49 protein-coding genes and 2 pseudogenes (2 of these 51 cut by a window edge) are annotated in these 57671 nt (G+C 53.4%); 12 read left to right on the top strand and 39 right to left on the bottom strand.

Annotated elements, in window-relative coordinates:
• From HMPREF1207_RS22955 to glgB, 7 genes and pseudogenes are all read right to left on the bottom strand, one after another.
• Positions 1-614, bottom strand: partial view of an NUDIX hydrolase gene (locus tag HMPREF1207_RS22955; RefSeq protein WP_009675575.1) — the 5' portion only. 4 nt of this gene lie to the left of the window's left edge; the window shows 614 of its 618 coding nt (coding positions 1-614); it begins with the start codon at positions 612-614; its stop codon lies beyond the left edge, outside the window.
• 129 nt (positions 615-743) lie between these two features.
• Positions 744-1997, bottom strand: a complete 1254-nt coding sequence (locus tag HMPREF1207_RS22950) for a hypothetical protein (protein WP_009675533.1) — start codon at positions 1995-1997, stop codon at positions 744-746.
• Between the two features lie 269 nt (positions 1998-2266).
• Positions 2267-3955 (bottom strand): annotated as a pseudogene (locus HMPREF1207_RS30380) (glycoside hydrolase family 13 protein); the annotation flags it as partial.
• 231 nt (positions 3956-4186) lie between these two features.
• Positions 4187-5608, bottom strand: a pseudogene (gene glgA, locus HMPREF1207_RS30375) (glycogen synthase GlgA); the annotation flags it as partial.
• Positions 5609-5717: 109 nt separating this feature from the next.
• Positions 5718-6827, bottom strand: a complete 1110-nt coding sequence (glgD, locus tag HMPREF1207_RS22940) for a glucose-1-phosphate adenylyltransferase subunit GlgD (RefSeq protein ID WP_009675477.1) — start codon at positions 6825-6827, stop codon at positions 5718-5720.
• 7 nt (positions 6828-6834) lie between these two features.
• A complete protein-coding gene (locus HMPREF1207_RS22935) occupies positions 6835-7983 on the bottom strand; it encodes a glucose-1-phosphate adenylyltransferase (protein ID WP_009675521.1) in 1149 nt (382 codons plus the stop codon).
• The gene (gene glgB / locus HMPREF1207_RS22930; RefSeq protein ID WP_036740524.1) at positions 7973-9922 is read right to left on the bottom strand and encodes a 1,4-alpha-glucan branching protein GlgB; all 1950 of its coding nucleotides are present in this window, start codon (positions 9920-9922) and stop codon (positions 7973-7975) included. The genes HMPREF1207_RS22935 and glgB overlap by 11 nt, the downstream gene beginning before the upstream one ends.
• A gap of 251 nt (positions 9923-10173) precedes the next feature.
• Here glgB and HMPREF1207_RS22925 point away from each other — a divergent pair, with 251 nt between their 5' ends.
• Both HMPREF1207_RS22925 and HMPREF1207_RS22920 read left to right on the top strand, forming a co-directional pair.
• Complete coding sequence (locus HMPREF1207_RS22925) at positions 10174-11040, top strand: class I SAM-dependent methyltransferase (protein ID WP_009675594.1); 867 nt, start codon at positions 10174-10176, stop codon at positions 11038-11040.
• 3 nt (positions 11041-11043) lie between these two features.
• Positions 11044-11781 (top strand): RluA family pseudouridine synthase, encoded by a 738-nt coding sequence (locus tag HMPREF1207_RS22920; protein WP_009675565.1) that lies wholly within the window; start codon positions 11044-11046, stop codon positions 11779-11781.
• Here HMPREF1207_RS22920 and HMPREF1207_RS22915 read toward each other — a convergent pair.
• Complete coding sequence (locus tag HMPREF1207_RS22915) at positions 11746-12150, bottom strand: MarR family winged helix-turn-helix transcriptional regulator (RefSeq protein ID WP_009675620.1); 405 nt, start codon at positions 12148-12150, stop codon at positions 11746-11748. The two genes, HMPREF1207_RS22920 and HMPREF1207_RS22915, sit on opposite strands and share 36 nt — an antisense overlap.
• Positions 12151-12731: 581 nt before the next feature.
• Here HMPREF1207_RS22915 and HMPREF1207_RS29965 point away from each other — a divergent pair.
• Positions 12732-12899 carry a hypothetical protein gene (locus tag HMPREF1207_RS29965; RefSeq protein ID WP_009675479.1) on the top strand — a complete coding sequence of 56 codons (168 nt, stop codon included), beginning with the start codon at positions 12732-12734 and terminating at the stop codon, positions 12897-12899.
• Positions 12900-12917: 18 nt separating this feature from the next.
• On the opposite strand, the gene gyrA is transcribed toward HMPREF1207_RS29965, so the two are convergent.
• From gyrA to HMPREF1207_RS22890, 5 genes are read right to left on the bottom strand one after another with little or no spacing between them, the layout of a single operon-like run.
• On the bottom strand, positions 12918-15380 hold the full coding sequence (gene gyrA, locus HMPREF1207_RS22910) for a DNA gyrase subunit A (protein WP_009675530.1): 2463 nt from the start codon (positions 15378-15380) through the stop codon (positions 12918-12920).
• A gap of 24 nt (positions 15381-15404) precedes the next feature.
• On the bottom strand, positions 15405-17378 hold the full coding sequence (gene parE / locus HMPREF1207_RS22905; protein ID WP_009675625.1) for a DNA topoisomerase IV subunit B: 1974 nt from the start codon (positions 17376-17378) through the stop codon (positions 15405-15407).
• A gap of 48 nt (positions 17379-17426) precedes the next feature.
• Positions 17427-18419 carry an ABC transporter permease gene (locus HMPREF1207_RS22900; protein ID WP_009675515.1) on the bottom strand — a complete coding sequence of 331 codons (993 nt, stop codon included), beginning with the start codon at positions 18417-18419 and terminating at the stop codon, positions 17427-17429.
• Entirely contained in the window at positions 18412-19419 is a 1008-nt protein-coding gene (locus HMPREF1207_RS22895) for an ABC transporter ATP-binding protein (RefSeq protein WP_170318698.1), read from the bottom strand. Before HMPREF1207_RS22895 ends, HMPREF1207_RS22900 begins: the two co-directional genes overlap by 8 nt.
• Positions 19416-20225: a GDSL-type esterase/lipase family protein gene (locus HMPREF1207_RS22890; protein ID WP_009675526.1), complete on the bottom strand. Its 810-nt coding sequence runs from the start codon at positions 20223-20225 to the stop codon at positions 19416-19418. Before HMPREF1207_RS22890 ends, HMPREF1207_RS22895 begins: the two co-directional genes overlap by 4 nt.
• 259 nt (positions 20226-20484) lie before the next feature.
• On the opposite strand from HMPREF1207_RS22890, the gene HMPREF1207_RS22885 reads away from it, so the two are divergent.
• Positions 20485-21168, top strand: coding sequence for a hypothetical protein (locus HMPREF1207_RS22885; protein WP_009675639.1), 684 nt, complete (start codon positions 20485-20487; stop codon positions 21166-21168).
• Between the two features lie 66 nt (positions 21169-21234).
• Here the strand turns inward: HMPREF1207_RS22885 and HMPREF1207_RS22880 are convergent, their stop codons facing one another.
• From HMPREF1207_RS22880 to leuC, 11 genes are all read right to left on the bottom strand, one after another.
• On the bottom strand, positions 21235-22371 hold the full coding sequence (locus tag HMPREF1207_RS22880) for an acyltransferase (protein WP_009675569.1): 1137 nt from the start codon (positions 22369-22371) through the stop codon (positions 21235-21237).
• 191 nt (positions 22372-22562) lie between these two features.
• Entirely contained in the window at positions 22563-24413 is a 1851-nt protein-coding gene (locus tag HMPREF1207_RS22875) for an ABC transporter ATP-binding protein (protein ID WP_009675551.1), read from the bottom strand.
• Positions 24406-26190, bottom strand: coding sequence for an ABC transporter ATP-binding protein (locus tag HMPREF1207_RS22870; RefSeq protein WP_009675616.1), 1785 nt, complete (start codon positions 26188-26190; stop codon positions 24406-24408). The genes HMPREF1207_RS22875 and HMPREF1207_RS22870 overlap by 8 nt, the downstream gene beginning before the upstream one ends.
• A 628-nt stretch (positions 26191-26818) precedes the next feature.
• A complete protein-coding gene (locus HMPREF1207_RS22860; RefSeq protein WP_009675637.1) occupies positions 26819-30598 on the bottom strand; it encodes a dynamin family protein in 3780 nt (1259 codons plus the stop codon).
• A gap of 199 nt (positions 30599-30797) precedes the next feature.
• Positions 30798-31076, bottom strand: coding sequence for a hypothetical protein (locus HMPREF1207_RS22855; RefSeq protein WP_009675599.1), 279 nt, complete (start codon positions 31074-31076; stop codon positions 30798-30800).
• A 29-nt stretch (positions 31077-31105) separates the two neighbouring features.
• Positions 31106-31765, bottom strand: coding sequence for an endonuclease III (nth, locus tag HMPREF1207_RS22850; RefSeq protein ID WP_016424000.1), 660 nt, complete (start codon positions 31763-31765; stop codon positions 31106-31108).
• A gap of 154 nt (positions 31766-31919) precedes the next feature.
• On the bottom strand, positions 31920-34607 hold the full coding sequence (locus tag HMPREF1207_RS22845; RefSeq protein ID WP_009675475.1) for an S-layer homology domain-containing protein: 2688 nt from the start codon (positions 34605-34607) through the stop codon (positions 31920-31922).
• Between the two features lie 38 nt (positions 34608-34645).
• A complete protein-coding gene (locus tag HMPREF1207_RS22840) occupies positions 34646-35230 on the bottom strand; it encodes a GerMN domain-containing protein (protein ID WP_009675537.1) in 585 nt (194 codons plus the stop codon).
• A 21-nt stretch (positions 35231-35251) separates the two neighbouring features.
• Positions 35252-36664 (bottom strand): N-acetylmuramoyl-L-alanine amidase family protein, encoded by a 1413-nt coding sequence (locus tag HMPREF1207_RS22835; RefSeq protein WP_231392127.1) that lies wholly within the window; start codon positions 36662-36664, stop codon positions 35252-35254.
• 298 nt (positions 36665-36962) lie between these two features.
• Positions 36963-37571, bottom strand: a complete 609-nt coding sequence (leuD, locus tag HMPREF1207_RS22830) for a 3-isopropylmalate dehydratase small subunit (RefSeq protein WP_009675598.1) — start codon at positions 37569-37571, stop codon at positions 36963-36965.
• A gap of 35 nt (positions 37572-37606) precedes the next feature.
• Positions 37607-39028 (bottom strand): 3-isopropylmalate dehydratase large subunit, encoded by a 1422-nt coding sequence (gene leuC, locus HMPREF1207_RS22825; RefSeq protein WP_009675600.1) that lies wholly within the window; start codon positions 39026-39028, stop codon positions 37607-37609.
• Positions 39029-39158: 130 nt separating this feature from the next.
• Here leuC and HMPREF1207_RS22820 point away from each other — a divergent pair, with 130 nt between their 5' ends.
• From HMPREF1207_RS22820 to HMPREF1207_RS22805, 4 genes are all read left to right on the top strand, one after another.
• Positions 39159-40073 carry a LysR family transcriptional regulator gene (locus HMPREF1207_RS22820; protein ID WP_009675550.1) on the top strand — a complete coding sequence of 305 codons (915 nt, stop codon included), beginning with the start codon at positions 39159-39161 and terminating at the stop codon, positions 40071-40073.
• 101 nt (positions 40074-40174) lie between these two features.
• Entirely contained in the window at positions 40175-40435 is a 261-nt protein-coding gene (locus HMPREF1207_RS22815; RefSeq protein WP_009675502.1) for a GlsB/YeaQ/YmgE family stress response membrane protein, read from the top strand.
• A gap of 78 nt (positions 40436-40513) precedes the next feature.
• Positions 40514-40879, top strand: coding sequence for a YtxH domain-containing protein (locus tag HMPREF1207_RS22810; protein ID WP_009675571.1), 366 nt, complete (start codon positions 40514-40516; stop codon positions 40877-40879).
• A 127-nt stretch (positions 40880-41006) separates the two neighbouring features.
• Positions 41007-41336, top strand: a complete 330-nt coding sequence (locus HMPREF1207_RS22805) for a DUF5665 domain-containing protein (protein ID WP_016423999.1) — start codon at positions 41007-41009, stop codon at positions 41334-41336.
• Between the two features lie 150 nt (positions 41337-41486).
• On the opposite strand, the gene HMPREF1207_RS22800 is transcribed toward HMPREF1207_RS22805, so the two are convergent.
• The 6 genes from HMPREF1207_RS22800 to HMPREF1207_RS22775 form a co-directional block, all read right to left on the bottom strand.
• Complete coding sequence (locus HMPREF1207_RS22800; RefSeq protein ID WP_009675559.1) at positions 41487-41801, bottom strand: hypothetical protein; 315 nt, start codon at positions 41799-41801, stop codon at positions 41487-41489.
• A gap of 147 nt (positions 41802-41948) precedes the next feature.
• Positions 41949-42890, bottom strand: a complete 942-nt coding sequence (locus HMPREF1207_RS22795; RefSeq protein WP_009675634.1) for a magnesium transporter CorA family protein — start codon at positions 42888-42890, stop codon at positions 41949-41951.
• Positions 42891-42983: 93 nt separating this feature from the next.
• Positions 42984-43763 carry a sigma-70 family RNA polymerase sigma factor gene (locus HMPREF1207_RS22790; RefSeq protein ID WP_009675528.1) on the bottom strand — a complete coding sequence of 260 codons (780 nt, stop codon included), beginning with the start codon at positions 43761-43763 and terminating at the stop codon, positions 42984-42986.
• Positions 43760-44209 carry an anti-sigma B factor RsbW gene (gene rsbW, locus HMPREF1207_RS22785; protein ID WP_009675644.1) on the bottom strand — a complete coding sequence of 150 codons (450 nt, stop codon included), beginning with the start codon at positions 44207-44209 and terminating at the stop codon, positions 43760-43762. Before rsbW ends, HMPREF1207_RS22790 begins: the two co-directional genes overlap by 4 nt.
• Before the next feature lie 20 nt (positions 44210-44229).
• Positions 44230-44565: an STAS domain-containing protein gene (locus HMPREF1207_RS22780; protein ID WP_009675595.1), complete on the bottom strand. Its 336-nt coding sequence runs from the start codon at positions 44563-44565 to the stop codon at positions 44230-44232.
• Positions 44566-44711: 146 nt separating this feature from the next.
• Positions 44712-45170: a DUF948 domain-containing protein gene (locus HMPREF1207_RS22775; protein WP_009675468.1), complete on the bottom strand. Its 459-nt coding sequence runs from the start codon at positions 45168-45170 to the stop codon at positions 44712-44714.
• A gap of 194 nt (positions 45171-45364) precedes the next feature.
• On the opposite strand from HMPREF1207_RS22775, the gene HMPREF1207_RS22770 reads away from it, so the two are divergent.
• Both HMPREF1207_RS22770 and HMPREF1207_RS29960 read left to right on the top strand, forming a co-directional pair.
• Positions 45365-45826, top strand: coding sequence for a Dps family protein (locus HMPREF1207_RS22770; RefSeq protein ID WP_009675558.1), 462 nt, complete (start codon positions 45365-45367; stop codon positions 45824-45826).
• A 40-nt stretch (positions 45827-45866) separates the two neighbouring features.
• Positions 45867-46025, top strand: a complete 159-nt coding sequence (locus HMPREF1207_RS29960; RefSeq protein ID WP_009675476.1) for a hypothetical protein — start codon at positions 45867-45869, stop codon at positions 46023-46025.
• Between the two features lie 210 nt (positions 46026-46235).
• On the opposite strand, the gene HMPREF1207_RS30610 is transcribed toward HMPREF1207_RS29960, so the two are convergent.
• From HMPREF1207_RS30610 to HMPREF1207_RS22735, 8 genes are all read right to left on the bottom strand, one after another.
• Positions 46236-46364, bottom strand: coding sequence for a hypothetical protein (locus HMPREF1207_RS30610; protein WP_009675525.1), 129 nt, complete (start codon positions 46362-46364; stop codon positions 46236-46238).
• 56 nt (positions 46365-46420) lie between these two features.
• Positions 46421-47056 carry a hypothetical protein gene (locus tag HMPREF1207_RS22765; RefSeq protein WP_009675493.1) on the bottom strand — a complete coding sequence of 212 codons (636 nt, stop codon included), beginning with the start codon at positions 47054-47056 and terminating at the stop codon, positions 46421-46423.
• 57 nt (positions 47057-47113) lie between these two features.
• The gene (locus HMPREF1207_RS22760; RefSeq protein ID WP_009675478.1) at positions 47114-47506 is read right to left on the bottom strand and encodes a general stress protein; all 393 of its coding nucleotides are present in this window, start codon (positions 47504-47506) and stop codon (positions 47114-47116) included.
• Positions 47507-47519: 13 nt separating this feature from the next.
• Positions 47520-48701, bottom strand: coding sequence for a glucose-1-phosphate adenylyltransferase (locus tag HMPREF1207_RS22755; RefSeq protein ID WP_009675566.1), 1182 nt, complete (start codon positions 48699-48701; stop codon positions 47520-47522).
• Between the two features lie 334 nt (positions 48702-49035).
• Positions 49036-50220 (bottom strand): ATP-binding protein, encoded by a 1185-nt coding sequence (locus HMPREF1207_RS22750; protein ID WP_009675520.1) that lies wholly within the window; start codon positions 50218-50220, stop codon positions 49036-49038.
• Positions 50221-50266: 46 nt separating this feature from the next.
• Positions 50267-51136, bottom strand: a complete 870-nt coding sequence (locus tag HMPREF1207_RS22745) for a CheR family methyltransferase (protein WP_009675636.1) — start codon at positions 51134-51136, stop codon at positions 50267-50269.
• Positions 51137-51219: 83 nt separating this feature from the next.
• Entirely contained in the window at positions 51220-54897 is a 3678-nt protein-coding gene (locus HMPREF1207_RS22740) for a response regulator (protein WP_009675584.1), read from the bottom strand.
• A gap of 50 nt (positions 54898-54947) precedes the next feature.
• Entirely contained in the window at positions 54948-56087 is a 1140-nt protein-coding gene (locus tag HMPREF1207_RS22735) for a fused response regulator/phosphatase (protein ID WP_009675576.1), read from the bottom strand.
• A 456-nt stretch (positions 56088-56543) separates the two neighbouring features.
• Here HMPREF1207_RS22735 and HMPREF1207_RS22730 point away from each other — a divergent pair, with 456 nt between their 5' ends.
• Both HMPREF1207_RS22730 and HMPREF1207_RS28920 read left to right on the top strand, forming a co-directional pair.
• Complete coding sequence (locus HMPREF1207_RS22730; protein ID WP_009675603.1) at positions 56544-56981, top strand: general stress protein; 438 nt, start codon at positions 56544-56546, stop codon at positions 56979-56981.
• A gap of 104 nt (positions 56982-57085) precedes the next feature.
• Positions 57086-57250, top strand: coding sequence for a DUF1328 domain-containing protein (locus tag HMPREF1207_RS28920; RefSeq protein WP_009675547.1), 165 nt, complete (start codon positions 57086-57088; stop codon positions 57248-57250).
• 100 nt (positions 57251-57350) lie between these two features.
• Here HMPREF1207_RS28920 and HMPREF1207_RS22720 read toward each other — a convergent pair whose 3' ends face one another.
• Positions 57351-57671, bottom strand: the 3' end of a protein-coding gene (locus HMPREF1207_RS22720; protein WP_009675614.1) for a carbon-nitrogen family hydrolase. Its footprint extends 495 nt past the window's final position; the window shows 321 of its 816 coding nt (coding positions 496-816); its start codon lies beyond the right edge, outside the window — the gene reads right to left on this strand; its stop codon occupies positions 57351-57353.

The raw sequence follows: 57671 nt of genomic DNA, 5'->3' as shown, positions 1-57671 counted from the left end.
TCCAGCAAAACCGGTCTGCCGGGGTTCTCAACCATCTCGAACATCGTAAGCAGTTGAGCCTTCGTGTTTCTCTCCACCGACAACTCCGGCAGCTCCTCTTTTCCGAAAAAAGCCGCCTCGCTCGTTTCGAGCCCTCCTTGAACCTCGCCTCCCGTAATGGTGCAGAGCACAAAAAATTTGTACACATGATACGGGGATTCCGGATGTTCGTGGAATTTTTTATCGAATACGGCCAGCAGCCTGTCCGCTTTCACTTCCAGCCCGGCCTCCTCTTTGACCTCCTTCACGGCCACTTCCGAAGGCGACAGGCCGATATCCGCCCAGCCTCCCGGCAGCGCCCAGAACCCGTCCAGCTTTTCCCGCACAAGTACGAGCTTACCCTCCCGGAAAACGACCGCGCGGATGTCCACTTTCGGAGTGGCGTACCCTGTTTCGTTCGCGAAAAGGTCCCGGATTTTCTCCTGATGAAGGTCCGTATACTCGCTCATAATCTCCAGGCTCAAATCCCGCAGCATTTCATACCGCTCCAGATCGTACACGTCCTTGCTGTAGGCCAGCCCGATTTGCGAGATGGCTTGTATCTGCTTGGCCCATTCCAGCCATTTGGCGCTCATGCTGACGTCCCTCCTTGTTTCGTTGATCTCGTAAAAAAAGACGAGCACCGGGTTATCAGGTGTCGTCTCGCAAGTATGTCCATTTTAGCATGCCGGTTCTATAAATAAAAATGAACGTTATGGTCCGCTTTACCCGGATACCGCTGAATTCATTTCCGGCTCTGCCGGCTGTTTGGCGGGTTCTTCGGCATCATTCTCCGGAATCCACCAATCGTCCCAGGTACCGTGAACATGATACCAGGCGATCCCTTCGGGAGACAGCCACTTTTCGAAAGCTTTGACGGTCTGCGGGGCAAAAAAGCCCTTCATATTGTGGATACGGCTCCAATCCGGGTACTTGTACGTTGCCGAACGCGAGGTCAGCGGAATTTCTTCGTCCGTCGGAATAATGCCGGCAGGCCGCACTTTAAGCGCCAGACCGGGATTGACCCATAACGCTGCGGACTCCGTGCGGATGTGCACCCACTCCAGCTCTCCGTCCTTCCACGTTTCGAATGCGTCGTAGCTGCCCGGCGCGACTTCCGTGTAATTTTCATCGTCGTAATAAGTCGGCTTCGCAAACCCTTTGCCGCCGGTCGGAAGTTCCGCCTTGCCCGTCGTTTCCCGAACACCCGCCAGCTCGCCCTCGGGTAAAATCCAACGATCCCCTTCCGGGAGGGAAACTTTATACCAGGTCGGACTGCCGTCGCCGAGCGTAGGCGGAAGCTCCCATACGGCCGTCACCGGGTACCTGCCGGTTTTCAGCGTTCCCGTTTTGGTTAGCCCCGTGTAAGGCAGCTCGAAGCTGTCCGTAGCTTGGAAAAGGTCGACGGTCGTGGAGACCGCTTTTTCCTGAACGGCTTCCTTATAAAAGCTGTCGTAGATCCACTTGTCTCCCAGCCATGTCTGGATGCGGTAAAATTTTATCGTCCGGGGAGGGCCGAAGTCCGCTCCATCCCATTCGATCGTTCCCGTGACCGTTACCTGCTGCGGGGAAATGACCGTTCCGCTGGCCGCTTCCTGAAGAGGCTCATCGTACAGCTCCTGCTTATCTACCAGAGTGATCGTCGCGGTTTCGGTCTTATACTTGCCGGGAATGAGCGTTTCCGGATCGGCTTTGATCCATTTCTCCCCCTGCCACGTTTCAATGAGATATCCCTTCTCTTCCGTGTTATCCGCCATGCTCCACTGGCTGTCTCTCTTCGTAATATGGACGGTCTGAAGAGGAGCCAGGCTGCCCGCAGGCTTGGTGAACGCTTCGTCTTCGTACATAATCGTCTCCTGGATCAGCGTCACGTCCCACGGAACGTTTACCACCATAGCCTTCGCCCGGACTGGAGCCAGAATGGAGGCGGAGCTTGCGAGCAGCAAGAAAGCCGCACCAGACATCAACCACTTTTTCAACGGTTTTCCTCCTCCTTCAACGGATATTTATCCCGAAATTTCTTAAGAATCTTGAAAATGGCCGGATGCCCCGTGCGCCACAACCCGTTCGTTCTTCCCGGACGGCGCAGCTTGAGGCAGCTTTAACCGGCGCGACTGCGCTCGGCGGAACTCGCAACGTAAACGAATCCGCTCCGCTTTTTTCTGTTAAAAAGCACCTGAAACCGCCGGGGTCTCAGATGCTTTCAACAGGATGCGGGAACGGTTTACGCAGACAAGCTGTGCGCCTCCTAGAAGGCCTTCAGCAGATAGACCCTGGCTTCAAAGGGACGAAGCTGAAGCTCCGCGTCCAGACCGCTCGTCTCGCTTCCTTCCCCGACGGGGTAGTTGGCGATAAGCAGCTCACCGCCGCCCCCGGCCAGAAGCGGGTACGGGCTCGCGAAGGAAGCCGTTTCTCCGGTAAAGTTGAGCATAACGAACAGCCTGTCGTTACCGAGCGTGCGGGTATACGCGTAAATGCGCTCGTCTTCCTCGGCCACGATTTCATAGCTGCCGTACACGATTACCGGGTGAATTTTGCGGAGCGCGATCAGCTTCCGGTAATAATGAAAAATAGAGTCCGTGTCGGCTAAGACCGCTTCCGCATTAATCTCCGTATAGTTCGGATTAACGTGCAGCCACGGCGTTCCGGTCGTAAAACCTGCGTTCTCCTCCGGACTCCACTGCATCGGAGTCCGGGCGTTATCCCGCCCTTTGATGCGGATCGCGTTCATGACCTCGTCGTGATTGCCGCCGCCTTCGGTGACGCGCTCCCGGTACATGTTCAGCGTCTCGACGTCCCGGCAATCCTCAATCCCTTTGAAGTGTACGTTCGTCATGCCGAGCTCCTCGCCCTGATAAATGTAAGGCGTTCCCTCCAGCGTATGAAGGAAGGTCGCCAGCATTTTGGCCGACTCCACGCGGTATTCGCGGTCGTTACCGAACCGGGACACCATTCTCGGCTGGTCATGGTTGTTCAGGTACAAGCTGTTCCACGCGCGTCCGTGCAGCCCCGTCTGCCAGCGGCCGATCGTCGCTTTCAGATCCTTCAGCTTCCAGGCGCACGGGTCCCATTTGCCGCCCCAGCCGCTGTCCAGCTCCATGTGCTCGAACTGGAACACCATGTTCAGCTCGGTGCCGTCCGCATTCGCATAACGGGCCGCGTCGTCCGGGGTTACACCCGGTGTTTCGCCGACCGTCATGATATCGTAACGGGAAAGCACCTTTTCGTTCATTTCCCGCAAAAACTCATGCACCCTCGGGCCGTTCATAAAATAATCTCCGCCCCATGCATACCGGTCTCCGCCCGCGCTTGGAAGTCCCTCCGTCTTGGAGATCATGTTAATGACGTCCATGCGGAATCCGTCGATTCCCTTATCCAGCCACCACGTCATCATATCGTAGATTTTCTCGCGCACCCTCGGGTTCTCCCAGTTTAAATCCGGCTGCTTGCGGCTGAACAAATGAAGGTAATACTCCCCGGTCTGCTCGTCATACTCCCAGGCGGGACCGCTGAAGATGCTCGTCCAGTTGTTCGGCTCCCGTCCGTCACGGCCGGGCCTCCAAATGTAATAATCCCGGTAGGGATTCTCTTTGGAGGAGCGGGATTCCAGGAACCAGGCATGCTCGTCCGACGAATGGTTTACGACGAGATCCATAATAAGCTTCATGTCCCGGCTGTGCACTTCCGCGAGCAGCTTCTCCCAATCCGCCATCGTTCCGAAATCGTCCATAATCCCGCGGTAATCGCTAATATCGTAGCCGTTGTCGTCATTGGGCGATTGATAAACCGGAGACAGCCAGATCACGTCGACGCCGAGCTCCTTCAAGTAATCCAGCTTCGAGATGATGCCGGGAATATCCCCGATTCCGTCTCCGTTGCTGTCTTTAAAACTGCGCGGATAAATCTGGTAGACGACGCTCTCTTTCCACCAGGCTTTGCCTCCGGGGGCCCCGCCGCCGTCGTCTTCTCCCGTCTCGCTGACGGCAGCGGACTTAGGTCCGGCGGAGGTCCGGCCGCTCGCCGCGGCCGGAGCCGCTTCCCTCAGCTGGGCCGCATGAGCCGCAGCCACCCGGAGCTGAGCTTCCTGTTCACCGCGCCGCCGCTCCGCTTCCTGCCAGGCTCTCTGGCGCTCTTTGGACGCGTCCGCCGCCTCCCGGATGAGTTCCTGGTACAGCGACTTGTACTGCAGGGCCGATTTTTTCCAGCTGAAATCGGTCTTCTTGATGTTCGCCATCAGGTTGCGCCAGGCATCCTGGTCATGAAGATAGAAATGCACCGCACGTCTGACCGTATGCAGCATATCGTGAGCGTTGTACGAGTTGAAGCTGAAGCCCGTGCCTTCGCCGGTAAACTCATTGTAAGGCTGCACCGTATCCTTCAAACCGCCCGTCTCGCGGACGATCGGCACCGTGCGGTAGCGCATCGCGATGAGCTGACCGATTCCGCAGGGCTCGAAGAGCGACGGCATCAGGAAGAGGTCCGAGCCGGCGTATACCTGACGGGCAAGCCCGTCGTCGAAGGCGATGTACGCAGCCAGCTTGTCGGGATGCCGGGCCGCCGCCTCGCGGAACAGCTGCTCATATTCGTGATCCCCGGTTCCCACGATCACCCATTGGGCATCCAGGGACAGCAGCTCCGGCAGCACGTGACGGATCAAATCGATCCCCTTCTGCTGTACCAGCCGGGTCACCAGCGATATAACCGGCACGTCGTCGCGGACCGGCAGCCCCAGCCGCTGCTGAAGGTGCGTTTTATTCAGCCGCTTTTTGGACAAGGAGTCCCGGTACGTGACAGCCAGATGGGAATCGGTCATCGGATTGAAGAGATCGTAGTCGATCCCGTTGACGATGCCTACGGTCGCCTCGCTGCGGTAGCGCAGCAGGCTGTCCATATGCTCGCCGAAGAACGGCGTGCGGATCTCCTCCGCGTAAGTCGGGCTAACCGCCGTAATGCGATCGGAATACAGCAGTCCGCCTTTCAGGAAGCTGCCGCCGTCGTACATTTCGAGCTGATCCCCGTTGAAATAGCCGGCGTCCAGGCCGAACAGATCCATCATCGTCTCTTTGGAGAAAAGCCCCTGGTAGCGCAGATTGTGTATCGTTATGACCGTTTTGATATCTTCATAGAACGGATAGTACGGGCTGTACTGCGCTCTAAGCAAAACCGGAATCATGCCCGCCTGCCAGTCGTGGCAGTGAATCACATCGGGCTTGAAGCCGATATGCGGAAGCGAGTCGATTACGGCCCGGCAGTAAAACGCGAATCTTTCGGCATCGTCGCCGTATCCGTAATGCCCGCTTCTGCGGAAATAAAACTCGTTGTCCACGAAATAAAACGTGACGCCTTCGTGTTCCAGGGTTTGGATGCCGCAGTACTGCGAGCGCCAGCCCAGATTTACGCGGAACGTGACGAGGTTCGCCGTCTCCATCTTGTCTTTGAATACTTGAGGAATCTCGTCATATTTGGGCAGAATGACCCGGACATCCGCTCCGTTGCGTTTAAGTTCCTTGGGCAGGGACCCGATTACATCACCCAATCCGCCCGTCTTGGCGAAAGGCGCCGCTTCCGAAGCCGCAAACAAAATGTTCATGTACGTCTCCACTCCCGTCTTCTGAATTTCTTCTAAGTTCTATTTGAAAAAGCCAAACCGGAACCGCTCGGCGGCGTCCGGTTACGGCTTTTGATTGTCGGAATCCGTTTTAGATGACCTTCATTTTCGCTGCTATGAAAGGTGCCCGAACATCCCCGGTCAATACACGCCCCCGGCTGATGAACACGTCCTTGTCGAGAATGGCGTTCTCGATCACGACATTTTCTTCAATGGAGCAGTTCTGCAGGATAATGCTGTTTTTCACGACAGCCCCCTTGCTGATTTTTACCCCCCGCGACAAGATGCTGTTATCGACCTTGCCTTCAATGACGCAGCCGTTGGCGATCAGGGAATTGCGCACGTTCGCGGTGGCCTCGTAACGGGCAGGCGGTTCGTCCTTTACCTTGGTGTAGATGAGATCCTTGCGGAAGAACAACTCCCGCAGCACCGACGGGTCCAGCAGTTCCATGCTGTGCCGGTAGTAGCCCTGGATCGAATTCACGATTCCGAGATAGCCGTCATGGCGGTAGCCGACCACGTTCAGCTTGTCGACGTTCTTCATGATCCCGTCCCGGACCAGATGATCGTAGCCCTGCGCCAGGCAAGTCTCCACCATGTCCAGAAGGAGCGATTTGCTCATGATATACATTTCCATGGACACGTTGTCCGTACGCAGACGTCCGGTCTGGTCCTCTATGACCGTCACTCTGCCGTCCGGACGTACCGCAAGGCGGCGGTAGCTGCCCGAGTATTCCTCTTCCGCCTCTTTATAAATGACGGTAACATCCGCTCTCATATCTTCGTGGTAGCGGACGGCGTCTTCGAAATTAATGTTGCATACCATATGGCTGCGGCCGATGATGACCAGCTCTTCCCGGCCCCGGTAGAAATAATCGCGGTGGGAATAGAATTGGAACAAATCTCCGCGCGACATGCCCGCCGGATCGTCCTGGACGGACGGCAGCACGAACAGGCCGCCTCTCTTGCGGTCGAGGTCCCATTCCTTGCCGGAACCCAGATGATCCATCAGGGAACGGTACTTGTGCTGGGTAAACACAGCCACGTTGCCGATCGAGGAATTCACCATGTTGGATAAAATAAAATCGATCAGCCGATAACGGCCTCCGAACGGAACCGAGCCAGCACAGCGGTGAAGCGTAAGCTCTTCCAGATCGTCCGGCTCGTTCACCAGATTGATAACGCCCATTACATGCTTCATGCTACCCTCATCCTTTCAACTCCGTAGTGGCCCGTATGTGTTCTCCTCCGCCGATCAGCACGATCTCTTCCCCGTCTCCTACGGTCGCCCCGTCGTCCACGATCGTATTTTCCCCGATGATCGCCTTGCGGATGGTGACATTGCTGCCGATTCTCGCTCCCGGCATAATGACGGAATCCCGGATGACGCTGCCCTCGCCGATATGGACGCCGTAGAACAGGACGGAGTGGTCCACATCCCCGAACACGGAGCAGCCTTCGTTCACGAGTGAACGGCGTACTTGGGCCCCGTCCGAAACAAACTGGGCAGGCTGATAAGGCGTCACGGAATAGATACGCCACGATTTATCGTTCAGGTTCAGCTGGGTCGGATCGTCCAGCAGGTCCATATTCGCTTCCCACAAGCTCTGAATGGTGCCGACATCCTTCCAGTAGCTCTGGAAAGGGTACGCTACGAGGTTCGCCCCTTCTTCCAGCATGGCCGGAATGATGTCCTTCCCGAAATCTTTGCTGGAGTCCGGATTTTCGTTATCCTGGATCAGATATTTTTTAAGCGCCTTCCAGGTAAACATATATACGCCCATGGAAGCGAGGTTGCTTTTGGGTTCTTTCGGTTTTTCCGCGAACTCCGTAATTTCGCTTTCTTCATTTACGCTTAGAAGGCCGAAACGCGACGCCTCTTCCCACTTGACCTCAATCACCGCGATCGTGGCGTCCGCACCCTTCGTTTTGTGGTAAGTGAGCAGCCGATCGTAATCCATTTTATAGATGTGGTCCCCCGAGATGATCAGCACGTACTCCGGCTCATAGCGGTCGATAAACCCGATATTGCGGTAAATCGCATTCGCCGTCCCCTGATACCAGTCGCCGCCGCCCTGCTCCATAAAAGGAGGCAGCACCGTTACGCCTCCGTTTTTACGGTCCAGGTCCCATGCCCCGCCAATGCCGATGTAGGAGTTCAGCACGAGAGGCTGGTATTGGGTGAGCACCCCTACCGTGTCGATGCCCGAGTTCGTGCAGTTACTGAGCGTGAAATCGATAATGCGGTACTTTCCGCCGAAATGAACGGCCGGTTTCGCCAGCTGCTGCGTCAGCACGCCGAGTCGTCTTCCCTCTCCTCCGGCAAGCAGCATGGCAATACATTCTTTACTTCGCATCTTTCGATTTCCCCTTTCGTCGCGAGGTACGTTCGACTTGTGATCGTTTCAGATAAACTGCGGCAAGCGGCGGTACGCGAAGCGACAAGCTGTAGTCAAAACCGTGCAGCGGAACCGCTTCGCTCGCAAGCGGCTGCCGGTTGGCCTGGCCCGACCCGCCGTAAGCTTCGTCGTCGCTGTTGAAGATTTCGGCATACGTCCCCGGTCCGGGAACGCCGATCCGGTAATCCGGATGGACGACCGGCGTAAAGTTGCACACGACGATGAGATCGTCCTTGGCCTTCTTGCCTTTGCGGATAAAAGCGACGACGCTCTGGCTGGAATCGTCGGGCGAAATCCACTGGAACCCGTCGTGGCCGTGATCGTTCTGCCATAAGGCAGGCTGCTCCAGGTAGAAGCGGTTCAAGGCCCGGACATAGGCCTGCATTTTGCCGTGCAGCTCATAGTCCAGCAAAAACCAGTCCAGATCCTCCAGGTCCTTCCATTCGTCGAACTGGGCGAATTCGCCGCCCATGAACAGAAGCTTTTTCCCCGGATGACCGGACATATAACCGTAAAGCACGCGGGTGTTGGCAAACTTCTGCCAGTAATCCCCCGGCATTTTATGCAGAATGGACCGCTTGCCATGCACAACTTCGTCATGCGAAAGCGGCAGCACGAAATTTTCGTTGAACGCGTACATAAACGAGAACGTGATCAGATTATGGTGATGCTTCCGGTGGATCGGGTCCATTTTCATATAGTTCAGCATGTCGTTCATCCAGCCCATGTTCCACTTGTAATTAAAGCCCAGTCCGCCCGCATCGACAGGCGTCGTGACTTGAGGCCAATCGGTGGAATCCTCGGCCATCATCAAGGCGTTCGGATAGGAGCCGAAGACGACGGTGTTTAATTTCTTCAAAAACCGGATCGCGGCCGGATTCTCGTCCCCTCCGTGCTCGTTCGCGACCCACATGGACTGCGGCTTGCCGAAGTTTAAATACAGCATGCTCGCTACCGCATCGACCCTTATGCCGTCAATGTGATATTTGTCCATCCAGAACATCGCGTTGGAAACAAGGAAGCTGTGAACCTCCGGCTTGTTAAAATCAAAGGCCAGCGTCCCCCATTCCGGCTTTTCGGCCAGATTGGGCTCATCCGGTTCATAGAGCGGTTGTCCGTCAAACTGGCGCAGGCCGTGGGCGTCTTTGCAGAAATGACCCGGCACCCAGTCCATAATGACGCCGATGCCCGCCTGGTGACACCTATCCACGAAATACATAAAGTCTCTCGGTTCGCCGAATCGGCTCGTCACCGAAAAATAGCCCGTCGCCTGATAGCCCCAGGAACGGTCGAAAGGATGCTCCGCAAGCGGAAGCAGCTCGATATGGGTATATCCCATTTCGAGAACGTAAGCGACAAGTTCGTCCGCCAGCTCTCGGTAGGAGAGGAGCACGTCCTCTTCGCGGCTTTTCTTCTTCCAAGTTCCGAGATGGACTTCGTAAATGTTTAAAGGCTGATCGTATGCCGGTTTCCGGGCGCGCTGGCGCCGCCAGTTCTGGTCCCCCCACTTGTACCCGTCCAAATTATAAAAGCGGGAAGCGGTTCCCGGGCGCAGCTCCGAATAAACGGCATAAGGATCGGCTTTCAGGATGATCCGGCCGTCCGGTGTGTGGATTTCATATTTGTATAGGGAGCCTTCCGCCAGACCGGGAACCGCAAGCGTCCAGATGCCGCCCGATTCCGGCACGGTCTCCATGCGGTGGTTTTCTCCGTTCCATTCGTTAAAATCGCCGACGACGCGCACTTCACGGGCATGAGGCGCCCAAACGGTAAAGCGTACGGCCGTTGTCTTACCCCTTTTCTCTGCGTGTGCCCCGAATAGGCGATAACTGTGATAAGAAGTTCCTTCATGGAACAAGTAGATGTCTTCGGAGCCGGGGATCTGTTTACCCGCCATATGCTTCAACCCATCCCCCTCTTGTATAGTCATCTTTTTGTACCCGATTCGGCACTCCGTGAAACGAATAGGCGCTTTATCGGGCACACTCCTTATATTGGCTTCCATCAAGGGATGTTGTACAATAGATGCTTAGAAGAAAACGGTGTTAAAAACCGCAAGTTATACCGGCATCCGCCCGCGGACGGATTGCTGTTTTTGAATGAGGAACCGCTGTACATTTTGACGCGAGGAAAGAAGGAAATGAACCGATGTATGTAGCTAATCGCTGGAACGACTATGAACTCCTGGACACCGGCGGAGGAGAAAAACTCGAACGCTGGGGTTCTTATGTATTGCGGCGTCCCGACCCGCAAATTATTTGGCCGCTGACGGCCGAAACGGCAAACTGGAAGCAGGCCGCGGGGCATTACCGGCGCAGTTCTTCCGGAGGCGGCAACTGGGACTTCCGCCAGACCCTGCCGGAACGCTGGACGATCTCGTATGACAACAAACTCCGGTTTCATATTAAACCGACCGGATTCAAGCATACGGGCCTCTTCCCCGAGCAGGCCGCCAACTGGGACTGGATGATGGACAAGATAAGCAATGCCGGCCGTCCCATTAAAGTGTTGAATCTGTTCGCTTACACGGGCGGCGCCACTGTCGCCTGCGCCCATGCGGGCGCTTCGGTCGTCCATGTCGACGCTTCGAAAGGCGTTGTGCAGTGGGCGAAAGAAAACCTCGAGCTGTCCGGCCTCGCAGACCGCCATGTGCGATTCATTACGGACGACGTATTCAAATTCGTCCAGCGCGAGCAGCGCCGCGGCAACAAATACGACGCCATCATCATGGACCCTCCGTCCTACGGACGCGGACCCAACGGGGAAACCTGGAAGCTTGAGGACGATTTGTATCCGTTTATCGAGACGTGCATGACGATCTTATCGGACAACCCGCTGTTCCTGCTCGTCAATTCGTATACGACCGGCATCTCTTCCACGGTGCTCAAAAATATTTTGACCCTGGCGATGCACAAGCGTTACGGCGGACATATTACCGCAGGCGAAATCGGGCTTCCGATCACCGCAAGCGAGCTGACGCTGCCGTGCGGGATTCTCGGCCGCTGGGAGGCGTAAGCCATGGCGGGACCGAAGCATGCGGCGGACGGGGCGGCGATTCCCGTCCTCTACGAAGACAACCACGTGCTGGTCGTGGAGAAGCCCGTCAATATGCCGACGCAGGAGGACAGCTCGCGCGATCCCGATCTTCTGAGCGTGCTCAAGGAAGACCTGAAGCGCCGGCATCATAAGCCGGGCAACGTCTTCCTCGGGCTCGTGCACCGGCTGGACCGGCCTGTCGGCGGCGTCATGGTGTTCGCCAAAACATCCAAGGCGGCTTCCCGCCTCTCCGACAGCGTGCGGACACGGACGTTCGACAAGACGTACGCGGCCGTCGTGCGGGGCAGACCCAAGGAGCCGCAGGGCTCCCTGCGGCACTGGCTGCTCAAGGATACGCGGACAAACACCGTATCCGTGGTCAAACCCGGCAAGGACGGCGCCAAAGAGGCGCTCCTTGACTACCGGGTGCTCGGCAGCGCCGAAGGGCTCAGCCTCGTCCTGGTGAAGCTGCACACGGGCAGGCCGCATCAGATCCGGGTACAGCTGGCGGCCATCGGCTGCCCTCTGTACGGGGATCAGCGGTACGGTGCCGGAGCGAACGAACCGGGTCAGCAGCTTGCTCTCTGGTCGGCCCGTTTGTCCTTCCCGCACCCGACGCAGCAGGAGACGCTGACCTTCCGGTCGGTGCCTCCCGAGCGTCACCCCTGGTTCTTGTGGCAGGAACTAGTTCGCAACCTTCCCGAGCAGATAAACGAGTAGCTGCTGATTGTGGGAGGAAATGCGGCTGAGATAGGCATCCAGAACTTCCTCACGGATCTGCAGCCCGCGCTCCCGCTCGGATTTTCCTTTGTCCGTCGCGTCGACCCATACGACGCGGCGGTCTTTTTCATCCCGGCTCCGGGTAATGAGTCCCGCTCGCTCCATGCGGTCCAGCAGAGTCGTCACGGCCGCCGGCGTCGTAGCCAAATATTCAATAAAATCGGAAGGCTTCATCGTGCCGTTCGCCGCAAGCAGCTCCAGCACGTGAAGCTGGCCTTCCGTTATCGTTGGTGCAAGCTGGTCTTCCATATTGGATTTGAGCTCCTTGGAAAGCTTCGTCCACAGTTTCGCAAATTCTACCGAATACAATTGCAATCACTCCTCCGATTCAAGGCTCATCCACTCTTCCATCCAAGTATATCACGTGTCCAATGGCGAAATATAGGTTAATGCCGTTAATACTTTAAGACAATAAGTCAGGCATTTCGCGTCTTTTCGCTAAGTTACGGGCTCTGCCGGCGGAAAAGTTGTCCGAATTGCGAGAACCAGCGTCTGCGTCTTTAGCCTCGTTTTTGCGCTTCTCATTTTCCTCTCCGGCGTTTCCGCTCCTTCCCCCGGCATCTTTAAACGGTTAAATTCCCTGGTTTTCAATCCATCCCTCCGCTTATGCTCGCCTAACGTTTTGCACAAAATCCCGTCCACCGGCTTCTGCGCGATTTGGTAAGCGCGGTCCGATTCGGACCGGATCGGGTCGATGACCGATGCCGCTATCCTGTTTCTTACTCCTTTCTCCTTTCTCCTTACTCCTTCCTCCTTTCAGTCGGCACCCCTTTCCTATTTCCCCTCCTGTGCACGCTTCTCTTCCCCTGTTCTCTAAAACGCGGCTGTCCTGCACATTTCTGGGCGGATGCACATACACTGTAAGTAAACGGTAGAAGGAGGGATTGCCCGTGCACATAAAAAAAAGCGCGCTGGGACAGCGCGCACTTGATCTTGGTTTATTGAAGGACCCGGGCTGGCTCGAACGTCTGGACGAACAAGTGCCTCTGTGGGTCGTACTGGAAATCGCTTTTCAGCTCATGGAAACGATGGATCCGCCTACCACCAGCTATGATTGATTTTTAATGGGAGATGTGTCACGCGTTCGGCGGACGTTTATCCAGGCTTGCGTTCTTAACAAGGGCGGCAATCCTTTCGCCTTTGGAAACCGGCACAAGCTGCTTTCCAATCGATTTACGGTCATCAAGCGGGGCCTGGTTGGTTTTGAAGACAGTTTTCTCTCCGCTGCTGTTCCAGGCAGTGATTTCGTAGTCCTGTTTGAAATAGAACATGCCGACCAGCTCGCTGCCGTTAGATTTCACGCGCTTGCCTTCCTTAAATTCAAACGTGCCGATCCCTTTGCCTCCGCGTCCCTGCAGCGGGTAATCCACCAGCAGTGTACGTTTGGCATAGCCGAGATCGGAGATAACGAGCACCTCGCCCTCATCTCCGTATACCCAATCCGCCGCAACCACTTCATCGCCTTCCCGCAGCTGAAGCCCGCGGACTCCCGCCGCGGCGCGCCCCATCGGGTTGACTTCCTCCTCGCGGAAACGGATGCTCATCCCCTGCTTCGTCGCCAGCATGATATCCTTCGTTCCGTCGCTAAGCTGGACATGCAGGATCTCGTCGCCGGCTCCTACTTTGCAAGCGACAATGCCGCTGGAGCGGTTCGTGTAATACTCCTTTAGGTCGGTCCGTTTGACCTGCCCTTTACGGGTAATGAAGACGAGCGATTTGCCTTCTTCGTTAAAATCTTTCACGGGGATCATGTCCACGATCCGGTCATCTTTCGCAATCGGAATAATGTTCACGATAGCGGTGCCGTTATCTTTCCATTTGTACTCCGGAATGAGATGGACGGGAAGAAGGAAATACTGCCCCTTGTTTGTGAAAATGAGCAGGCTTTCGATCGTGTTGACTTCCTTCAGATGACGGAGATAGTCGCCTTCCTTAAGTCCTGTGTTGTCGACCGCGCCGCCCGATCTTGTATAAGAGAGCATGCTTGTCCGTTTAATATACCCTTCGTTGGACAGCGTAACGAGAACATCCTCCGGCGTCACCATCACTTCCAGGTTAACCTTGATTTCCTCAACCTCGTTCTGGATATCCGATCGGCGCTCAATGCCGTACTTTGTGCGGATTTCGTTTATTTCGTCCTTGATCACGCCGAGTAGCTTCTTCATGCTTCCCAGAATGCCGCGCAGATGATTAATCGTCTTCTGCACGTCTTTCAGTTCTTTTTCCAGCGAAGTAATTTCCAGGTTCGTCAGCCTGTATAGCTGGAGTACCAGAATCGCATCGGCCTGGCGCTCCGTGAAACCAAACTGGGTGACGAGATTTTTCTGGGCATCGAGACGGTTTTTGGACGCTTTGATGGCCGCGATGACTTCGTCCAGAATGTTCAGCGCCTTGACAAGCCCTTCCAGGACATGCGCACGGTCTTCCGCCCTCTCAAGATCGTACTGGGAGCGGAACGTGACAACTTCCTTCTGGTGCTCAATGTAGGCCGACAGCATGTCTTTCAAACCGAGCTGCTTCGGCGTCTTGTTCACGATGGCCACCATATTGAAATTATAGGTGACCTGGAGATCGGTCTTTTTCAGCAGATAAGCCAGAATCCCCTGGGCGTCGGCTTCCTTCTTAAGCTCCACGACGATGCGCATGCCGTCTCTTCCGCTTTCGTCGCGGACTTCGGCAATGCCTTCGACTTTTTTCTCCAGACGGATATTTTCAATGGCGGTAACCAGTCTCGACTTCACGACTTGGTACGGAATTTCCGTCACCACAATCTGCTGCCGGCCCGCTTTGAGGTCCTGAATCTCCGTCTTGGAACGGACGTAAATGCGGCCCTTGCCCGTATTGTACGCGTCCCGGATGCCTTCCTCGCCCATGATGATGCCCCCCGTCGGAAAATCGGGGCCTTTCATATGACGCATCAGCTCTTCCAGGCCGATGTCCGGCGCATCGATCAGCGCGGTACACGCATCGATAACTTCACGCAGGTTATGCGGCGGAATCTCTGTCGCGAATCCGGACGATATCCCGCTTACACCGTTAACCAGCAGGTTCGGATAGCGGGAAGGAAGAACAACGGGTTCTTTGGTCGTATTGTCGAAATTATCTTTGAAAAGCACGGTCCGCTTCTCGATATCGCGAAGCAGTTCCATCGCAATGGGCGATAGCCTTGCTTCGGTATACCGCATAGCGGCGGCCGGATCGTCGTCGATCGAACCCCAGTTGCCGTGGCCGTCGACGAGCACGTGACCCATTTTCCAAGGCTGCGCCATGCGCACCATACCCTCGTAAATAGGGCTGTCCCCGTGAGGGTGATAGTTACCCATGACATCCCCGACCGTCTTCGCCGACTTCCGGTACGGTTTGTCCGGAGTATTCCCGGAATCGTACATGGCATACAAGATGCGGCGCTGCACGGGCTTCAGTCCGTCACGGACATCGGGAATCGCCCGGTCTTGAATAATATATTTAGAGTAGCGGCCGAACCGGTCCCCTACTACTTCCTCCAGAAACGCGGGTAAAAACTGTTCCAAACTGCTCAACTCGGTTCACCTCTAGACGTTCAGTCACTCTTCGGATTCAGTAAAGTCTACATTTTCGATAATCCATCGTTTACGCGGATCGACTTTGTCGCCCATCAGCGTCGATACCCGGCGCTCCGCCTTGGCCGCGTCCTCAATCTGCACTTGCAGCAAAGTGCGGCTTCCCGGGTCCATCGTCGTTTCCCACAACTGGTTCGGGTTCATTTCTCCCAGTCCTTTATAGCGCTGCAGTTCGATGCCTTTGCCCAGCTCCTTATGGAGCGCCTGCAGTTGATCATCGGTCCAAGCGTAGTGGACCGCACTGTTTTTGCCTGCTTTCTTGGTCACTTTAAAAAGCGGCGGCTGCGCGATATAGACTTTGCCGTTATCTATTAAAGGTTTCATGTACCGGTAGAAAAACGTCAGGAGCAGCACCTGAATATGGGCGCCGTCCGTATCGGCATCGGTCATGATAATGATTTTGCCGTAGTTGCTCTCCTCGAGGGCAAATTCGGAGCCGACTCCCGCGCCGATAGTCGCGATGATCGCCCTATATTCGTCGTTCTTGAGAATATCGGCGAGCTTCGCTTTCTCCGGGTTGAGCGGCTTCCCTTTCAGGGGCAGAATCGCCTGATGCTTCGAATCGCGGCCCTGCTTCGCGGAGCCTCCCGCGGAATCGCCTTCCACGATGAACAACTCGTTGCGGGCGTAATCTTTCGACTGCGCCGGCGTCAGCTTGCCTCCGAGATTGGAGCTTTCGCTGCGGCCTTTCTTGCCGCTGCGCACTTCCTCGCGCGCTTTGCGGGCCGCTTCACGGGCCTTGGCCGACTGGATCGCTTTTTTCAGCATGCTCTGGGCGATTTGCGGGTTTTCCTCCAGGAATACGGCCATTTTCTCCGACACGATAGCGTCTACGGCGCTTCTCGCCGATGCGCTGCCGAGCTGGTCTTTCGTCTGGCCGACGAATTCGACCTCGCCCATCTTGATGTTGATTACCGCCATCATGCCTTCCCGCAGGTCGGTTCCGTCGAGATTTTTTTCTTTTTCCTTCAAAATGGCGGTTTTGCGGGCATATTCGTTCATCGCCCGCGTATAGGCGATTTTAAAGCCGGTTTCATGGGTCCCGCCGCCGCGTGTCGGAATCGAGTTCACGAACGAAGCGATCGTTTCCGTGTAGCCGTCGTTATACTGGAGCGCGACTTCCACCTCGATGTCGTCCTTCTCGGATGCGAAGTGGATCACGTCGTGCATGACCGATTTGCCCTCGTTGAGGAACTTGACGAACTCGCTCGCTCCGCCGTCGTATTTGAACGTTTCGGCCTGGTCCGTGCGCTCGTCTTTCAGAATAACCTCCAGCCCGGAGTTCAGAAAAGCGATTTCCTGAAGCCGTTCGGCGAGGGTATCGTAGCTGATCGCAATGCCGTTCTGGAAAACGCGGCGGTCCGGCTTGAAGGTAACGCGCGTACCTGTTTTGTTCGTGGTCCCCGTCACCTCTAGTCCGGTTCTCGGTTCCCCTACGTGCTCCACGCCCTTCTTGTCGATCCAATATTCGAAACGCTGTTTATGTATCTTGCCGTCTCGAAAGATCGTGACTTCCAGCCACTCGGACAGAGCGTTCGTTACGGAAGCGCCGACGCCGTGAAGGCCGCCGGACTTCTTGTACCCGCCGCCGCCGAATTTTCCTCCGGCATGAAGAATCGTAAATACAACCTGCGGCGTCGGTATGCCGGTCTTGTGCATGCCGGTCGGGATGCCCCGGCCGTTATCCTGTACGGTGACGGATCCGTCTTTATGAAGCGTCACGTCAATTTTGGAACCATGCTTCGCGAGGTGTTCATCGACCGCGTTATCGACGATTTCCCAAACCAGATGATGCAGTCCCGAAGTACTTGTGCTGCCGATGTACATGCCCGGCCTTTTGCGGACAGCCGTCAGCCCCTCCAGTACCTGAATCGCATCGGCATCGTATTCCGCCGGCTGGTTCGGTTGATTCGTCATCATCTCTAGCTGCTCGGTCATCGAAGCGCCTCCTTCTTTCCTTTTTCCATTCCCGAACGGGTTCATACGTTAATTTAAAATATCTTTACGGGTAAATACCCCAAACGAAACAAAAAGTGAGATCACAGCCCAGACCGACAGAACGGCCAGCGAAAACCCGAGGCTCATGCCTTTAATCGGAGGCAGCGCGCCCGTCATGTAATCGGTCAGCTTCAGATTCACCATAAACAAATACTTGGCCGCTTCCCAAGAGGATACCATATTAGTCAGAATCGTGCCGGAAATAAGCACGGCCAGCATAATTCCCATTCCGGCCGCCGTCGAACGGATGAGCACGGATAACATCAGGGAAAGAATGGCGACCACTATGCCGACAAACCAGACAAGTCCGGTTTCCATCAGCAGGTATTTCCACTGGTCGATGGCATGGACCCCGCTAAGATCCACATCTCCTCCGCTCGTCTTGAAGCCGACAAACACCGGCATGTTCCATCCCCCGTACCCGAAAACGAGCCCGGATATGAGATAACTGAGCGCAGCGGTTGACAAAACAACGAGCGAAACGAACAGGATCAGCGTGATCAACTTGCTCATTAGGATTTTCCATCGCTTTACGGGTCTTGTCAACAACAATTTGATGGTGCCGCCCGAATGCTCGGATGAAATGATATCCGCCGCGATGACCATAATGATGAGCGGAATGAACAGCGAGATGGAGTTATTCAGAAATTCTCTGGTGAAAGTGACACCGTTGGGCGATTGCGGATTAATATCATGATCCAGATAATACTGGGATATTTTTATTTGTGCCCGCCTGAACTCTTTCCATTCCTCCGGAACGCGGGCGGAGCTGAGACTCCGCTGGTAATCCACGATTTTCTGACGTTCCGAAGCTCTCCAATCCGTCGTACCGAATTGCTTGATTGTATTCTGGGAGACACGCATCTGTGCATAAGTAAACATGGGAATGAGAGCGAGCAGGATCAGGATGACCACGAGAAAACGCCGTTTTTTAACCATTTTGATGCTTTCGTTCTGGACTAGCGCCGCCAAGTTACCCAATTTTCTCACCCTCCGTCAGACTCAGGAACAGATCCTCCAGTGTCGGATGTTTCATTTCGATAGCGTAGATCCGGATTCCTGCATCCACCAGACCGCGATTTATTTCCGGAATCCGCTCTTCGCTCAACTGCGTCACAATCGTTCCCGCCCTTTCCCCTGCATGAAGCGAAGATAATACGGCAGGCTCGTCTTCCTCAGCTAACAGCTCTTCTCGGCGGCCGAGCACCGTGACTCCCTGCTGCCTGCCCAGCCATGCTTCCGCTTCGTCAACCGGATCAACGGACCAGAGAACCGTACTGCCGGACTGCACGATCAGCTCGTCCACTTCCCCGACCGCAATCACCTGTCCTTTGCTGATAATGGCGACGCGGTCGCAGAGCTGCTGAATTTCGCTGAGCAGGTGGCTGGATACGAACAGGCTCAGCCCGCCTTTGGCAAGTTTGCGGATAAAAATCCGCATCTCCTTGATTCCTTGCGGGTCCAAGCCGTTGGTCGGCTCGTCCAGAATGAGCAGCTTGGGCCTTGCCAGAAGAGCCTGGGCGATCCCGAGACGCTGGCGCATGCCGAGCGAGTAGGTTTTCACCTTATCGTGGATGCGCGCATCCATTCCTACCAGCTCGACGACTTCCTTGATCCTCTCCTCGCCGGTATCGGGGAGCATCCGCGCGAAGTGCTCCAGGTTCTCCCAGCCCGTCAAATAGCCGTAAAGTTCAGGATTCTCCACGATACAGCCTACGTACCGCATCGCTTCGTTGTGCTGCTTCTGGACATCGAAGCCGCAGATCGTCACTACTCCCGAAGACGGCTTAATGAGATCCACGAGCATCCGGATCGTCGTCGTTTTGCCGGAGCCGTTGGGCCCCAGAAATCCGAAAATTTCGCCGCCGTACACATCGAATGAAATGCCCTTGATAATTTCCTTGCCGCGGATGCTTTTTCGGACATCCCTCACAGACAGCACCAGTTCCCGGTCACCAGCCACAGTTACTCCCCCTGTCATTTCAAAATTTGCGCCATCCGGCTTGCGATCCGCTCGTACCCGTCCTGATTCGGATGAAAATGATCCGTAAACAAATATTTGTTCAAATTCTGTTCGAACAAATCGTAAGTGGGCACGAAAACGGCATTCGGAAACTTGTTCGTCAGCGCGAAAGCCCCGTCGTTAAACTTCTGCACGATCAGGGAACCGGCTTTCTTCGGATCGAGATCCAAAAAAGGATGATACAGCCCCACGTACATCACCTTTGCATCCGGATTCGCCTTGTTGATATTCGTCAGAATCTTGTCGAGATTCGCAAGAGTAGGCTCAACGCGTTTGGCAGCCGCTTCCGGATTGAAACCCTGGTCATTGTTCGTGAAAATGTCGCTGCCGCTCTGGAAGATATCGTTGCCGCCTATCGTAAGCAAAATAAGATCCGCCTGCTTCAGCGCATCTGTCGTCTTCTTGCCGTCCCATTCCTTAAGCAGCGCATCGGTGGTGGCGCCGGGAATAGCCAGATTATTCAGCACGTAAACGGGTTTGCCTGTCTGTTCCTCCAGCTTTTCCCGGAATCGTCCCACATATCCTTTGCCCGTACCGTCTCCGGTTCCCGCCGTAAGCGAATCGCCCAGGGATACGAGCTGAATTTTATTTTTCCGGTCCAGTTCGTTCACGGCCGGCGTTTCTTTCGGAGCCGCTGTCAACTGCCCCCCGCCGGAACCCGGAGACAGGACATCCTTGACCGCATATCCGAAGCCTCCGGCAAACAGAAGCGTGGAAATCAGGCCGGTCGTGCCGACAACAAACCATAACGTTCGCGATTTCATAGGTAAAGAGGCCTCCTCGTCTTGTCCGTTTGTTCCTACTTAAAAGAGTATCCGTTCGTTCGTCTATTTGCAAATGGGGGAGCGGACAGGATCAAGCTGCGAACTGACGTGATTTCTCTATTATAGAACACACGTTCCCTGATTTCAAAGGATATTTCAATCCTTCATGAACTATCCCTGGCAATGTTTTGAAATATATGGTAATTTGATAAAGGTTTATTTCGTTTTTTATGTCTGATAGTAAAGGAAGAACCCATTTATGCGTCTCGTAAAAGTACGGAACCGATTGACGGGCTTGTTGATGCTTGCTTTGTTGGCAAGCGGCTGCTCCGCTCCAACTGTTTCGCCTCCGTCCGAAAGCCCTTCCCCGTCCCCTTATGCAGCAGGCCCGGAACAATTGATTGTGGAGCCGACCGATCTTTTCGCGGGAGACGCCGCCAAATTCAGCCCTTTCCTCGGCAGCTATGCGGGCAGTGTAATTGTGCGCTACAAAGGCGTCAAAAAGCAGTTGAGTATTTCCTACAAGGTATGGGAAAACGGGAAGACATCCGAGACTCTGGTCTCTCAAATTTCGCTGCCTATGGGAGGCAGTAATGGAGATACGCAAAAGGACTACAACGGAGAGTTCATCGTTTCGGTTCATGAGGTTACAGACAATAAAGATGCGGACGTCCTTCAATCCTATACCGTCACGGCCAGCCTTAAAGACTCGGGAGGCTCTTCGACTTCAAGCTTTAACGTACCCGTGAACCGCAAGCACTTTACCCAGTCCCATCTGTTAAAGCTCTATGAGAAAATTGCGATTCCCGACTCCACCCCGACTGCCGTCTGGGGATTTGCGGCTTCGAACGCCGATGCCGTCACGTTTACTTCCGGAAAATCGCCGGAGGAGGAAGCCTCAAAAGCGCCCTACGCTTTTGTGATGTACCTTACCCTGGAATAAGCGCGTCACGCTCACGCCGGAAAAAGAAAATCACGCCCGTTTGGACGTGATTTTCTTGACCAGACCCTAGCCGTTCATCGGAACGCTGCCGGGCGAGGCTGGTTTGCTTTTGCCAGGCTTTAATGCGCGTGCCGCTTTGCGGTACAGAACGGCGGCCAGCAGCGAGCCTAGCAAAGCGCTCAGGAAGCTGAGCAGCACATATAGATTGTAAGCCGCCATACCGCCCGGCGCGGAAATTTTCAGCTTAAACGCCGTTAGAATCAGCGGATGCATCAAATAAATGCCGAACGAGTAGGAGCCGAGCGGCAGCAGCCATTTCGCGGCGGCCGGCAGTTTGTCCAGCAGCCATTTGCCGGCTCCGAGCAGGACCACCGAGATAGAAGTCGCGTAGAACAGCATGGCGATCACATACCAGGTATTCTCGAACATCCGGTTATCGTACCGGTTAAGCAGGAACATCTCCACGTACGTTCCGCCGGACACCAGCATAACGAGCAGGGCCCACGATACGACGCTTTTCATTTTTTGACGGAAGAAATCGTAATACAGTCCTATAAACCCGCCCGTCAGGAAGAAACTGAAATAGGTCGGCGCCAGCGAAGGGAAATGATCGATAACCGCTACCAAATGGTTATAGGAATAGAAGCCCAACTGGATCAAAATACCGAGCGGAACCATCGAAAGACGGAACCATTTATACTTGGCGAGGAACATCAGCACCGGAAAAATCACATAAAACTGCAGGATAATGATCATAAAATAAAGATGATACCCCGTATCCGCCCACTGGATGTCCCCCAGAAACTCCCTCGCATCCAGCTCTACGGGCTGTCCGGAAATCCAGGGGTTGTATATATAATAAAAAAGAGACCAGATCAGATAAGGGACGACAACGCTCCATAACCGGCGTTTGTAAAATTGGACGGCCGTCTTCACGTTCCAGCTTCCCGAATACCGGTAGAACAGGACAAGTCCGCTGATCAGAATGAAGACAGGTACCGCAAATTGGCAGGCGCGATTAAGGGTGAACAAAATGATCTGGGACAAACTTCCCTCGTCCGGAACGACCTGCCCTTCCCACGGATACACGGCCGCTTCGGTTGTCGAGTGGATGAGTACGACGGCCATAATGGCTGCAGCACGCACGATGTCCATTTCAAAAATTTTCAGTTTACTCGTTTTTGTAGTTATCTGGCGGTTCAAACAAATCCTCCTTCACTCGTGTTCCATCCAATTAATTACCCTATCATGATTTGCCCCTTTCTGTCGAGAGAGAACGGTTAACATTCTTTCCCTCCAGCAGCTTTCGCCGGTATGGCTCATCCATTCTTACCCTCAAACAAAAAGAACTCCCGGAGGAGTTCCCTTGATTCATCTTCATGCATGCAGGCCCGTTAAATCGCATCCTGCAAAAATTTATATTGAGCCTGAATCAGCCCGTAATAAATGCCCTGATGCCTCATCAGCTCATCGTGATCGCCGGTTTCCATAATTGTCCCGTGATCGAGAACGATAATCTTATCCGCACCGCGGATCGTGGACAACCGGTGGGCCACCATGAAGGAAGTTCGGCCTTTTAAGAGCGTTTTTAACGCTTCCTGGATACGCAGCTCCGTCTCGGTGTCGATGCTTGCGGTTGCTTCGTCCAGAATGAGGATAGCAGGGTCCGCGAGCAGCGCCCGGGCAAACGAGATCAGCTGCCGCTGCCCCATCGAGAGCGCGTTCCCCCGTTCCTGAACCTCCGTATCGTAGCCGAAGGGCAGCTTCAGGATGAAATCATGCGCATGAACCGCTTTGGCGGCCGCTTCGACCTCTTCATCCGTCGCGTCGAGCCGCCCGAAACGGATATTGTCGCGGATCGTTCCCGAGAAAATGAACGTATCCTGCAGGACGATCCCAATCTGGGACCGCAGACTTTGCAGCTTAACATCGCGTATATCCTTCCCGTCAATACGTACGCAGCCTTCCGTCGGATCATAGAAGCGGCAGAGCAGGTTAATGATGGTGCTCTTGCCCGAACCCGTATGACCGACAAGAGCAATGCTCTGCCCCGGCTGAACGTCCACATTGATATGGTTCAGGGCGGTCCGGCCTTTCTCATATTCGAATACGATATTCTCGAAGCTGACCTGCCCCCGGATCGGCGGAAGTTCGGCAGCGTTTTCTTTCTCGCCGACGGTCGGCTGCTCATCCATAAATTCAAAGATGCGCTCGGCCGAAGCCATGGCCACGAGAAGCTGCGAATACATTTGGACCATCCGGTTGATCGGCTCCCAGAAGTTCCCGATGTAGCTTGCGAAAGCAACCAGGAGACCGACCGTAATTTCCCCGGACTGAATCAGGCTCGCTCCGTACCAGAACAGGATAAAATACCCGATCGCGCCCGTAATCTCAATGATCGGCCCGAAGCTCTGGTTCAGCTTGGAAGCACGGTTCCACGCCTGTTTGTTGTCCTCGTTCATCTGTTCGAAGAAGCGGATATTTTCCTTCTCCTGCGTATATGCCTGCGTGACCCGGATTCCCTGAATACACTCGTTGAGATGGGCGTTCAGACGGGACTGCTTGATATTAACCGTCTGCCACGAGCGTCTGACCCGTTTGCGAAGCTGGGACGAAACGATAAACATGAGCGGAACCGTAATAATAATCGCGGCTCCCAGTTTGAAGTTGATCGTCAGCAGAATAATCACGATCCCGACAAGCTGGACACAGTCGATCATCATGTTGACGACACCGTTCGTGAACAAATCCTGAAGAGAGTTCACGTAGTTCGTTACACGCACGAGCACCGAGCCCGCCGGCCGCTTATCGAAAAATTCGAAGGACAGCCGCTGAATGTGCCGGAACAGGTCGTGCCTGAGGTCGTAAATCACGCGTTGGCCGATTACACTCGTATACTTGATGCGGTATTTATTCGCCAGCCACTGGACGATGTACACCCCGAGCATTAAAGCGACCATGCCGAATAAAAATTTAGCGTCCCCGCCGACATGAAGCGACGAATCGATCGTCGTACTGATGATAAGCGGGATCGACAGCTTCGTTACCGCTCCGACGATCATCATGACGATTACGATCGGAATAATCTGCTTGCTGTAAGGTTTCATGTAAACGGCAAGTCGTTTAAACTGCCCCCAGTCAAACGATTTCTCTAACATCTCGTCGTCTTGGTAGACGAATCGTTCGCCGCTCCCGGCTCCTTGGCCGTTCACTTTCTCTTCGGACTGCCGCTGCCGGTTACTCATGGACTGCCGCCCTCCTTTGCTGCGCATCCGCTGCTCCCGCGACATCGGGATGATCCGAATATTGGATGCGGTACGTTTCCAGATAAGGGCCTTCTTGGCGGATCAGCTCCGAGTGAGTCCCTCTTTGTACGACGCGCCCTTTATCCAGCACGATAATTTCGTCGGCGTGTTTGAGTGAAGAAATACGATGGGCGATAATAAACGTTGTCCTGCCCCGCATCACTTCCTTGAATCCCGCCTGGATTTCCTGTTCCGTCTCCATATCGACCGCGCTGGTCGCATCGTCCAGAATAAGAATTTTAGGATCTTTAATCAGAGCGCGAGCGATGGCGATTCTCTGTTTTTGTCCGCCCGAGAGGCCCATTCCCCGCTCACCCACGACCGTGTCGTAGCCAAGGGGCATCTCCATAATAAAATCATGCGCTTTCACAAGCTTGGCGGCGCGGATAATCTCGTCCATCGTAACGTCTTTGCGCCCGTACGCGATGTTGCCCTTGATCGTCGAGGAGAACAAGAACGTTTCCTGGAAAACCGTCGCGATCTGGCCTCGGAGACTTTCCAGCCGGATGTCTTTAATATCCATTCCGTCCAGTGTGATTTGTCCGGTTTTCACGTTGTATGCCCGCATGAGCAGGGAAATAATCGTCGATTTCCCGGACCCCGTTCCGCCCAGAAAACCGATGACGGTTCCGGGAGGCGCGTTCAGACTGAGATCATGGATAGCGGCCTCCGCATCCGGATAAGCGAAAGTCACCCGGTCGAAGGAAACATGCCCTTTTACGGTATCGGGGTTCAGTTCGACTGCATGCTCCCCGTCCTTCACATGAACGTACTGATGGAGAATTTCGAGAATTTTCTCACCCGACGCTTTGGATTGCGTATAGTTATTAATGTGAAATCCGATTCCCCACATCGGCCCGATGATATACCAGACGAGGCTGAAAAAAGCGACGAGTTCTCCCACGGACAGCGATCCGAGGATCACCATGTAACCGCCCACACCGAGCAGAATAACGGCACTCAGGTTCGCGATCAGCTCCATCACCGGGAAATACTTGGACCAGATCTCCGAGGTAATGACGTTGTTCGCCCGGTATTCCTCGTTGCGGAGCGTAAATTTCTCGACTTCGTAAGGTTCGCGGGCAAAAGATTTTACCGTCCGCACCCCTGTGATATTTTCCTGCACAGCCGTCGTCATATTGCTCATGGAAGCCCGGAGCGAACGAAAGGCCGGATGGATTTTTCCTTCAAAACGAATGGCCGCAAAAGCCAGAAAAGGCATCGTCAGCATCGTCAGAAGCGTCAGTTTCCAGCTGATCGAGAACATCATGACCATTCCGAAAAGGACCATCAAAAACACGTTCAGAATTTGCGCGAAACCGAAGCCGATGAAATTCCGGATCGCTTCAAGATCGGCCGTAAGACGAGACATCAGATCCCCGGTTCGGGCTTTGTCGTAGTACTGGAAAGACAAGTACTGGAGCTTCTCGTACATCGCTTCCCGCATGTTATACGCGACCCGGTTGCCGAGCCGCCCCCCGCTGAACCCGTGCAGAAACTGGAACAGCGCTTTCACCGCAATCACCCCTACTACGAATAGAGCGAGTGCAGGGACCTGATCGTAGCGCTTCACCGCGATAACGTCATCAATGAGATAACGCAGCAGGTTCGGGTACACAAGGCCTAAGGCCGTCGTGCAGATCAAGCAAAAAATAGAAGCGAAAAGCAGCTTCCGTTCGGGCCAATAAAACCGTTTGAGCCCCTTAAAGACTTCCATAGCATCCTCCTGGACATGGGCCAAGTTCACCGAATTTTGAGCAAGGCTTTACCTAGCAAACCTTAATGAATCTTAACACCATCCCCGTAGGGCGGCAACGAGTGGAAAGAGGCTGAATTCCCCTTAACCCTTCATTTGTTCACGATTTAGACACCTGAGAGTTGCTATCCTTGTAAATCATCAAATTTCCCATCAATGAAAGCGGTATCATAACAAACCTAACTAAACCCGGATTTTTCTCTAATTCGTCTTTAAATGCGTGCCGTTCCTTCTCCTTTTTGCTGTAAAAAAAGAAAGACCTTCACCCGAAATTCGGTGAAGGTCTTTTTCTCTTACGACATGGCCGAGGCGGACCGAAGACGGGGCAGAAGCTCTCTGACCGCCCAATGCGCCTCCCTCAAGGCCGGTTTGCCTGCTTGCGATACAGCACGGCCGGAAAAACCCTGCCTAGAGAAGGAAAGGACGGCCGTCGCAGTCGTACACCCCGTAACGCCCGGCCCGGCGTATCCGGACAAACCGGCCTCCTCCGTTCCCTGAAAGAGCAGAGCCGCGCTGAGGCAGGGCTCCATTAAACAGTTGCCTGCTTCAATCGATAGCAGCCAAAGACGCCGGGCGATCCCGTTTCCTGTTAATGCCCGGCTGAAGCTTCTCCGCTCCGCGTCGGAATCCATTTGGCGAGTTCGTCGCGCTTCGAAGCCAGCACGCCGACGTCCGTCCGCATTTGGAGCGCGTCTCTCATGCCTTCCAGATGCTCGCGGTAGCTCTCAAGATGTCTTTCTTCCAGCACCGCGAACGTATCCGACAGATGTCCCGCATACAATTCCTTCAGCATAGCTACGGCGCTTTCTACGAACCGAGCGACCGGATCGTTCAGTCTGCCTTCAAGCTCCGCCCTCAGCTTGCTTTTTCCTTCGCCCTCGAAGAAATACTTGGCGTTCTTGAAATGAGCGGCAAGCACTTTGTCCGTTACATCGGGAGCTTCCAGAGGCAGCTTGTTATCCGGCGTGTCGAAAGAAACGGATTCGTACGCTTCGAATTCGTAGCTTTCCAGCAGTTTGCGGAGTCCGGTTCCCCACGATTCGTAAGTCCCTTTCGCAAGCCTGTTCAGAAACTGCTCGATCCGCAGACTGGTCGCCAGCACTTCCTGCTGAAGATCGAATTCGATCATCCGAAGGAGGTCGCGCCAGCTTTCGCGCAGGGCGGCTTTGGGGTCCCCGCCCCCTTCCCGGAAGGAAGCCGGGTTGAAGGAGGCGTTATACAGCTCGCCGAACCGGTACATCGTCCGCTGCTTCACGTAATAGAGCAGCTCCTGGATTTCCTTGGCCAGTTCGCGCTGCACAGGCGCAGGGTCCGTATCCTTCAGGAGACGGACGGCCGCTTCCTCTGCACGCTCCAGCGCCTGTAAACGCGCTTTGCGAGCTTCTTCCCCCTGCTGCGCACCTTCGATACGCTCCTGGAGAACATGCAGCGCCCGTTCAAGCTCCTGGTCGGCGGAGCGCAGCGAAATATCCGTCAGCTCCTCCAGCGTGAAGCGGATAAAGTCCTGTTCGAACGGAACAATGCCGGAAGCCTCCAGCTTTTTGCCGTCCCCGGACAGCTTCCCTTCGGCGGCCAGATGGCTCGACACCGGGTAAATCCTCGGATGACGGATTCCGTGCTGGAGCAGGTTCGTTTCAATGTGACGGACAACGCCCTGCAGCTCTTCCTCGCTTGCGGCCAAATCCGCGGCATTGACGAGAAAGAACATTTTATCCAGTTCAAAGCTGTCTTTAACCCTTCCGAGCTGCAGCAAAAACTCACGGTCCGCCTGGGAAAAGGCATGGTTATAGTAGGTCACGAACAAAATCGCGTCCGCGTTCTTGATATAGTCGAAAGCGACGCCCGTGTGGCGCGCATTGATCGAATCCGCTCCCGGCGTGTCCACGAACACGATTCCCTGCTCCGTGAGCGGCGTGGAATAATGCAGCTCGATGTACTCGACGAAGCACGACTTGGATTCTTCCGCCACATAGCCGGCGAATGCATCCTCTCCGACTCTCTGCTGCGTTCCGAGAAGCGGGGCGGCATCGGGCCAGCCTTTGGCAACCGCTTTGAGGAACGTAAAGTGCGGCTTGCCCTTGGCCGTCACGCTTTCCGGGGTAAGCCCCCGGATCGCGGCCAGCGCCTCTTCCATGGCGGATGCCCGGACGCCCAGCACATCCAGGGAGAACAGAACGTCCTGGAGCATCACTTCCGCCGACTTCATCTGCACCTTGGCCGTTCCATGCGGCCAATCGGCCGTAGGCGGCACGATTTTGTTAATCGCCGCCGTCGTCGGATTCGGCGACACGGGCAGTACGCGCTTGCCGATCAGCGCGTTGGTGAAGGACGACTTGCCGGCGCTGAAAGCGCCGAACAAGGCGACGGTGAACGTCTTATGCCGCAGACGTTCGGCCTTCTCGCGCAGGGAGCGCACAATCGATCTCATCGACGGCATATCGCCGAGGAGATCCGCCGCTGCCGCGAGATCCTGCGCGCGGCGCTCCGCGCGCTTCGCGCCGAGCTGCAGCCCGCCCGCGGCCGCTTCCGTGGCGCCGGAGGCGTCGGAGGCGCCCGCCGGGGCTGCGGACGCTCCGACAGCCGGAGCGTTATGCGGCGCAGAGGCCGTACCGCTTTCCCCGTCCGCGAGGCTGTCGCGATCCCCCGGCGCGGTATGCGCCGCACGCAGGATCGTCTCCATCTCGGACGTGTGCAGTACACCGCTTACCGCGGCCTCTTCACCGCGGTAAGCGGCAAGATCCGGCAGCTCGTACGCCTTCGCGTGCGGCCAGGAGGCCAGCGCACGCAGAGACTCCTCGCGGGCCGCCTCCTCGCGCTCGAAGCGATTCAGCTCGCGCAGGGCGCCGAGCCGCTCTTCCAGCTGCCGCAGATCGGGCGCCAGCTCGGAATCGAGCCGGACCGAGCAGCTGCCGGCAAGGCCGGCAAGCCGGTCGATCATCGCGAGCGCTGAGCGGCGCGCGGCCGTTTTCAGCTCCGCGGCCGTCTGGCGCATATACGTCATCGTGTATTCGTTTCCGAACACGGCTTCCGTGTTGACCTGCGAAGCAAGCCACGGAGACGTGACTTCCACGCTGAACGCGTCGATATCGGCCAGCAGTTTCTCGTCGGTCATGCCAATGCCGCTGTATGCTCTGCGAAGCGCATCCCTCAGATGCCAGTCCATCTGGGCGTGAACCTGCTCGGTGTAATCCTCGCGGAATACGTCCAGACGCCGCTCCACCTCCGCGGCCGTCTTTGCGGCCGCTCCGAAGAAGCCGACCTTGAAGCCCGGCTTCCGGCTGAGCAAATATTCATGCGCTTTGTCGCGGGTTAGCGCGGGTGTTACATTCGCATTGTCGATGATCGCTGCAATCTCTTTCCTCAGCGAGTCCGTCAGCTGGCCGGGCAGCGACTGCGCTTCGTTCAGGCGGCGTGTCAGCTCCTCGTACTCGGCCAGTACTCCTGCCGACTCCTCTTCGTCCACACGCTCGCGCAGAACCGCTTTCTGCGGCTCGCTTTGCTCCCTCAGCCACTGGATATGCTCGCCGATCAGATGATCCGCCGCCGCGTCCACACTCGCTTCGCGAAGCTCCAACTGCATGCCGATCAATCGGGACAGCAGCCATTTGAGCTTGCCGGACTCGTTGCGGGGATGGTCCGGCTGCTTCATCGTCACGAAGAACATTCCGTCCGGGTAAATGCCCCAGCTGCGGAATGCTTCCAGTGCGCTTTCTTTGTACGTGTCGAAAGAAAGCTCCTCTTCCCGGTGTTTATCGATTTGGTTCACGATCAGATAAAGCGGCTTGCCCCGCTCTTTCATCTGTTTCGTGAAGGCCAGGTTTACTTCCGATTGAACATGGTTATAGTCCATGACATAGAAAACCGCATCGGCCAGATGCAGCGCCGACTCCGTAGCCATGTGGTGAGCCCCGTCCGTGGAATCGATTCCGGGAGTATCCAGAAGCACGGCGTGCTCCCCGAGAAAAGGCAGCGGATACGAAATACGAACTTCCTCGATATCCGTCCCGTTAACGCAGTAAGCGTCCAGTTCGCTCAGCGGAATCCGACGTATTCTCGCCTCTTCCTCGCCTTCACTCCTCTGAACGACTTCCGCCCCTTCTTCCCCGCTCTCGATGCTTACGATATTCGCGCTCGTCGGAATCGGGCTGGAAGGCAGAAGCCGGTGCCCGCATAACGTATTGATCAATGTGGATTTGCCCGCCGAGAAATGTCCGCAGAACGCGAGGACGGTTTTCTCGCCGCCGAGCTTGTCTTCCAGTTGAATCAGCTTGCGTACCCGCGCGCCGTCGCCGGCCACCTTCATTTCTTCCCGAAGGCGGTCGAATGCGCGGAGAACCTCGTCCTTTCTTTGCTCCATAAGTACATTCATTGAGTTTCTAATCTCCTTCTAATCTCCCATGCCATTGATATCGGTTTAAGTGTAATCCCGGGTGTTCCGGAAGTCAATTTCTGTTTATACGCAAAAACCCGTCCGTCGCGCACGGAAAACAACGCCTAAATATCGGCGTGTCCCTGGCGGACAGACGGGTAACCTGCTTGGAAGCCCGGTTGGAGCGGAGCTGAGCGGTTTAGGAAACCACTGCGCTCTCTTTTTCTTCCGGAAGGAAGATTTCAAAAACGTCGCCGTGTTGAAGGATGGTAATGTCGCCTTCTTTCACTTTCATGACAACCACTTCCGGTTTCGTTCTCATTTTTTCGAGATAGTTCTCAGGCACTTCGCCGGATTCGCTGACGATAACGCCTTGAATTTCTTTTTCTTCATTTTCGGAGAGCGGTGTGTTCATGATTGTCTCGTACAAATCGGAAAATAGTTCAAAATCTTTCGTGTAAACAGCTATGCATTTCATTTCTACTCATCCCTCACTACACATTCTTTTTAACTAGTTTTGCTTACTTTCTTGATTTTCATACGTTTTTTTCCTTCCGGGCAGATATCAAGCAGCGGACAAATATCGCATTTCGGCGACTGCGCCTTGCAGTGGTACCTTCCGAAAAAAATAAGCCGGTGATGCGTCAAGGTCCATTCCTCGCGAGGCACTTTTCGCATCAATTTCTTCTCGACTTCGAGTACGGAGTCGTCTTTGCCCGCCAGCCCAAGCCGCTTCGACACCCGCTCCACGTGAGTATCGACGGCGATTGCGGGGACCCCGAAAGCATTGGAGACGACTACGTTAGCCGTTTTACGGCCTACACCGGGCAGTTCAACCAGTTGTTCGTGCGTGGTCGGAATCTGGCCGTCGTAGCGTTCGAGAACGAGTTGACACAGCTTCTGAATGTTCTTCGCCTTGTTGCGGTACAAACCGATGCGTCGGATGTCCTGCTCAAGCTCCTCCAGAGGGACGGCTAAATAATCTTCCGGCGTCTTATATTTTTGAAACAGCGTCTGGGTGACTTTATTCACGGTTTCATCTGTACACTGGGCGGAAAGAAGCACCGCAATGGTTAACTCGAACGGATTCGAATGGTTCAATTCGCAGTGCGCGTCTGGAAACATTTCACCAATCGTGTCCAAAATGTGCCTTACCTTCTGATTCATGAGTACCTCTTCTTCAATTCCCCGTTTTCCTTTTACAAGTGTAGCGGAATGTTTGTCAGGTTGCAATGGAAGGATGCAAACAAATGCGAACATTTTTCAAAAAGTTTTGGACAAAGAAAAAACCGCCCTCACGGAGAGGACGGTCAGGCAATCCTTACTTTTCCATTTCGATGATTTTGTTATCTACGATGTAAACCGTTACCGTCTCCCCTTTGTTGAAAGAGGAAGCGGTGAGGGTTTCGGAGCCTTTGTGATAGTAGGCGCTGCGGTGGATATTGTAGCGCTCGGTAGAGCCGTTCGCATCGAACTGGATTTGGTTCACCGCGTACTCGTAGCTGTTGAACGTCTTGGTCATCGCAGCGGCTAACTGTACGTTGATTTTTCCGTTCGACTGCTTAATCACTTGGACGCGATCTCCGGCTTTTATCGCATTCAGGCCGATCAGGGTTGTCCCGTTCTTAATCAATGCATCCGTGCCGATGGTGTACAGCTGGATTTTGCCCGTAGGCTCCTGTATGGTCAGCGTGCCGTTAACGGAATCCACATTCGTCACTTTTCCGCGGGACGGGGCTACAATCTCCGCTCTCACAACGCTTCCGCCTTTATACGTCACGTACAGATAGTCATCCGGCAAAATGTCCGTGGCTGTCGCCGACGTACCGTCGCTTTTGACAATCTTGGTGTCTTTCAGCGTAAACGTTATTCCGTTGTTAAGCTCGTCCACGGCCGTAACCTGCTGGGAGCTGTTTACATACTGAACCTTCACGAGCGTGGAACGGTCGACGACTACTTTCGTTACGCCAACCTGATTATAATCGAGGGATGCCGTTACCAGATCCCCGATTTTAAGATCCGCGAGGGTTGCGCCGCTTTTGTTCGGAATTTCTACGGCCGGCGAGTACATTTTGAATGTAAACGACTGTCCGTTGTTCGCACGAATCGACATTTCGTTAGCTACCGTGTTGATTTGCGTGATCGTGCCGCTGACGTCAAGGGAAAGCTGAATCGCGGTCACCTTGTTCTTCGATACTTTCAGGTCGACTTTCTTGCCCTCCGTGAAGAGAGAAGCGAAACCCGGATAGTTCTTAAACGACATCGACGTTCCGCCGTACGTAACGACCGTATTATCCGAGATCGTGTACGCACCCGGCGTCCCGTCCGCATGCTGAACGTTCAACTGATTGTATTTCGAATCGAAACGGATAAACGTAGCGAACAAAAGATTGGAAATCGAGCGGTTCGTCACGGTGATTTTCACGATCTGGTCGTTCGCGATGTCCATCGACAGCTCGTCATTCTCATCCAGGTCATACAGGCTTGGCGAGCCTACGCCGTCGATCACCACTTGTACGTTGGCGGATAGTTTGCCGGCGCCGAAGCTGCCGTCCGTTTCCTTGTAGAAGATACCCGTTTTATCCCCGCTCAGGCTGGAGAAGGTACCTTTAACCGTTTTGCTGACGCCGGTTCTTGTTTTGATTTTGACCTGCGTGATTTGGCTGTTCTCAATCGTGTAGGAGATGGCGTCTCCCGCTTTGATCGCGGTTTTGTCCACGAGGCGGTTATCCGCATCTACGATCGTCGGATTTTTGGCCAGCGTGTAAGACTCCGATTGTCCGCTCGTCAAGTCCACAACCGCTACGGTGTCCCCGTTCACGCTCTGAACCGTACCTTCGGACGTTTTGTTCACGGGCACTTCACGGACGACGACTTGGCCGTATTCCTTGCTTCCCGTGATGGAGTTGCGGCGGAGTTCCAGCTTGCTGCCCACGACGAGCGAAGACAGGCTGATTTCCTGGCCTTTGGCATCAAGCACCAAAGCTCCGCTGCCGATTTCGTACGCTTCGAAATTGTCCAGCGTAAGTTTGCGGTCCTTCACGTTAAGCAGCGTACCCGTAATCTTCTCGGAGCGGTCTTCGTCTTTGAGGACCTCGGCGTAATAAGCCGTTCCTCCCTGTTGGACGAGGGAAACCTGGTACGTGTACTTAAGCTCCGAAGAATTGATCGGATTGTCGTTCTTGTTTCCGTAGAAAACGGACTCCGGCGTCAATTTGTAAGAAGTGGTTTTCCCCTTCTCGTCGAAGATGCTGATTTTATCCGCGCTGACATGATTCACGTAACCGCGAACGACGTGGGTCGACAAGTTCTTGCTGTGACGCTCGGCCCGGCTGAGGAACGTAGCCATCTGGGCGCGGGTGACTTCCCCTTTCGGACGGAAGGTTCCGTCCTCGAAGCCGTCTACGATTCCCAGAACGGTTGCCGCGCTAATGTAAGGCTTAGCCCAACCGGAAATGTTCTTCAGATCGGTAAACGCCGGTGTGTCGTCCGTGAGACCGTTAGCCGTTTCCTGCTGTCCGATCGCCCGGATCGTCAGCTTCGCCACCCATTCGCGGGAAGCGGGCTTGCTGCCCCAGTTTTTCGAGCCGTCCTTTTCTTCATCCACGGAAATCAGCTTCTTCTCAATCGCGGCCGCTACATATTTCTGGGCGTAAGTGTCCACTTTCAGCGGGAGATTGTAAGACGTATTCTCACTGATGCTGGATTCAAGTCCCAGTGTGCGGACGGCCATAATAATGACATCCTGCTGGGAGACGGAAGCTTCCGGACGGTAATTGCCTTTCTCATCGCCCTCAACAATGCCTTCAAGCGCGAGTTTAGTAATATGTCTCAGAGCCCAGTGAGTGTTCACCACGTCCGGAAAATTCTTTTTAAGCTCCGCTGCAAGGGTAGCTTGTGTCGATGTCGAAGTGTCGGTCGTCTTGTTGTCCGCATAAGCCGGACTTAAAGAAATGCTGGAGGCGATCAAAGCGCCTGCCAGCAACATTGCGGTTTTATTCGTTTTCATACTTGCCCGTGTTCTCCTCTCGATTGCACGTTCTCTCTTTATTTGCGTTTAATCGGGTAAGGCAGATCCATATGGCCCATCAGGGATTCCACCTGTCCGCCGTCTTTCGTAATGTAGATGGCTTTCACTTCCGGGAACTGGAACACCGTTTTCTTCAGGGCATCCAGGAAAAACTGTTCCCCGCCGGAGCCGAGCTGTGCGCCTTCGCCCAATTTCAGGTCGAGCTTGAGCTCGTCCTTCTCGAACTTAACCGACTGGAACGTCACGTCTTTAAAAAGCGGTACGGCTTGGGCATCGTCGCTTTTCTTCAAAGCTTCCAGGGCCGATTTATACTTGTCCCCTTCGGTTTTATAAGAAATTTTGACGTTCTTCTCTACCAGCTTCGTAAGATCGGGATCGCTGTAATAAGCTTTAATCTCAGTTTGTTTAGCCTCCGGTGAAGGAGATGGTGACGGCTTTACGGAAGTAGTCGGCTCAGGTGAAGGGCTGACGGTTTGCACCGGCGCCGGTGTGGAACCTCCGTTATTGCTTGCCAGAGGCTGCTGCTTCTGGCCGCAGCCTGAAGCGACCGCCAACACCAGAGAGCCTACCACGATTCCCTGTACCCATAGTTTTTTCTTCATGCTACACCCACTCCTTGCTTATTACGAAATCTTCAAATACTCTTTGATGGCAGCTACGAAAGAGGCCGCGACTTTGTCCTGGAAAGCGGACGTGTACATAAGGGCTTCCTCCTGCGCGTTGGACAAAAATCCGACTTCGGCAAGCGCTGCCGGCATCTTCGTTTCTCTTACGACGTGGAGATCGCCTTCTTTTACTCCCCGGTTCTTAAACCCGGTCGCTTCCAGCAAGTGCTTCTGAACGACGTTCGCGAAGGCTTTGCTGTCCGCACGCTCGTAATAGAAGGTTTCGGTACCGCCGGCTGTCGGAGTCGCCTTGTTCGCGTGGATCGAAAGGAACAGGTCGGCATCCAGGTTATTGGCAAATTCGGAACGGCCTTTCAGTGTGACAAAAGTGTCCGTGGAACGTGTCATATAGGTCTGGATGTTCGGTTCTTGCTCCAGCAGCTTCGCTACTTTATTCGCTACGGCCAGTACAAAATCCTTTTCTTTCTTATTGGTCAGGGAAACCGCGCCTGAATCGGTTCCGCCGTGACCGGCGTCGATAACGACTTTGTATTTGGTTTTACCCGGTTCCGGAGCTTTCAAAACTCCAACGAGCAGGTTGGCCTGTCCCGCTGCGGCACTGATCGCAAGATCCGCTTTCGCTTTCATGTCAAGCGTAATTCTTACGGTAGCCGGATCGTTGTTGAAATTCGAAAATCTTACCTTCTCCACCATCGGATGCAGGGAAGGGACTTCTCCGACATTGCTGACGAGTTTGGCGGCGAGCGAAGCGTCAAGCTCCGTACCCGGCAGATCGATGACGATCCGGTCCGGCGAGGTAAGCTTGAATACGTTCGCCTGGGGAGATTTCTTGTCCGTTCCGACCAAAAGCTGATCCTTGGTCAGTTGGATCGTTTTCACAAGCACCTTATCCGATACCTGGCCGGGATTCGGCGGTGGCGTCGGCGTCGGAGTCGGCGTTGTGGGCGGTGTTCCCGCACCGGAGCCTTGTCCGCTCTTCGGGAAAATTTGTACTGTGCTGGTTTCTTGAACCCATTTGAAATCGTAGCCGATTTTCTGTCCGACGAACCTAACGGGAACGAGCACATTGCCCTTCACGTTCATCGGGGCGACCTCAAGTTGTTCAGCCCTGCTTCCGTTGACGACCGGAATGCGGTCACCGACTGTAAGCTGGATCTTCATGCTGTCACGAACAATAGTCGCGGTCTGCTTCGACTGATCCCAGGTCACCTTGGCGCCGAGTTTCTCGAAAATTTGCCGAATCGGAACCAACACATTACCATCCACGTTGAGCGGGTCCACTTCGGTTGTCAACGTCTTGCCGTCCAGCACGATTTTAGCGGTTGGGGGGGACGTTGCACCGAAAGCCAATGAGGGCAGGAGCAGAGCGATCATGAGCAGCGTGGCGACAGTGGACCAAAGTTTCATCATACACCTCTTACACTTATTTTTCAGCGTTCGTCTCTTCTCGCCGAGTTGTCCGCCTCATCTCTATTCTACCAAATTATGCTACGGTCGGACAACGAGAGCATAGATTCGACGGCGCCGAACATAGAGTTAGACGCAGGTTTAATGCCAAAAGTTGCACTATTTCGCCTAATAACCTTGTATATCGGCTTTTTTGAGGTAGTTTGATAGATTTAAAGAGATATATTGGAAAAGGGAAAAACGGCGAAAAACCGTTCCCTGTGGAAGGGAACGGCTATTGGAAAAGAGGCGGACACGCCTTTTACAGATTCAGTGCAAGGCGTTCTTGATGCTGCGCTTCGTAAGCGGAAATTTTATCCGCGTGCTGCAGCGTCAGCCCGATATCGTCAAGCCCTTGAAGAAGGAATTGACGGCGGTGCTCGTCAAGATCGAAATCAATTTTCAGACCGTGGTCGTCGGTCAGCGTCTTGTTCTCCAAATCGACATTGAGCTTGTAACCCTCGTGTTTCGCCGTGCGCTGGAACAATTCTTCCACCTGTTCTTCGCTCAGCTTAATCGGCAGAATGCCGTTTTTGAAGCAGTTGTTGTAGAAAATATCCGCGTAAGAAGGCGCGATGACGACTTTGAAGCCGTAATCGAGAATCGCCCATGGCGCATGTTCACGGGAAGATCCGCAGCCGAAGTTAGCGCGCGAAATGAGCACGGATGCTCCCTGGTAACGCGGCTTATTCAGATCAAAGGTCGGGATCACCTGGCCGTCCTCGGTGAATCTCCACTCGAAGAACAGAAATTGTCCGAAGCCGGTGCGCTCGATACGTTTCAAGAATTGTTTAGGGATGATGGCGTCTGTATCTACGTTGACACGGTCAACCGGTCCGACGAGTCCGGTGTGTTGTTTGAATGCTTCCATGATTGAATTCCTCGCTTCCTGTTATCTCGTTCTGGTTACGCTTCCTGCGGCACTTTGTACGTCCAGCCGCGCACGTCCGTGAAGCGGCCTTCGATCGCCGCTGCGGCGGCCATCTCCGGAGAAACAAGGTGCGTTCTGCCTCCGCGGCCCTGACGGCCTTCGAAGTTGCGGTTCGATGTGGATGCGCAGCGCTCTCCCGGGCTGAGAACGTCCGGATTCATGGCGAGGCACATGCTGCAGCCCGCATCGCGCCATTCGAAACCCGCATCGATAAAGATTTTATCGAGGCCTTCTTTCTCGGCCTGCAGCTTAACGCGGCCCGAACCGGGAACGACGATGGCGTTGACGTTCGCATTGACTTTGTAGCCGCTGGCCACGGCCGCTGCACGACGCAGATCCTCGATGCGGCCGTTCGTGCAGGAGCCGATGAATACGCGGTCGACGGTAAGCTCCGTCATCGGTGTGCCGGGCTCAAGACCCATATATTCAAGCGCCTTCTCGGCCGCTTTACGCTCGTTCTCCGTCGCCATTTCCTGCGGGTTAGGCACGCTGTTCGTGACGCCCGTGCCCATGCCCGGGCTTGTGCCCCAGGTAACCTGCGGCACGAGAGAAGCGGCGTCGAAATCAACGACGAGGTCGTAGGTCGCGCCTTCGTCCGTGGTCAGCAGCTTCCAGGCTTCGATCGCCTGGTCGAATGCCGCATCCTGCGGTACATACTGACGGCCGCGCAGGTATTCGAACGTCGTCTCGTCCGGAGCGATCAATCCCGCTCTCGCACCGGCCTCAATCGACATGTTGCAGACGGTCATGCGCTCTTCCATGGACAATCCGCGGATCGCCTCGCCCGTGTATTCGATGACGTATCCTGTCGCAAAGTCCGTTCCGTACTGGGCAATGATGCCCAGAATAAGATCCTTTGCGGTCACGCCTACGGGCAGGGCGCCGTTCACGCGGACTTCCAGCGTCTTCGGCTTCGCCTGCTGCAGCGTCTGGGTAGCAAGCACGTGCTCGACTTCGCTTGTGCCGATCCCGAACGCCAGGGCGCCGAAAGCACCGTGCGTGGACGTATGGCTGTCGCCGCAAACGATCGTCTTGCCCGGATGAGTCAAGCCGAGTTCAGGACCCATAACGTGGACAACGCCTTGATCCACATGGTTCAGGTCAAACAGGGTAACGCCGAAATCGCGGCAGTTCTGCGAAAGCGTGTCGATCTGCTGTTTGGAAATCGGGTCCTTGATGTTGAAACGGTCTTTTGTAGGCACGTTGTGGTCCATCGTGGCAAAAGTCAGCTCCGGACGGCGCACCGGGCGCCCGCTGAGACGGAGTCCTTCGAAAGCCTGCGGAGAAGTTACCTCATGTACGAGATGAAGATCGATGTACAGAATGCTCGGTTTTCCTTCTTCCTGGTAAATCACGTGGTTATTCCAAATTTTTTCGAATAATGTTTTTTTGCTCATGTCGCTCACCCCAGATAAAGATTCCGTTAATGAATTTGATAATCCTATGCTATCATTTCTTTCTTCATTGTTCCAAGATATAATAACTATAACCTTCATAGGTAAAACCAATAATCAGAGGAGCCTTCACATGGAACTTCGCCAACTGCAATATGCCGTACAAATCGCCCTGGAGCGCAACTTCTCACGGGCGGCCGAAAAGCTTCATATCGCCCAGCCTTCGCTCAGCCAGCAGTTATCCAAGCTTGAACGCGAAATCGGCGTTCTGCTTTTCCAGCGCAGCACCAACTCGGTAGAGCTGACCCACGCCGGTTCTATTTTTGTAGATAAAGCCCAGGCCATTCTCGATTCGCTCGAGCAGTTGAAGCAGGAGATGGAAGATATCTCCCAGATGAAGAAGGGCAAGCTCGTTGTCGGAAGCATGCCGATCACCGGTTCTACGATCATGCCCTATGTGCTGCCCGTCTTCCAGGCCGCCTACCCGGATATCGAGGTCGTTCTCGTCGAGGAGACTTCCGCCAATCTGGAGAAACTGACGACCAGCGGCCAGACGGACATTTCCCTTCTTTCTCTCCCCTTGCAGGAAGATTCGCTCGTCTACTCCCCCCTGCTTGAAGAAGAAATCGTCATCGCCTTCCCCCCAAGCCATCCTCTTGCCAAGCGGCACATGGAAAACGGGGAACCTGTCACGATCTCCGAGCTGGAAAACGAAGCGTTCATCTCGCTCAAGAAAGGCCAGGGGTTCCGGAAAATCAACGTCGCCCTGTGTCAGGAAGCCGGCTTCACCCCGAATATCGTCTTCGAGAGTTCCAATATGGAGACGGTCCAGTCTCTTGTCGCCGCCGGAATGGGCATCGCCTTCGTACCTTATCTGATCGCCAAAAGAACCCGCAGCGAGCTGTCTCCCGTTCACCTTCCGCTCCGGAATCATCCCTCCCGGACGCTGGTTATCGCCCACAGGCGGGGGCGTTACCTGTCGAAGGCGGCGGACGCCTTTATCGAGACGATTCAGGCGGTCATGAAGGATCAAGGCAGCTTCGAATAAGCGGACAAGCGGAATTTGTTCAAGCTCCATTTGTTTCATCTCGTTCCCTGCCGGGTAGAAAAAAGTACGGCAGAATCAACAAGATAAAGGGGAGTGGAACTATGATAGGCTTCATTATTACCATTATAATGGCCGTAGTCATCGGCATTATCGGCGACGCGATCGTCAGAAGCAATATGCCGGGAGGCATACTCGGATCCATGCTGGCCGGTTTTGTCGGAGCGTGGCTCGGTTCTTTGCTTCTCGGCAGTTGGGGTCCCGAAATCGGCGGCTTCTCTGTCATTCCGGCTATTATCGGAGCGGCGTTATTCGTTTTCCTGATCGGTCTTGCCAGCCGCGCTTTTCACCGCACCAATGCTTAACCCGCGGAAACACTTCACATTTCTATAAATGTATCTTGTGTTTTAAAAAAATGATTTCAGGTAAAGGAGATGGATCATATGTCTAACGAATCCAAAGGTAATGGTGTATTGCTTGGTACTCTGGTAGGTGCAGGTGTAGGCGCGATCACCGCCCTTCTTCTTGCCCCTAAAACAGGCCGTGAAATGAGGGAAGACCTCTCGGTTAAATATTCCGAATGGATGGCGAAAGGTCAAGAACTTGCATCCGACGCCAAAACGAAAGTTGCGGATGTTGCCAGCCGCGTGAACGAACAGACCAGCAATCTGGTTGACCGTTCGAAAGATCTGGTCAGCAGCGCAGCGAATTCCACGAACCGCGCTCTCGACAATGTGAAAGAAATGAAAGAAGAGCGTACGGACCAGATGCTGAACAGCATGGACCCGTCCAATAAACCGATGAACTAAACCGCTTCGGGAACACCCTATTGGAATTGTTCCGAGCATCGGCAGCCAGCTTCTCTGCGGAGAGCTGGCTGTTTTGGCGAAAGCCGCCCGGGAGCCGTTCAAACTGACTGAAAGAGGTGCATTCCGTATGAGACATTCTTCTCCCCCCCGTGAGCGCAGAGTCCCTGGAGAGGTACCGATTCCTTCCCAGGAACCGAGCCGGAAGGAATTGGCGCTGGAACGCCTTGCTACCATCCTGGAACGCTCCGAGTATAAAGATGTGATCGAAAATTATCTCAATCCGCGCAAACGGATTATTACGAATTTCACTGCCGGCCTGGCCAGAGGCTTAGGGCTGACGATCGGTACGACGGTTGTAGTCGCTCTGCTCGGCTGGATTGTTTCCCAGTTCCTATCCATGCCGATCATCGGAGAATTTATCGCGAAGCTCGTATCCTACGTGGATATGTATAAATAAAACGAAGACTGCCAAGCCGGCTATCGGCTCAGGGCGGTCTTTTTATTTACGGCTATATCGTATAGGAGGCACCCCTTCCGTCTTCCTTTTATATCCTACAAAAAACAGCCCGGAAGCAGATGGCTCTGCCCCGGACTGTCGTTATTTTTATTACGCAAAGAGTGCATTCACTTGTTCCCTCTGCATCTCTTCGTTCAGAATTTTGCTGACCGGAATCGGATGTTTATCCGGCTTTACCAGGAAAGTCTCCTGCAGGTAGAACCCGTTTTCTTTCGCCTTGGCGTAGGTTTCACAAAAATGATCGGCTGCACGGACCGCACGGTAGAATTCTGAATACGTTTCCAAAATATTCCCATTGCCAAGCGGGTTCGTACTAGCACGTATACAAAGCTGATAAGTTGCTCCGTCAACTTCACGAACCAGAATCTCGCTGCCTTCACAGTCGATCGTATATTTGACTGTCATAAGACTCACCGCCTTCATTATAGTGGGAATTCATTTTAATTGGGTATGGTTATTATTTACCCATGTTCCCCTCTACTTGAAACGATTTCTTCCGACAATCGCCCGTCATCCAAAATGCCGGATTCGCCCCTAACGGGGCACGGCCGTTTATTTCAGATTGGAATTTTTACTTTTCCCTTTGATAATATCGCCCGTCCAGCCCTTCCAATGCAGCCAGCCAAGGACGACGATCGGCAAAGCCACAATGAGCCCGAGAGCCAGATAATAGCCAGCCGTCCACTTCAGCTCCGGCATATTCTCGAAGTTCATGCCCCATATCCCCGCCAGCATCGTAGGCGGCGCAAATACGGCCGTAAAGACCGTCAAGGTCTTCGTAATCTCATTCCCCCGGTAGTTCGCAATACTCGTATCCAGCGCCAGCAGAGCCTCTACCTCTTCCGTATACAGCTTCAGCCGCGTCATAATCCTCTCGATTTTGATGCACATTCTGCGGTGTTCCAATCCTTCTTCCATATTCTCGACAAACAGCTCTTTGGTCGTCATCATCGTGTCTTTGAGCGGACGCACCCATTTAGTCATATCGAGCAGCTCGTGCCGGCGGTCAAGAATGCGGTCCAGCAGCTTGGAATTGTTTCTTTTTCTCATATGCTCCCCGACCTGGCGCATTCTTTTCTCATAATCCGTCAGAACATGGAGCAGCCGCTCCGCAATATAGCCCAGGATAACGAAAAGACCTTCAAGCGCATTCTTGGCATTCAATGCCTGTTCCCGGATCAAGTCCGGATCGAAGGGAGCCAACAGCTCTTCTTTGAAATTAATCGTAACCAGATGATCCTCGTTGACTAGGAAATGAAAGATCGGAGTGCCTTCCCGGCATTCGGAGTCAAAATCGTAATAGAAAGCTCCCTCCAGCAACTCACTTCCTTTATTACGATATAAACGGGCCTCGAACGGTTCCGCTGCGGCCTGTTTCACGAGCGGCTTCAAGTCTTCGGGCAGCTTATCGATCGCTACATTGAGATCTCCGTCCTTATCATGCAGGTCGTGCCAAACCCAATTCGATGAAGATTCCAGCTCTTTATCTTCCATGTGCACCCTTCCTTTACCGGTATGATGTCATTAAAAAAGAACACGCTGTAACAACGTGTTCTTTTCTGCAGGTTCTATTGCTGCATGAACGAGTCAAGCTCCTTCGCCCGGCTTGTTCTTCTCGAAATATTTGCGCAGCTTATCCAGCGCCCTGCGCTGAATACGGGATACGCTCATTTGAGAAACGCCAAGATCCTGGGCGATGGTTCTTTGCGAATATCCATCCACGTAAGCCAGCATCAGGACTTTCTGCTCCTCAGGCTTGAGGTGGCTCAGCGCCTCCTGCAAATCGAGTTTATTGTCGACATTGAGATACTCATCCACTTGAGTACCCAGTACATCGCCAATCGTCGACCCGTTCTCTTCCGTTGAAAGCGGCATGTCCAAGGACACATAATGATAGCATTCACGTCCGGCCAAAATTTCAATCGTTTCCTCGACAGTCAGATTCAGCTCTTCCGCAATCTCATTCACATTGGGAGATCGCTCCAGCCGCATCGTCAGATGATCGATCGCCTGCTGGATCTGAAATCCTTTTTCTTTAATCCGTCTCGGAACCTGAATATACCAGGACTTGTCACGAAGATAATTCTTCATGTGGCCGATAATGCTCTTCATCATATAAGCATCAAACTGCACACCGTGAGAAGGGTCAAACTGCTTAAACAGCTTCAACAGGGAGATTTGCCCGATTTGGATCAGATCTTCATACAGATCCGGACGGTTGCGGGACATCTTCGCTGCGGCCATTTTCACAGTAGACTCGTATTGAATAAGCAAAGAGGTAGCGATATCATTGCATTCGGTTTCCTGATACTGTCGAATCAGATCATGGATATGCTCCATCTCTTTCCTCTCGGATTGTAATTTCATACCATTTCCTCACTTTTGCTGACCAGCTTCGTTAAGATTACAACAGTCCCATGATCCCCTTTCACCTCTACATCGTCCATCAGGGCTTGCATGAGATATAATCCGAGGCCGCCGCTGCTCACTTCATCGAGTGATTTGTTGTGCAAAGAGTCGGCGGAACCCACTTTCGTGACATGGTCAAAGCTGAGACCCTGATCCTGCACGATAATTTTAATGCCGCCGTCCACCTCTTCGAAATGAACTTCCATTTTGCCGCCCTGGCCCGGCTCGTAAGCGTGAACCACAACGTTGTTGCAAGCCTCTGAAACGGCGACTTTCATATCTTCGATATCTTCATAAGAGAAACCCATCTTGGAGCTGATTCCATAGAGCGTCAAACGGACGAGATCGATGTATTCAGCTTCAGCAGGCAGCGTTAAACTCACATTACGATTTTTGGATTCCATAGACCCTTTTCTTTCCTTTCTTAGTTCACAGTATTCGCTACAGCCGACAAAAACGGTGTCAACCCCGTAAGGTCAAACAGCTTCTGGACCTTGGGAGGGATATTCTCAACCGCAAAAGGCGCTTTTAAAGCGTGACGGGTTTTGATAATCGTAAGGATAACTCCGATTCCCGTGCTGTCGATGTATGTCAGTTCTTTAAGATTGAGAATTAGTTTGCGTCCCACATCTTGCACAAACGGGTCCACGTTTGTATTAAACTCGGATGCCTTGGAAAGATCCAGCTCCCCGATCAAAGAAATGATGTTATCATCATCTGTAATTTGTTTTTCCATTCTGAATTTGTTCTCTTGCACCATTTATTTGTCCTCCTTAGTCAATGACCCACCATTTATAATTGCTGCACATACTACTTACTTTACCCGCCCTAATTCCAAGTGAAACAACTTTTTATCTTTCTTGTTTTTACCAGCCCGCTTAGGGCTATTCTTTGTAAGAAGCCGTCTTACTTGACGGCTACGCTTTTGCTGTTCGTCGTGCGGCTCTGCTTCAATCTCTTCCACATATCGACCGCTACCGGAACCAGAGGCGCGATTCGGTTCACGATGCTTTTCGGAGAGTTCAGCTCTTTCTCCACTTTGTTTCTCATTGTATTCGTTACGGTAGCCGAGGTTTGGCGCACGGAAGTCGTAATCTCGCTTACCACATCCCCGACATTTTTAATGGTATAAAAGGTTTTGTCGAGCGCATGCAGCTTGTTGCGTACGTCCAGGCTAACCTCATTGGTATGACGAAGCAGTTCGTTTGCTTCCTGGCTTACCACCGTCACCTGCTGCTGAACTTGCTGAATGGTCTGGTTGGTCTGGGCAACGAGATCGGTCACCGACCGGAGTGTCTTCACCAGAAAAACGACGAGCACCACAAAGGCAATTGCAATAACCGCTAAGCTAATTTGCCATATCATAAGCTATCCCCTCCCTTATACGTGAACCCTGCTCATGAACCTGCCGAATCGACCGGCTTATCTCAGTTTTACCACCTGCCGGGCACTTTGAAACACCGGATTTCCCGCTATAATTTGCCTTGTTTCGCCGGGGGTAGCTGCGGGTAATGAGCTTGTAGACACGACTATTCAGAGTTAAAGGGAGGAAATAAACAATGGCTAAAACATCTACAGCTAAAGAAAAACAAACCGTAACTTTACTTAATAAGCAAGTGGCAAACTGGGGTGTCATGTACGTCAAGCTGCATCAGTTCCATTGGTACCTCAAAGGCCCTTCGTTCTTCGTTCTCCATGTAAAATTCGAAGAGCTCTATAAAGAAGCCGATCTTTACCTCGACACGATTGCCGAACGTATCCTCGGACTTCAGGGAAGCCCGCTTTCCACAACGAAAGAATTCCAAACGAATTCTTCTATCAAAGAAGTTTCTCCGGAGCGCAATGCCGGCCAAATGGTAGAAGCGCTGATCCAGGACTTCCGCACCATTACGGAAGAATCCAAGGAAGCGATCGAAACCGCCGAGAACGAAGGCGACCACGGTACGGCGGATATGCTGACTGAAATCTGCACCAACCTTGAAAAACACATCTGGATGCTGGAGTCTTACATAAACGATTAAGACTACCGCAATTGATCTGGTGAAGGAAGGAGGATTACCCATGGATCAAGACAAGAATGTCGACATCGAGCAGAGGCACATTGAGAAAAGATCGGATTCTAGCGCCGTCGCTTCAACTTTTATCAAATATGCGGCCTATCTCATCATTTTCTTTGGTTTCCTTTACTTCCTCGTTAAATATGTATTCCCTAAATTTTAATAGATCTCCTTCAATCAGCCTTCTTGCAAGGCTGATTTTTTGTGTCTCGTTACACGGGCTCTCTCTTCGCCGTTCAGGTATCCGACTTACCGTCATGCGACGCTGCATCACGCCGGAGCTGTACGAAGAGCGATGCGGGCGTGATAACTCTCTCCTCTCTTAATCAGGAGTAGCTGTAGAGACATCTTGATGACATGAAGAGTCTTACGCCTACTCCGGACGGGCTTCAATGCCTTTTACTTCTCCCGTTCCTGTCGCCGCCAGCTGCTGCGTTATCTGGTCCGGCAGCAGATCGAGCTTAATCCAGTCAGGAAAATCGGCTCCAAATGGACATAACAAAAAAGCCCGCTTGGCGCGGGCCTGTTTCTACTACTTGGTTTTCGATTAGTGAACCCTTATTCCGTAACGCTGGAGAAGAAATGAACCGATTTTAACTGACCGCTGTCAGGGTCTACGAACAATTTCAGCGCTTGATTGTCCTGCGTAAAGACCAGGCCGTCCTCGGCCACCCAGTAGGGCTCTCCCAGCGTCTTTTCGAGCGCTTGTAAATTATTCGCCACCGGCTTGCCGTCGATATTAATCTGTTTGTGATCCGGGGTAACTTCTACATATTCAATCCCATATTCACCTACGGCAACGCTGCAATCCGGATACTCAAGAATTTTCGTTTCACCGAAAAATTCATCCTTCCGGATGGATTTCGGCTCTCCCTTCCGCTTCACAATCGTATTCACATCGTCGGATAGAGAGATACCGTTTACGCGTTCCAGTTTGATGGAGCCGGACGCCTCTGCAGGCGTTTCTTCGGCCGGAACCACCGCCGGCTTTGCCGTCACCGTACCGTTAGCGTTAACCGTCTTGTATCCCGCTGTCTCCGTAATGGCGCCTCCAGCGCCAAGAACCAAAGGAGGTGCTGCCTTAGAAATGAGTCCGTCATCCGCACCTGCGGACGCAGGCACCTCAAGTCCATGAGCGCCGCTGAAAAGCAGCGCACCGCCAAGCAGCGCCATCGTCAGTGATTTCTTGTTCATCTGGAGTCCCTCCTAAGACGTATTGGGGTCATGAGCGGCTAAGGGATGATTACAGAGTTATTGGCCCGCGGCAGAAGCTTCAATCGGTTGATCCGCATAACTGGCATCATAGGCATAAACAAACTGGCTGGGAACCGCCACGACCACAATGCGCCCCCGTGAAATTTCTTCTTCATAATAAGGAATCGCACTTCCCGCCAGCCCCAGCGAGATGAGCTTGGAGCGCATCGCCCTGCCGCTGCCGCGGAAAATAGTCGCCATCGTATAGGCCATTTGCTCTGCGGAGAAGCCGATACGGCTTGTATAACGCGGTCTCAGCATTTCCTCCGTGTCTACCGCTTCATCGGACAGCACGTGAATGCAGTGCGGTTCGCACCCGGCGGTTTGAAGCTGACGAATGACATCGCGGATTTCCTTCTCGCTGTCGACGACAATAATGGAATGATTCACCTGAATATCCCCCTTAACCGATTCGCTGCTCGAGACGAGGCAGGTAAATTTTCGGAGCTTTGTCGTTGATCTTGTACAGCACCTCATGATCTCCGACCACACTAATCGTTTGGGCATCCGTCTTGCCTACCGTTACACCGTCGCACAATACGCTTCCCTCGCCGATAATGGCTTTATGGAGCTTTACGTTGTTCCCTATCCGGACATTCGGCATGATCACGCAGTCCGTCAGAACGCTGCCTTTTCCTATGTAAACTCCATGAGAGATTACCGAGTTCTGAACTTGACCGTACACGGCGCAGTTCTCGCTGATCAGGGAACGGTCCACTTTGGCCGTACGGTCGACGTGCGGCTTTACGTTGGCAATCTGGGCCGTATACATCGGCCATTCCAGCTCGCTCATCAGCGGAGAACCGTTCAGCAGGTCCATCTGTGCCTGCCAGAGGCTGTCGATGGTGCCGACATCTTTCCAATAGCCCTCATAGGAGAAGGAATGAACGCGAACACCTTCCTCGACCATCATCGGGATGACATCCTTACCGAAATCATGGGAAGAATCCGCAGACATATCGTCGCGCTCCAGCACTTTCTTCAGGAAATCCCAGTTGAATACATAAATTCCCATCGAAGCCAGATTGCTCTTCGGCTGTGCCGGCTTCTCTTCAAACTCCACAATGCGGCCTTCCTCGTCCGTGTTCATAATTCCGAAGCGGCTCGCTTCGTCCCAGCCTACCGGCTTAACCGCGATTGTCGCGACCGAACCGAGCTTTTGATGCTGTTCGATCATTTTGCTGTAATCCATTTGGTAAATGTGGTCGCCCGAAAGCACCAGTACATATTCCGGATCGTGCTTTTCGATAAAATGGCGGTTCTGATAAACCGCGTTAGCCGTTCCCGTAAATTCGTTGCCGATTACATGCTCCTGGTTCGAGCAAAGCACTTCGACGCATCCTTTGTCTGTTTCACTGAGCCAAGCTTCACCTGTTCCGATGTGCTGATGAAGGGATTCCGGTTTGTATTGGGTGACAACACCGATCGTGTCGACGCCGGAGTTGCGGCAATTGCTGAGCGCGTAATCGATCATGCGATAGCGGCCCGCGAAATGGACCGCCGGTTTCGCCGTATTTTGGGTCAGGGCGCCCAGTCGGCGACCTTCACCTCCCGCTAGTAATATAGCTACACTCTGTTTTCTCATCTCTGTCACCTGATCCTTTCGTAGTTGTCTATTTTGTCTATAAGAAAGAGTTCTTGTTTATATCGTCCAAGTAAAACTTGTCTACCTTTAAATACCCCGTGCGGACAATTCATAATCAACTTAATTTGATTTGTTCGCTTTTATTTGCACAATCTGTAAAACTATTGCTGTCATGGGGGTCAGCCCGTTGTAGGACGCTTCTCTCTAATTCCCACCCGCCTCTATATCTCGGTAATACCAGTTCTTACACCGCCCCCATCCCTTTGAAACCATAAAAAAAAACAACAAAAAAAGCCCCGCAAACCGCATTCTGCGCGTGTTTACGAAGCTTTTATCAAGGGCGGAGTTCTTCCGCCTGTATGGTAAAAACAAATTCGGTGCCTTGGCCCTCTTGTGAATAGACTTCTATTTTGCCCGACATGAGTTCCACAAGATTTTGGCAAATGACAAGCCCTAAGCCGGTTCCTCCGTATTTCCGCGTCATCGAGGAATCCACCTGTGTAAAAGGCTGGAACAGGCGGTTTCTTTTCTCGACCGGAATTCCGATCCCCGTATCGCGGACCCGGAATTGAAGAATCATCCGGCTGCCGTTCCCGGTTTTTCCCAGATTCGTCACTTTAACCTTAATGCCGCCCGTTTCCGTGAATTTAACCGCGTTGCCGATCAGATTAATGAGTACCTGACGAAGCTTCAGCTCATCCCCGATGAGATGGGTCGGAACATTCTCAGCAAGTTCCCGTTCCAGTTTGAGGTCTTTCTTGCGGCATTCGCCGTAGAACAGATCCATCGTTTCTTCCATGCAGACGTCCAGATCGAACGGCTCGGTGTTCATCTCCATTTTGGAAGATTCGAGTTTGGTGAAATCGAGAATCTGATTGATAATATGCAGCAGCGCGGCACCGCTTCTTGAAATGGTGTCGGCGTATTCCCGCTGTTCATCCGAAAGCTCCGTTTCCAGGAGCAGATCGGTCATCGCCATAACCCCGTTCATGGGCGTGCGGATTTCATGGCTCATCAGCGCAAGAAACTCGGATTTGGCCCGGTTGGCGGATTCCGCCGCTTCTTTGGCCGTCAGCAGTTCCTGTGTCCGCATATTCAGCAGCTCCGACTGGTGCTGGAGCTTTTTCTGAACGAGATACAGGTTCACGAAGCCTTCGATCTTGGCTTTCAGCGTGTGAGGCACGAACGGTTTAACGATATAATCAATGGCACCGACGGAATAAGCCGCGAAGACATGCTCCTTCTCATGGGAAGCCGCTGTAATGAAAATAATCGGGATATCCTTCGATTTCTCCCGTGATTTGATCCAACGGGCCGTCTCGAAACCGTCCATGCCCGGCATCTGAACGTCCAGAACAATCACAGCGAAATCGTCGTGCAATAAACATCGAAGGGCCTCTTCACCCGAGCCCGCTTTTACCAGATGGTAGTTCTCTTCCGCAAGAACGGCTTCAAGCGCCAGCAAATTCTCGGGCTGATCGTCTACCATCAGTATTTTAATCGGTTCATCCAAGTTCACTTCGAGAAACCCCTTCCTCCAACTCGTCTCCTCATCTTATGCAGCGTCACTGCACCTTGCGGTAAATTTTGTCGGCTGTACTGACGGCTTCGTAAGCGGACGCGTGCTTGGTGAAAGTGATCGTTTCTTTATCGCCCAAAATCAGAAAACCGGACGGTCCCAGGCTTTCGTATATGAGTGTATGCACCTGGTTCTGGAGCTGCGTATTGAAATAAATCAATACATTCCGGCACAAAATCACATGGAACTCGTTAAACGAACGATCCGTAACCAGGTTATGCTGGGCAAAAACAATATTATCACGCAAAAAGGAATGAAGCGTAACGGAATCCTTCGAAGCCGTATAGTACTTCGAGAAAGCTTCCTTGCCTCCGGACTGCAGGTAGTTTCTCGTATAGTCTTTCATGTTGCGCAGCGGATAGATTCCTTTCTCCGCCTTTTTAAGCACATCCTCGTTTATATCCGTCGCATAAATCCGGGTGCGGTCGTAGAGCCCCTCTTCGTGCAGCAGGATCGCCATCGAGTAAACTTCCTCTCCGGTGGCGCAGCCCGCATGCCAGATGCGAATCGCCGGATACTGGCGGAGCAGGGGGACCACCTTCTGGCGGAAGGTGAGGAACACCTCGGGATCGCGGAACATCTCGGTGACGTGAATCACCAGGTCCGACAGCAGGCGCTCCAGGCACTCCCGGTCATGCAGAACTCTCTCCTGCAGACCGGAGACGGTCGTCAGCTTCTCTGCCAGAATACGGTGCCAGATCCTGCGCCGGATAGACGGGTACGAATAATTGCGGAAGTCATATCCGTAAATGCGGTAAATACCCTCAAGCAACAGACTGATCTCGATGCGTTCATGCTCGGCCTGCAGGCCGGAAAAAGTGGGCAGTTGATCTATAGGGTGAAAATTCGAATCCAATTGTCTCTCTCCTTCTCCTCCGAGTCGATCCTGTGGCACGTCTTAGATGTTTCTCATCAGAGGGTTCGCATTTGCTCCTTCTCTTACTTAAACAACCAAACGCGAATTAGAGACATTAACTGATCATTATTTATCGGTTTTGTTATATAATCCGACGCGCCGGCCTGTATACACTTCTCCCGGTCATCCCGCATGGCCTTCGCGGTCAGGGCGATAATCGGCAGATTATCGAATTGCGGCATGCTGCGGATCTCTTTCATGGCTTGATAACCGTCCATTTCCGGCATCATGATATCCATCAGAACGAGATCAAGATCCGGTTCCTTTTCAAGAATGGATAAAGCCTGGCGTCCGGTTTCCGCAAACAGCACCTTCATATTGTACCCTTCCAGCAGGTTGGAGAGCGCAAACACGTTGCGGATATCGTCATCGACGAGAAGTACCTTCTTGCCTGCAAACACCGCTTCGCTGCTGTGAAGACGCTGTAGAATCCGTTTCTTCTCCTCAGGCAGGGTTTCTTCCACCCGGTGCAGGAACAGCGCCGTTTCGTCAAGCAGCCGTTCCGGCGATTTCACGTTCTTGATGATGATGGACTCCGCGTATTTCTTAAGTCTCATCTCGTCTTTCTTATCGTATTCTTTTTCGGTGTAAATAACAATCGGCAGACGGCGAAGCTCTTCCTCGGCTTTGATCCGCTCCAGCAGATCGAATGCGGACTGATCCGCCAAGCCGATATCGAGAACCATGCAGTCGAAATGCCGCTCTCTGAGTTTCACGATCGCTTCATCCGCCGTTGTCGCCACTTCGATAAGGACATCGTCGTGGCGGATAAGCTCGATCAGATTGTTCATCTGGACGGGATCATCCTCTACAAGCAGGAGCTTTCGCAGATTTTGATCGATGAACCCTTCCAGCTCAATAAAGGCTTGCTCCAGCACATCCTTGCTGGAAGGCTTGCGCATATAGGCTATCGCGCCCATAGAGAGCCCCTGGTGCACTTCGTCGACGACCGACATCACGTGTACCGGGATATGCCGGGTCTCGGCATTGTTCTTGAGCTGGACGAGAATCGACCAGCCGTCGACGATCGGCAGCTGGATATCCAGGATGATGCCGTCCGGTTTATACTCTTTCGCCATCTGCAGCCCGATATCCCCCTGCATCGCAACCAGAGCCTTAAATCCACGGCTGCGGGCCATGTCGACGAGCACGTTCATAAAGTGCACATCGTCTTCCACGATCAGCAGCACTTTATCGTTCTCGGTGATGCTGCCCCGGTCGTCCTCCACCTCGCGCTGGACGGACTTCGGAGCCGATTTAACCGGCACGGGCGCAGGTGCGGGAAGCTGCGGTACTGCAGATGCGCCCGGAAGCGGCAGGGCCTGCTGCTCCTGTCCCGCGGCAGCCGCCTCGGCCGATCCTCCTACGCGCTCGGAATACTGCCGGTGCGGGATGAACAGCGTGAACGTGCTGCCTTCCCCTTCCCGGCTGCAGATTTCGATCGTACCTCCGAGGAGGCTCGCGAGCTGCTTGGAAATGGACAGCCCGAGTCCCGTTCCGCCGAATTGCCGGCTCGTCGTCCCGTCGGCCTGCTGGAACGCTTCGAAGATAATCTGCTGCTTCTCTTCGGCAATCCCGATTCCCGTATCCTTGACGGAGAAAGCAATTTGCGGCTCTCCCTCCTTGACGGGATAGACATGCAAATGTACGGAGCCCTGGGACGTGAATTTAAAGGCGTTGGACAACAGGTTCCGCAGAATCTGCTCCAGCCGCATGCAGTCCGTATAGAGCATGCGCGGAACGCCGTTGTCGATCGTAATTTCAAAGCCCAGCGCCTTCTTGCGCGCAACTTGTTCAAACGAACGCTGGATCGTTTCCATGATATCCGGCACGAGAACATACTCGGCCTGAACCTCCACTTTCCCGGCTTCTACCTTCGAGAGATCGAGGACATCATTGATCAATTTGAGCAGATCGGAGCCGGAAGAGTGAATCGTCTCCGCATATTCCACCTGCTTGTCGTACAGGTTGCCGTCTTTATTCTCCGCAAGCATCTGCGAAAGAATAAGCATACTGTTAAGAGGTGTACGCAGTTCATGCGACATATTGGCCAAAAATTCGGATTTGTATTTCGAAGCCATGGCCAGCTCGAACGCCTGCTTTTCGAGCGCTTCCTTGGCTTCCTCGATCTGGCGGTTAGCCAGCTCCGTCTCTTGAACCTGGATCTGGAGCTGCTTCGTTTTGCGGAGCAGCTCTTCGTTATTCTGCTCCAGCTCTTCCTGCTGGGACTGCAGCAGCTCTTCGGACGCTTTCAGCGCCTTCGTCTGCTCCTCCAGCTTCTCATTGGAGGTGCGCAGCTCTTCCTGCTGGGAAATGAGCTCTTCGGACTGGCTTTGCAGTTCCTCCGTCAATGCCTGCGACATGCGGAGGAGCTCCTCGACCCGTTCGCGGGAACGGATCCGTCCGATGGAGACTGCGAGATTCTCCGTCAGCTGCTCCAGCAGGTCCAGTTCTTTCTCGCTGAGCATTTTCAATCCCGCAAATTCAACGACCGCTCCGATTTCTTCCTCGGATACGACCGGCTCGACAACGAGATATTTCGCGTCCAGCTGCCCGAAGGAGGAATGGATAGTCAAATACTTATCCACTTCGTCCTGGACCATAATCCGCCGGCCGTCGGCAGCCGCCTGGCCGACAAGACCCTGACCGAGCGCGAATTCGGGAAGAAGATTGCCCTCGGGGTCCTTATCGAAAGCGTAAGCCGAGGACAGAACGAGCCTCGTCCTCATGCCCTCCCGCTCCAACAGATATACCGCTCCGAACGTGGCGCCGATCATGCGGGACGCTTCCGAAATAAAGCTGTTCGTCAGGTCGTGCATATTGGTCTGATCCTGCAGCAGCATGCTCATGTTCGCTACATTCGATTTCAGCCATGCCTGGTCTTCATTCAGCTTATTGAAGGTCCGTTCGTTGTGCATCAGTTCTTCCAGGTCGTCGGCCATCGTATTAAAGACATCGGCAACTTTGCCGAACTCGTCGGTCGTCGTCACCTCGACGCGGTAACCCGGATCGAACCGGCCGTTGCCGAAACCTTTGATCATGCCGGTCAGCAGGGCGAGCCCGCGGGACAAGCTGCGCATGATCCAGTACATGATCCCGAGGCCGATGATCAGAGCGGCAACCGTCAGCACAATCGTCAAGAGCAGCGTTTTGCTGTTGGAAGCTTTAAATTCGTTAATCCCTTTTTGTACGTTATCGTCCAGATATTGCGTTAAGTGATCCACGCTTTCCGTTACCTGGTCCTGATAAGTCACGCCGATATCGGTTCTCAGTTTGTTTGCTTCCGCTACCTTGCCGTTTTCGTAAAGCTCGATCGCCTGATTCAGATAGGTCATAAAATTTTCGGTGCTTTTGACCGTCTCATAGGTAAGCTGCTTCTCCACATCCGAATTGGCGGATTTTTGGAGAGCGGTCACCCCTTCTTTCAGCTTCTCTTTGTAAGTGTTCGCTTTAGCCAGATTTTCTTTGGCCCCCAGTTGATTGGGGTCTGAGTTAAGCAGCAGATTCGCCATATATTTAGCGATTGTATTGACGTCCGAACGGGCCGTGTAGGCCATCCGTGTCTTGTTAAATCGGTTGACAAACGCGCTATCGAGGCTCTCGTCGATACTGCTTATCCGAGTCGTCCCGATTCCAGCCAGCACGAACATCAAGATAAACAAAAGCCCGAAACCCGCCATGAGCTTTGTCGATATTTTCATAAAAGACTTCCCTCTCCCCTTTATAACTGTCTCTAGCAACCGGCCCTTTCTCAGGGAATATCGATCCAGATCAGACAAATATCATCCATATGATTGTTTTGGACTTCTTCGTCCAGCAGTTCGTCCACTACCGCGTGAAGCCCCATATCCCCTTTTTGCTGAACAGCCGTGATAAGCCGCGTCGGCAGCTCCGTGTCGGCCTCTTCTATTTCCTCGAGAAGTCCGTCGGTATAAAGCAGAATCCGCGATTTTCCCGTGTAAGTGATCCGACCGGGCTTGATATCCATTTCCTCGAAAAATCCGACCGCACAGGTTCCGTTCGTAAGTGGGACCGCCTCCCCGCTGTCGTTCATAAGAAAGCCCGGCGGGTGACCGGCATTTACGTAGTCGATGGTTTTGTTCTTCGTATCTACCAGCATATAAATCGCCGTGAAATAATAGTTCAAATGATTCTGGTCGTTATGCAGCCGGTTCATATACCGGTTCAGTTCGGCAATTACAAGCTCCGGCGTCACAAATTTGGTAATCGTATCCCGGAGGACCGAAGAGATAAACATGCAGACAAGCGACGAAGAAATGCCGTGTCCCATAATGTCGAGCAGCATAACCCCGTAACGGTCTTCATCGATGGGATACCAGTTGTACAAATCTCCCGCGAGCTCATAAGAAGGGTTATAGTACGCTTCAATCCGGATTTTCTCGGTTTCGATCGGCAGGCTGAGTACGCTGCTTTGAACGTTTTTGGCCAATTGCAGCTCGGAACGGATCCGATTGTCGTTCTCTTTGTGCCAGTCTTTCTCGTATTTGAGCCGCAGGGCGGATTTAATCCGGGCTACCAGCTCGATTTTGTTGATAGGCTTGGTTACGTAATCGATCGCTCCCGCTTCCAGAGCCTCCGCCAGTTTAATGGAATCCCCCATGGCCGTGATGATAATAATCGGAATGTCTTTCAGTTCCTCGATCTGCTGCAATTTTTTGCAGGCTTCGATCCCGTCGATTTCCGGCATCATCAGGTCCATCAAAATTAAATCGATTTGTAAATCCGAGGAACTCGGATTGTCGATCTTCAGCATTTCAAACAGTTCCATAGCAGAAGAAGCGCGGTGCATATTGGAGTAGCCCGCGCTTTTCAATATTTTTTCGATCACAATAAGATTGACCGGATTATCGTCTACAATCATGATGCTCATTCCATGTTCTCCTTTTATAGTGGAATTCTTCTGTCTGTGATTCCTTGATCTACTTGGGAGTATTTTGTAACCAAAGCCGTCAGCGTCCATTTTCTTTCCGCACTATCGGATAAAGCCGAAACGCGTCGGTCTGGGGGAATAAATCTACTACCGCACACTTTGTTTGCCGTCGGTATCGCCGGAGATTTGCCGTGCGCCTGAAAACAAAGGTAGCTGCACATCTATCCTATTATATAAAATATCCTATTTAAAAGTAACCCCGAAAACGACTCTTGAATCAGGAAAGATTTGATAGTTCATATACAGGCAAATTTGTCAATAGCTTTGTTTCAACGAAAAGGGGGGCGGTTAATAAGAGTCATGAACGACAGGCAAACAACCTGAACAACGAAGTCACCGCGGCAAAAGCCAGAAGACAAGAAAGCTGCGGCTTAAACGATAAGGAGGAGAATGAACATGGAAACCAAAGTGAGACTTGCAGCTAACGAAGAACAAGCCCTGCGCGAGGTAAAAAATTTGCAGGCGGAAGGCTTTAATCTCGATGAAATTTACGTAATGACGCACGATAACGACCGTACTGAAGGCGTGGCGGAAATGACGAACACGAATGAAGTCGGTGTAGCGGAAGAAGGCCTAATGACGGCAGCCGCCAACTTATTCCGTTCGAAAGGCGATAAGCTCCGCGCCAAAATGGAATCGCTCGGCCTGAGCTCTTCCGAAGCGGATACCTATGAGAAAGAGCTTGACCGCGGAAAAATCCTTGTGATCGCTTATGCGGACCGCGATGGTGACGGCTATCCTCACGACGGACGTCTTCGCGAAGATGAAACGACGCTCCCGCCTACGGGCATTTACATGAGCGGCCGCGATAACCAAAACAGCAATCTGTTCTAATCAAGGGATGCGGAATGCGGCCGCAAGCCACACCGTACAGCCATTAACGACATTCTCAACGACCGTACCAATAAAAAAGACTATCGCTTAAAGGAGGGTTTCTCATGTTAAAATGGGCTATGATTTTTCTGATCATCGCAATCGTAGCGGGTATTTTCGGATTCTTCGGAATCGTCAGCGCCGCTGCGGGTATCGCCAAAGTCCTTTTCTTCCTGTTCCTCGTCCTGTTCGTCATCACGCTGATAACAGGCCGAAGATCTTCCGTCTGACACCGGATTCCAGCTTTCATTCAACAACCGTCTCCCTTTAAAAGGGAACGATAAAAACGCAGTCCTTCAACTTGAAGGGCTGCGTTTTTTGGCGTTCGCTTTATTCGTAAACGGCAGGACGGCGGTCGGCGAATACGGGAATTTTACCGCGTACGGAGGCCACTTCGGCCAAATCGACTTCGGCGAAAATGATTTCTTCTTCTTCCCCGCCTTCGGCCAGCACCTGCCCCCAAGGATCAATCACCATGGAATGACCGAAGAATGAGGTTCCCTTGCTTTCTCCTACCCGGTTGCAGGAAACGACGATCATCTGATTCTCGATGGCGCGCGCCATCAGCAGTGTACGCCAGTGATGAAGCCGCGGATGCGGCCACTCGGCGGGCACGAAGAGCATCTGCGCCCCGTCCAGAGCGAGCTTGCG

The organism is Paenibacillus sp. HGH0039, from assembly GCF_000411255.1.
Classification (GTDB): domain Bacteria; phylum Bacillota; class Bacilli; order Paenibacillales; family NBRC-103111; genus Paenibacillus_F.
The sequence above is the reverse complement of the archived record's forward strand: the minus strand, read 5'-3'. Positions and strand labels throughout refer to the sequence as shown.

Excerpts from the sequence above, each read along its gene's own strand:
- glgD (WP_009675477.1), bottom strand. The coding sequence starts at position 6,827 with ATGAAGCATGTAATGGGCGTTATCAATCTGGTGAACGAGCCGGACGAT.
- HMPREF1207_RS22935 (WP_009675521.1), bottom strand. The coding sequence starts at position 7,983 with ATGCGAAGTAAAGAATGTATTGCCATGCTGCTTGCCGGAGGAGAGGGA.
- glgB (WP_036740524.1), bottom strand. The coding sequence starts at position 9,922 with ATGGCGGGTAAACAGATCCCCGGCTCCGAAGACATCTACTTGTTCCAT.
- HMPREF1207_RS22925 (WP_009675594.1), top strand. The coding sequence starts at position 10,174 with ATGTATGTAGCTAATCGCTGGAACGACTATGAACTCCTGGACACCGGC.
- HMPREF1207_RS22920 (WP_009675565.1), top strand. The coding sequence starts at position 11,044 with ATGGCGGGACCGAAGCATGCGGCGGACGGGGCGGCGATTCCCGTCCTC.
- parE (WP_009675625.1), bottom strand. The coding sequence starts at position 17,378 with ATGACCGAGCAGCTAGAGATGATGACGAATCAACCGAACCAGCCGGCG.
- HMPREF1207_RS22895 (WP_170318698.1), bottom strand. The coding sequence starts at position 19,419 with ATGACAGGGGGAGTAACTGTGGCTGGTGACCGGGAACTGGTGCTGTCT.
- HMPREF1207_RS22890 (WP_009675526.1), bottom strand. The coding sequence starts at position 20,225 with ATGAAATCGCGAACGTTATGGTTTGTTGTCGGCACGACCGGCCTGATT.
- HMPREF1207_RS22885 (WP_009675639.1), top strand. The coding sequence starts at position 20,485 with ATGCGTCTCGTAAAAGTACGGAACCGATTGACGGGCTTGTTGATGCTT.
- HMPREF1207_RS22875 (WP_009675551.1), bottom strand. The coding sequence starts at position 24,413 with ATGAGTAACCGGCAGCGGCAGTCCGAAGAGAAAGTGAACGGCCAAGGA.
- HMPREF1207_RS22870 (WP_009675616.1), bottom strand. The coding sequence starts at position 26,190 with ATGGAAGTCTTTAAGGGGCTCAAACGGTTTTATTGGCCCGAACGGAAG.
- HMPREF1207_RS22860 (WP_009675637.1), bottom strand. The coding sequence starts at position 30,598 with ATGAATGTACTTATGGAGCAAAGAAAGGACGAGGTTCTCCGCGCATTC.
- HMPREF1207_RS22855 (WP_009675599.1), bottom strand. The coding sequence starts at position 31,076 with ATGAAATGCATAGCTGTTTACACGAAAGATTTTGAACTATTTTCCGAT.
- nth (WP_016424000.1), bottom strand. The coding sequence starts at position 31,765 with ATGAATCAGAAGGTAAGGCACATTTTGGACACGATTGGTGAAATGTTT.
- HMPREF1207_RS22845 (WP_009675475.1), bottom strand. The coding sequence starts at position 34,607 with ATGAAAACGAATAAAACCGCAATGTTGCTGGCAGGCGCTTTGATCGCC.
- HMPREF1207_RS22840 (WP_009675537.1), bottom strand. The coding sequence starts at position 35,230 with ATGAAGAAAAAACTATGGGTACAGGGAATCGTGGTAGGCTCTCTGGTG.
- HMPREF1207_RS22835 (WP_231392127.1), bottom strand. The coding sequence starts at position 36,664 with ATGATGAAACTTTGGTCCACTGTCGCCACGCTGCTCATGATCGCTCTG.
- leuD (WP_009675598.1), bottom strand. The coding sequence starts at position 37,571 with ATGGAAGCATTCAAACAACACACCGGACTCGTCGGACCGGTTGACCGT.
- leuC (WP_009675600.1), bottom strand. The coding sequence starts at position 39,028 with ATGAGCAAAAAAACATTATTCGAAAAAATTTGGAATAACCACGTGATT.
- HMPREF1207_RS22820 (WP_009675550.1), top strand. The coding sequence starts at position 39,159 with ATGGAACTTCGCCAACTGCAATATGCCGTACAAATCGCCCTGGAGCGC.
- HMPREF1207_RS22815 (WP_009675502.1), top strand. The coding sequence starts at position 40,175 with ATGATAGGCTTCATTATTACCATTATAATGGCCGTAGTCATCGGCATT.
- HMPREF1207_RS22810 (WP_009675571.1), top strand. The coding sequence starts at position 40,514 with ATGTCTAACGAATCCAAAGGTAATGGTGTATTGCTTGGTACTCTGGTA.
- HMPREF1207_RS22805 (WP_016423999.1), top strand. The coding sequence starts at position 41,007 with ATGAGACATTCTTCTCCCCCCCGTGAGCGCAGAGTCCCTGGAGAGGTA.
- HMPREF1207_RS22800 (WP_009675559.1), bottom strand. The coding sequence starts at position 41,801 with ATGACAGTCAAATATACGATCGACTGTGAAGGCAGCGAGATTCTGGTT.
- HMPREF1207_RS22795 (WP_009675634.1), bottom strand. The coding sequence starts at position 42,890 with ATGGAAGATAAAGAGCTGGAATCTTCATCGAATTGGGTTTGGCACGAC.
- HMPREF1207_RS22790 (WP_009675528.1), bottom strand. The coding sequence starts at position 43,763 with ATGAAATTACAATCCGAGAGGAAAGAGATGGAGCATATCCATGATCTG.
- rsbW (WP_009675644.1), bottom strand. The coding sequence starts at position 44,209 with ATGGAATCCAAAAATCGTAATGTGAGTTTAACGCTGCCTGCTGAAGCT.
- HMPREF1207_RS22780 (WP_009675595.1), bottom strand. The coding sequence starts at position 44,565 with ATGGTGCAAGAGAACAAATTCAGAATGGAAAAACAAATTACAGATGAT.
- HMPREF1207_RS22775 (WP_009675468.1), bottom strand. The coding sequence starts at position 45,170 with ATGATATGGCAAATTAGCTTAGCGGTTATTGCAATTGCCTTTGTGGTG.
- HMPREF1207_RS22770 (WP_009675558.1), top strand. The coding sequence starts at position 45,365 with ATGGCTAAAACATCTACAGCTAAAGAAAAACAAACCGTAACTTTACTT.
- HMPREF1207_RS29960 (WP_009675476.1), top strand. The coding sequence starts at position 45,867 with ATGGATCAAGACAAGAATGTCGACATCGAGCAGAGGCACATTGAGAAA.
- HMPREF1207_RS22765 (WP_009675493.1), bottom strand. The coding sequence starts at position 47,056 with ATGAACAAGAAATCACTGACGATGGCGCTGCTTGGCGGTGCGCTGCTT.
- HMPREF1207_RS22755 (WP_009675566.1), bottom strand. The coding sequence starts at position 48,701 with ATGAGAAAACAGAGTGTAGCTATATTACTAGCGGGAGGTGAAGGTCGC.
- HMPREF1207_RS22740 (WP_009675584.1), bottom strand. The coding sequence starts at position 54,897 with ATGAAAATATCGACAAAGCTCATGGCGGGTTTCGGGCTTTTGTTTATC.
- HMPREF1207_RS22735 (WP_009675576.1), bottom strand. The coding sequence starts at position 56,087 with ATGAGCATCATGATTGTAGACGATAATCCGGTCAATCTTATTGTGATC.
- HMPREF1207_RS22730 (WP_009675603.1), top strand. The coding sequence starts at position 56,544 with ATGGAAACCAAAGTGAGACTTGCAGCTAACGAAGAACAAGCCCTGCGC.
- HMPREF1207_RS28920 (WP_009675547.1), top strand. The coding sequence starts at position 57,086 with ATGTTAAAATGGGCTATGATTTTTCTGATCATCGCAATCGTAGCGGGT.